This is a genomic window from Chryseobacterium gleum, from assembly GCF_900636535.1.
Lineage (GTDB): Bacteria > Bacteroidota > Bacteroidia > Flavobacteriales > Weeksellaceae > Chryseobacterium > Chryseobacterium gleum.
In genome coordinates this window covers 2,249,186-2,306,856 of sequence record NZ_LR134289.1, presented here as the reverse complement: position 1 = coordinate 2,306,856, position 57,671 = coordinate 2,249,186, and the positions used below count along the sequence as shown (strand labels likewise).

Sequence of the window (57,671 nt, the reverse complement as noted above, 5' to 3'; positions counted from 1 at the left end):
AGATGAGCTGAATAGCTTTATGCAGTATTTCCAAATTATGATTCGTGATCTAGTTATCTGCACTTCAAATATTGACGAGATTATTGAGCAAAATAATGAAAGCAGAGAAAAAATTGCTCCTTTTAGTTATTTTTTAGGGCATTATGTAGCACTAGCTTATTCCTTTGCAACACTAACATTGTCTAAACTGTTTGTTCAGGATGAAAAACGCAGCCTGAAAAAATTGATGAATAAGTTAGAAAACAGCGATTTTGACGAAGAACTCAAAGAGATGCTGACTAAAAATCGTAAGCTTTCTGAAAATGGTAGTGAAGGTGAATATGACTATCTGTTTAAACATAAAGCAGATATTAAAAATGCTATTGCTATTTCCAGAGAAGAGATTAATCAGGCGGAGTTTTTGGTTGAGAAAATTAAAGCAAGACGAGACTCTTATTATGCTCACTTCGATCCTGATAAACTTGGTGAGATAGAAGTTGAAAGCCTCGCTGAAATAAAGCAACTTTCTGATATTGCGGAGGGAATCTATAACCGCTTTAATTCTGGATTTAATAATTCCACTTTTATGTTTACAAACCTTTGGAATATGAAAGATTTATTTGCCATAATTAATGACCATCATGACGAACAGGTTAAAAAAAGAAATGACTTAGATAAAGAATAACCAAATTATTGTAAAAACTAAAAACTAAAAACTAATTACTATGAGTGATATTTTATATTACCCTTATATCAATGTACCGGATAATGACTGGACTATAAGAACTCTTCTTTATTACAAGGATATTGCTGCGATTGTACCTCAGGAATATCTTTGGCAACCAGAACGGAATTATGACCCGTTTATGATGGAGCTTGTTAGAATGTCTCTGATAGTTCCTATAAATCCTATTGAGATATTTGATGAACCTTGGGAAGTAACAAAACCTTTCGTTACCGAGATTGAGAAGAATAAAAATTCACTTGAAAAAGCACAAAATCGATTCTATAATAGTCAAAGGAATTTAGTGCATTCTCAGAAGTTTTCTTCTGCCAGAATACACGCTGATAAGTTTGATGATAATGTCTTCTATAGTCTTGAAAATTTAGGGCTTGCCAGTAGAGCAGAGGGAAATTGGTATGCAGTGGAAACAAAAACGGCAGATCAATTAATGAAGTTCGTAGCTACCATAATTGGAGCTAAGACGAACAGAATTCCTATGACTGATAATTTAAGGTCAAGGTTTTACAGTATTAAAAATCTAAAAAACCAAAAAAAAAGGCAGACGATTTTAGAAAGTTTGATCCCATTTCCACAAAATATAAAGTTAGATAAAATGTTGCGCTTCAAGGAGAAGCATGGTGATCTGTTAGATGCTTTTACAAGCAGAGTTGAATTACTTGTGCTTGATCCCACAGTAATAGAGGGGACAGATTTATTTAACGAAAAGATCAGAGAATTGGTGATTAGAAAAGGTGAGCTAACCGCAAAAATGGGAGAGAGTCAAATAGGAAATATTATTTTCGGATCAGTATGTGGGATTATTGGTGCCACGCAAGGAATTGTAGCCACCGGAGATTTAAAATCTATGCTTTGGGGATTACCAGGATTTGCAAATGCTGTATATTCCGCGATGAAAATTGAAAAAACGGAAAATGTCTTTGACCAATCAGGAATGAAATATCTTGCTTTAGTAGACAAAAAACTCAGATAACTTTCGTATTTGAAGTAAAGCGGATTGAAATAAATAAAATATAAAAATTAAAAAACTATCTATGGAATTTGACGAAAAGATTGAACTAGTATCGAAATTACTAAATTTTGCATCTTCTAATAATAATCACGGTGATCTGGAAGATGTTAGAAACATAACAATGGATGCTATTGCATCAAGCATTCAAAATTACCTGATTGCTCTTAAATTATCGACACACTTAAGTGATATTAAATATCTTCAAGAAAATATTTGGGAAGGATTTGTAGAAAATGATCTGGTTGATCTAGATCATAATTTTAATGGATTCATTAAAGATGCCTTTTATAATGCTCTGTTTATTTCCATTGAAACCAACTTTAGAGCTATAGCAAAGCACTTTGAGGCAAGGGCTAATACAATTAATAAAACTTCTATAAAGGAGACTTTTGAAAAGTTATTAAGTATGATTTCCTTTTTTGCAGGTATTACAGCTTATGAAAGAGATGTGATTATCTATTTTTTCTATTTGCGAAATACAATGCACAATTTTGGAATTCACACTAAGCCGAATCATAGTTTAGAAATTGAAGATAACACTTCCGTAATAAATAAGTCAAAAGTTAAATTAGAATTGATTCAAAACCAACCTAATAATATTACTGGTAAAGAACAACTTCTTCTAATTGAGCAGGTAATTAAAGTTATAATAAGATTCAATTCTCTAATTCCGACCGCTGAAAGAGTAAAACATCCATTGGCTGATTTTGATTATAATGGATAGCTCCTAAAATAATTTCTTATTTTAACTTTTTTTAACATTTGGCACGTATTTCGATTACATGATCATGTCAAAACTAGCCCAACATCGACGTTAAAAGTAGTAGGCACTAAAACAAATTAAAATAATGAGTAATTCAAACAAAAACTGGCCAAGTAAAACAGGAAATCCTTCTGGAGGAAATAGGGGAAACAATCCTGCTAAAACTTCAAGTGGAGGAAGTAGTAAGCCTTCTACACCTAAAAAATAACTCTGTTTAAAACATTCTAAAGTCTGAATATCTATTCAGGCTTTTTTTGTAAATTTATAAAAAACTAATAATTTACGTTATGCAACATTCCATTATTGAATTCTTGAGAAGAAATAATTTAAAAATTGATCAGGATTTCAATTGTTTTTGCTCAGTTATCAAGAAACATGATTCTATAAAGCAAGTAGAGAAAAGCCCATTCAGAATCATTTTCCAAGAAAAGTCAGTCGTTCTTTTAAGGATTAATGCTCCAAAGCCAAAAGAATATCGTTTTGGGTACGAACATATTATAGATCATTCTTTGCATGGTAATAAACTTAGACTCTCAGTAAAAGATTGGTTCTACGATAATATGTACTTTGAATTTGACTTTCTATTTATTTTTAATAAATATATTCTTGATCCCTTTAGTGTAAAAAAAGCTGATTTTGAAACTGTTGTTGGTAAAGAATTATATGTAGTTTATTCAACTTCTTGGTATGACGATAAGAAAGAAATGGAAGGTGTTTTAACAAGAGTTGGTGATTTGAGAATATATATTGATGATATTAATAATCAAAAACAAGAAATTGAAATCTTTGATCTTGCATATTTCTTTGCGAGACTTTAGCAAACTAAGTCATTCACTCTAAATCTAAGAGTCACTTTCCCAGTGATTCTAAAAGTTATTTTCTTAAAATCCAAAACTAATTGCCACTTCATGAGAGAAGAATTTAATGAATTAAATGTACCGGATGGTCATTACCTTAAAATTGCAAAAAATTCCGGAAATATTTATTTTGATGAATTTATTGAATCTGTTTCAAAAATTAAACAGTTTATATCCAATAGAGATTTCAAGGATCTCTGGGGAAATAAGTTACAGCTAAAAAAAGCAAAATTTGACGAAAAAGCTTATATTCAAAGTGCCTGTGAGCTGGCAGTTGCAAATTATTTTTGTGAGAAAAATGGTTTCAGGGTCGAAGCTAAAGTAAACCCTAAAAATCAAAAAGATGTAGACGTTAAATTTCAGTCTAACAATTTCACATACAATATTGAAGTAAAATGTGCGGCTTTTACTAATAGAGAGAAGGTACAAAATACAGAATCTTTCAAATATCAAACTTATGGTCGACTTGACAATAGGCTAGACATAATGTCAATACTTTCCAATGCGATAGATGAAGGTTTAATAAAGCAAGGTAAATCTCTGAAAGAACATTCTGAGTTAAAAAGTATGGATAATAATCTTAAAGATTTTCTGATTAACGCGCACGAAAAATTTAATGATTTATCAAAAGAAAATGAGATCAATATTTTATTAATATGCTGTGGTGATAGAGAGGATATGCAGAGCTGGGTAGGTTATCTTAACGGCCCCGAAGGTCTGTTTACTAATGGTTCTTTTTGCGACCCTGCTGATTACAATAATGTAGACTTAGTGATTTTAACTAACTTATATTACAAGCACAAAGATTTCTATAATAAAAATATTGAGAATTCCTGGAACTTGAATGAAACCTTAAATCTAAGTATTATAAATCCTTACTGTAGATTACGTAAACCAAAAGGGATTGAAAATTTTGATAGTGAAATGATTAATTATAATTCAGAGATTAATCAATTTAAAGTGCCTGGACTAGCACCAGAAGTCCTGAAGGATGCCAGAAAAGTTGTGCATTTTGTAATCGACTATCTCGAAATACAAGAAGGCAAATATTTGTTTGATAAAAAGAGTAGTAATTGATATTCTCTTTGTTATCTCGACCTTTATAAGTGATCAACATAAAGTTCTTAAAGCTAAAAACATTAAAATTAAAAAATAAATTATGTCATTTTTTCCTCCGCTTTCAATTGCAGATGCAATCGATAAAATAGATTACAATCAATATTTACTTCCTGCAATTCAACGAGATTTTGTTTGGTCATCTGGAAAAATAGAGATGTTATTTGACTCACTTATGCAACAATATCCAATTGGTTCAATGTTGCTTTGGAGAGTTGAAGGTAATAACACACAAAACCAACGATTTTATGGGATCTTAAAAAAATATAGAGAAAGATTCCTCAATAGATCAGAAGAAGTTGATACAAAAAAACTTCCTAGCTTCGAAGTCGTTTTAGACGGGCAGCAGCGCCTTACTGCACTTTATCTGGGGTTGAAAGGTTCTTATGCTTATCACGAATATAATCTGGCTTGGAAAGATAATGAACACTCTATTCCTACAAGATATCTTTATTTAAATCTTAAATATAAAAAGGATTCTAGCAAGGACTTAAACGATAGTGACGATGATAGAAAATATGAATTCTTGTTTTTAAAACCTTCAGAAGCAAAAAATGAAGATGGAAATAAATGGTTCAAAGTCGGAGATATTTTGGGTATTCGCGGAATGGCACAGCTGAATTCTTATTGTAAGAAACACGAAATAGAAGATCAGGATGCTCAGGAGATATTGAGTCGGCTTCACGATATTGTTCATCTTGAGAAACTTATTCACTACTATCTTGAAAAAGGTTCTGATTTTACCAGAGCATTAGATATTTTTATACGAATAAATTCAGGCGGTATTAACTTAAGTTATTCGGATTTAGTAATGTCAACAACTATTTCAGGTTGGATGATTCTAGATGCCCGCAAAGAAATTAATGGATTAGTTGATGAAATTGTAAAGGAATACGGCTTTGCCGTAAACAAAGATTTGATTTTGCGTACCTATCTGATTTTGTACAACGATGATATTAAATTTAGAGTAACCAATTTCAGTATTAAGAATGCTAAAGATTTTGAAAGTAAATGGGAAAATATTAGGAAAGCAATTAAAGAAGTCTTTCAACTTATTGTAGACTTTGGATATGCTCCAAAAACACTGACATCATTAAATGCTGTTCTTCCGATTATATATTATTTATACAAAACTGATAAAGTAAAAGATTTTCATAAGAAAGTTGCATATAAAGATGATAGAGCAATTATTAAAAAATGGCTTCATGTTGTTTTGCTACATCAAATATTTGGCGGGCAAGCTGAAGGTGTATTAAAAGCTATCAGAGATACTTTGAAAAAAGAAATTGCTAAGTCTCCGGCAGTTTTCCCTGCTGCCGCTATTGCAAAGAGGCTTTCTAAAACCAATAAAAGTATAAACGTCGATAAAGAGTTTGTAGAAAATCTTTTATATACTCAGAAAGAAAATAGATACGCTTTTCCCATACTCGCATTACTTTATCCTAACTTAAAATATAAGGATGGAGATTTTAATCTTGATCATTGTCATCCGATATCAAATTTCAATGAAAAAAAGCTAAAATTAAATAATATCCAATTGACTGATTCTAATAGAGAATACTTTACAGATCCGGAGTATTTTAATTCCATTATTAATCTCCAAATGTTAGATGGTAATGAAAACAAGTCAAAAGGTGCAAAGCAACTTGCAGATTGGGTTTCTACAAATAAAATTAATAAGAAAAAGTACTATTTTCCCAATGATTTAAATTTTTCATCATTTGATAAATTTGCAAAACAGCGTCAAGTTATTTTGACAGTAAAACTAATGGAGGAACTTAAATTCTAATTTTTTTTGTTTAGTTAACAGTTTGATAATCTTATTTTTTAATAAAATGTACACTATGATATTAGAGATTAATGAATCCAGAAAGTTTATTTTTATAAGTACTAAAAATAATGTGACTTATCAATTTACTTCTAGATGTACTTATATGTTTAATGAGACATATAACGGTTTTACTTATGTATTTGAAGTGTATGAAGAGTCAAAGGAAAGTGATGATTCTTTTAGTCTCATTTTATTAGAGATGGAAAATGAAACTGATTTAAAAGTAGTTGACTTATATCCTGACAGTAGTAAGTACTATTTGGGGAAAGGAATTTCGATCAGCCTTCTTCTAAAGTGTAGAGAAATTTTTGGAAAGAGGATAATTTCCAGTAGTAATTTGAAAAAATCTGATAATTATTGTGAGTGGAATACGCCAGAAGCAATTGATAAAGTTTGGAATCCTTTGGTAAAATCAGGGAAGGCTATATATGATCAAGATGAAGACCTATATGTTGTAATTTGATGTGAAATACGATGGATGAATTAAACAGTCTTGATTGGAAGATTTATGAATCTCTGACAAAATATATTTATGATACTTTAAAAAAAGAATATCATATTCCAGTGGAGGGTTATGGGCAGAATTGTAAAATAAAAGGTAATTCAGGGGTTATGCATCAAATTGATGTGCTGACCGCTGAGTTTGATGGTTGCCAAACTTACAAAACGGCTATCGAATGTAAATACTGGAAAAAAAAAGTAACTAAAGATACAGTTATGAAGCTTCTTTCTATCATCAATGATACCGATATACAAAGAGGAATTATTGTGTCAAGGAATGGATTTACTCGGGATGCACAAATGTTTGCAGAACATCATAATATAAAGATAGTGCAGCTGAGAGAATCTGAAAATAATGATAATGAACAGAAGGAAGTTGAATTTGGAATTTTAGATTTATTTTTCAAGATCAATGTGAGCAGACCAGAGGTCACAAGAATAGTTGTTAAAACAAATGACGATAATGAAATTATACTTCCTGAAACACAGCAATATTTGGTTTATATTGAAAATAAAGATGGCACAAAAATAAGATTGTATGATTCTGTAATGGTTTTTAAAAAAAATCTACACACTCAAAAACCTTTTGAAATGGTTTTGAAATCTTACGATTTTACAGATCATAGACTGTTTTTTAATGGAAATTATCAAAAGATAAAAAGCATTACCTACACAGGTTTACTAACTATTATTAATAAGGACCATCAAAAAACATTTTCTCTAGTGGATAAAGTATGGATGATTATGAACCAAATCTTTGAACAAAAGACATTTCTTATAACCCAGCTTGGTATTGTTGTGAATAAAGAAGATTTGTCATAAATACTATTTATGTTCTTAGTAATACGGTTTCCCGTAATGTCAATTTAGTTTTCAAATCTATCTTTGACAAAATTAAAAAATGAAAGCTATTTACAGTTTATTACTTTTAGTATTAATATTATCGTGTTCTAACCCAGTCCAGCGAAATACAATAAAATTTTCAAAGCTGGAGTATGGAGAAAAATGGCCATTTTCAGTTGATGAAGTTGAAGTTTATTGTTCTGGATATAAAGAAATTTACTGCAAGGCCAGCAATGGAAAGACATATGCTTTAAATGGAACTGCTAAAGGTGTTTCACATAATAATGCTGCTATCAGTAAAGTTGATGAAATATGGTTGGATGATCCCAAATGGGCTGGATTAAAAATTTCATACGGAGATTTTATCACTAAAGGTCTGGAACTTTGTGAAAATAAATAACAAGAATACTAAAGAATCAGTTTATCTTTTTTCTTGGTAATCCAATTTCATGTTCCTGTGGATAGGGATTTCGGTGAGTCATACTAACGTCTTCCCGTAGACTTCTTTCCATTTCTTTAGATTTTTCATCATCCATCGAATATCGCGGATCGGCAATCAAAGGCATTTTTGCCATTTTAGTAATGGTAATAGTAGGAAAATGATAATCTACTTCAACAGTTCCTAATAAAAGGTAGACTCCTCCTTCCTTAAAGGGAAATTGTTTTAAACTGTCGGGAAAATGTGCCGTGTCAAAATACTCACCTTCAGCATCGATCCATGTTCCGAAATACATATCGTCTTTCTTTCCAGGATGATTTCTCATCTTGATAGGAACGTGTTTCCTGGAAATTAAATATGCCAGCATTTTAACCTGTTTTTTATGATACTTCAAGAGATCTTTAACCAAAACGTGACCTCTGTATTTAGTCTTGAGTAAATCAAAGATCGAATAGGAAACTGGAAATCCTAAAATTTCAATTTCATCAAAAGCGTCTTCAAAAGGGTTTCTATCTATTGTCGGTAGCTTATAATCTTTTTGAGGTTCCTCAAATAATGATATGATCTTGCTTTTATATTGATTCTTTGAAAGTAGGAATCTTGCTTCAATTAAAAGTTCGTGTTTCTGCTTTCCGGTAAATCTGAAAGCCCCGACAAAAATTAATATCTGTAAAGTTTCAATACCAATGTTGACTCTTTTTATAAAATCTTCTAATGATCCGTAATCGCCGTTTTCTTTCCTTTCTTCCGGGATATTTACTTTGATAGAAGCTTCAAGTTTTTCAATATGCATTAGACCTAAGTACACATCTGTTCCATATAATGTTGTATGAAATTCGCTTAGGTTAATGCAGGGGTTATGAATTTTAGCACCTGACATCTTCGCCTCGTGTACATAAACTTCTGTTCGGTAAAAACCACCGCCATTATTAATAGCAGATACCATAAATTCGATAGGGTAATAGGCTTTCAGAAACAGACTCTGATAGCTCTCCACGGCATAAGAAGCAGAGTGTGCTTTACAAAAGGAGTAGCCGGCAAAAGATTCAATCTGTCGATATACTTCCTGAGAAAGCTGCTCAGGATGTCCTTTCCTTTTGCAGGATTCAAAGAAATCATCTTTTAATTTTTGTAAAGCTGAAAGTGATCGTCCTTTACCACTCATAGCTCTTCGAAGAACATCTCCATTAGCTGCAGAAACTCCACCAAAGTGCATCGCAATTTTAATGACATCTTCTTGATAAACCATAATGCCATAGGTTTCGCCTAATTCTTTTTCAAATACATCGTGGAAGTATTCAAATTGACCGGGATGATTGTGTCGGAAAATGTACTCCCGCATCATTCCACTCTGTGCAACTCCTGGACGAATAATTGATGATGCAGCAACCAATACTTTGTAATTATCACATTTTAATCTTCTCAAAAGTCCACGCATAGCTGGAGATTCAATGTAGAAACAACCAATGGTCTTTCCAATGCTCAAAAATTCATTGCACTTGACTTCATCCTTAGAGATTCTGGTATCTTCAATATCTACATTGATTCCCTTTTTTTCTTTAATTAGATTAACGGTATCTTTAATCGTTCCCAATCCTCTTTGTGAAAGAATGTCAAACTTTTCCAGACCAATATCCTCAGCTGTATGCATATCAAACTGAACAATTGGAAATTCTTTTGGAGGAAATTCTAAAACTGAATAATTTGTAATAGGTTCTTCGGAAATAAGAATCCCACAAGAATGCATACTTCTTTGATTGGGAAATCCAACTAACAACTGTTCATACTTATAAATCTCTTGAACAATTGAATTTTGATCGTGTAGTTCTCTCGGTTTTTTTGAAAGCTGATCTAGTTCATCTTTCGGCAGTCCAAAGACTTTTCCCAGTTCTCTGAATCTCGATTTTCTCTTGAACTCCACATTAGTTCCACAAAAAGCAACGTGATTTTTTCCATATTTATCAAAAATGTATTCCAAAATAGTGTCACGATTCTTCCAACTCCAATCGATGTCGAAGTCGGGAGGACTTTTACGGTTTAAGTTTAGAAAACGCTCAAAGTACAAATCTAGCTCTAGAGGACATATGTCGGAAATGCCTAAACAATAAGCTATAATACTGTTAGCGCCACTTCCTCTTCCGACGTGCATAAAACCCATACGCTTACTGTATTGAATAATATCCCAAGTAATCAAGAAGTAGCCGCAAAAATTAAGTTGATGAATAACTGTTAATTCTTTTTCAGCTCTCTCAATAGCCTGTCTGTTATTATCAGGATATCTATGAGATAAACCTTCATAAGCAAGCTGGGATAACAATTTAAAGTCATTTTCCTTGCTGTCAGTATAATATTTTTTATTCTTCGGGGTTTTAAATTCAAAATCAAAACTGCATTGACTGACGATAAATTTCGTGTTTTCAACGATTTCTGGGTAATGCTTAAACTGATCGAGAAGAGTTTTCTTACTCATAAACAACTCATCTTTTCTACAATAATCTTTTTCAGCCAGTTTTGTAAAAAGAATATTACCATCTATGGCTCGTAATATTTTATGAAGTTCGTATTCGTCATCAGTCTTAAACGTTACCGGATGAAGGATAACCATTTTATGAGTGAGGGATTTGAATTCAGAATTGATTAAAAGGTTTAACTCATCTTGTCTGATTCCGATAAACTCGTGTTCCAATAATATATCAGGTTTATTTTGTAAAGTATAAATCACAAAGCAGTTTTCTAATTGAGGATTAGATTTTGGAATTTCAATATTTTCACAATTATAATCGGTCAAAAGCCTGTTGACTTCAGCTATTCCTTTCGGGTTCTTCGCTAAGCATATATAATACTGCTCATTTTCAACTCTGACATCAACGCCTACAATAGGTTTAATGCCTTTATCTTCACACAGTTTATAAAACTGATAGATTCCCGTTACGGTATTGATATCAGTTAGCGCAAGAACTTTCAGCTTATAATCCATAGCCAGATCAACTAATTCTTCAACAGAAATAGTCCCATAACGAAGGCTATGATAGGTATGACAATTGAGGAACATAATTTTATTTATTGAGTCAAAAAACCGGAAGCCCTTCCAAGGCTTTTAGCACCAAAACGGTCTTTCATTTTATCCATGGTCTGATATAATGAGATCAGCTCTTCGGTATCTTCAAAAAGATTCATCTGATGGCTTCCGTGAACCAGTCCTGTAAACTTGACACCTACAAGACGAATTCTCATTCTTCGGGTATAAACTTTCTTGAAGAGTTCCAGAATATATTTCAGCAATGTGTGGTCTGCTGAGGTATAAGCCACCTTACATTGTTTAGTCTCTGTATCAAAGTTGGCATATCTTATTCTTACTGATACCGTTGAGGTCAGCCATTTTTCCTGTCTTAACTGGTAGCATAACTGTTCAACCATTCCGGAAAGAATACTTCTGATATTCGGAATATCGATGGTGTCTTCGGAAAAAGTTGTTTCAGTTGATATGGATTTACGCTCTGAATATTGAATCACAGGATTTAAATCAATGCCATTGGCTTTTTTCCATAACTCAGTTCCATTTTTTCCAATTACTTCCTGAAGCACATCCACTGGCATTTTAGCAAGTGTTTCAATCTTTCTTACACCTAATCTTGAAAGGAGTTCAAAGGTCACATCACCAACCATAGGAATCTTTCTGACGGATAAAGGATTTAAAAAAGGCTGTATTGCGAGCGGTTTTAATTCTAATTTACCGGCTGGCTTTGCTTCACCTGTTCCAATCTTTGAAACTGTTTTATTGGTAGACAATGCAAAACTAATAGGTAGACCTGTATTTTTCTTTACCGCTTCCGCAATTTCGGTTGTCCATTGATAGCAGCCGAAGAACTTATCCATGCCCGACAGATCAAGATAGAACTCGTCTACACTTGCTTTTTCCATAACAGGAACTTTTTCCTGAATGATTTCAGTCACCAAATGTGACATTTTGGAATAATACTCCATATCACCTTTGATAACCTGCGCTTCGGGACATAAGCGTAAAGCCATTCGCAAAGGCATCGCAGAACGAACCCCAAATTTCCTGGCTTCATAGGAACAAGATGCTACTACACCACGATCTCCGCCACCTATGATCACGGGCTGATTCTCCAATACAGAGTCTCTCAGCCGTTCACAGGAAACAAAGAATGTATCCAGATCCATATGTGCAATCGCTCGTTCCATTTGACAAAATTATCACGATTTGTAGCAAAAAATTGTATATTTGTTGCTATAATTTATAGCAATGTCAATTTTATCAGAAAACATGCGGTATTTAAGAGGTAAGCTCAATCTGTCTCAACAAAAGGTTGCCGATGATCTTTTAATTACCCGAGGCCGATATAGTAAGTATGAAGATGATGCCGCAGCGCCACCCCTTGATATTTTAGTGAAAATTTCAAGATATTATAATATCAGCATCGATTTACTTTTGACCATCAACGTCAGCAAATATTCGATTGATGAGATTATGGAGCTCCCTGACAATAGGATTGTTCTGCCTATCAGGGTTGATCAGGATGGAAACGATCAGATTGAGATTATTCCACAAAAAGCCTCTATGGGTTATCTGAACGGTTATGGAGATCCGGAATACATAGAAAGTTTGGAAACGATATCCTTACCTTTTTTAAAAGGTGGGAAGTTTAGAGCGTTTCCAGCGGACGGAGATTCTATGCCGCCTTATAAGAACGGAACTTATATTGTTGGAAAATATGTAGAAAATCTTTCTGATCTGAAAACGGACCGGACTTATATTTTCATCACCACTAATGATGGAATCAGTTACAAAAGATTCCAGTTTCATGAAGCAGACAGTATATGGGTAAAAGCTGACAATCAATTTTATGAGCCATATAAAATTCCATTATCTGAAATTAAAGAGATCTGGGAATTTGCCTGTAGTATCAATACGATAGAATATGGAGCTGATGAATTTGCAGAACGTAATATTCAAAACTTTATGACAGAGATCAAGACCGATATCAAACAGATTAAAGAAAAAATAGGAGATAAGAATTGAATTCATTTGAATAAAGCTCAAAAATAAGTTTCCTAACATTACTTCATAAAAAAAAATCTCCTAAGGGAAGCAAAAACACAAATGATGAAAAAAATCCCGTATAAACGGGCCAGATCAAATATAAATATTTTAATAGAAAATTGCAATGAGTCAGCTGAGTTTATTTGATACGGAAGAGTTTTATAAATTTCCAAAAGACCTTTTGGAATACAAGGAACATTTCCTGAGCAGCAAAGAAGCCGATGAATTGAAAGATATACTGCTGAAAACGACACCTTGGGAACAGCGAACTCAGAAGATGTATGATAAAACAGTTGTAACACCCCGCCTTACTGCTTGGTATGGAGGAAATGATAGCTCTTACGATTCAGACGGAAATGTTTCAGGAACTAATCCTTGGACTCCCGAGCTTTATACTTTAAAAGAAAGGATAGAAAAAGAATTTGGGTATCAGTTCAATGGTGTTTTATTAAACCTGTATCGTGATAATAATGATTCCGTGGCATGGCACAGAGATAAAGAAAGCCGCTATGGAAAACGACCTGTGATTGCATCAATCAGTTTAGGTCAAACCAGAAACTTTGATTTCAGAAAAAAAGACCATCATCAGAGCAAATACAGTTTGCCATTGCCTCACGGTTCGTTACTCATTATGAAAGGGGATTTACAGGAAAACTGGGAACATCGAATTGCTAAATCAACAGTAAAAATGAAAGAAAGGATTAATTTGACCTTTCGTTTAATTATTTAAATAAACTCTTACTTATCCAATTAACTTTTCCTATTTTAGAAAAAATAAGAAAGTATTAATAACCATTATTTTATGACTCAAAAAACACATCGGATTAGTTTTCATTTTTTCGATATCGGCGGCGGTGATGCTATTTTTATCAGATTTTTAGGAACAGATTCCCAATGGCATAATATACTTATTGATGGAGGATATGGTAAAGAGTACAAAAATTCTTTTGCCCCATTAATAAAAGAAATTTTGTCTTCTGGCGAACAAATTGAAAATTGGATTATCAGCCATATAGATCGCGACCATATCGGTGCCGTAAAAGGTTTTGTCGTGGACAAAAAAATTGAAAATAAACAAGACGCTGTAAAGAATTTTTTATTTAATCATTCTCCTGAGATGATAAAGGAATCTAATGGGAAAATCTCAGTCGGTGACGGGATTTTACTTAGGGATTTTTTAACTGCAAATAATCTTCTTACCACAGTGCCAATAAATACTGAAACATTACCAATTGAATGTTTTGGTTTTAAAATGACCATTCTTTCACCTACACCTGAAAAGGAAGCTGCTGCAACAGAATTGTGGAAAGAAGAAGAAAGTAATGGTAAAATTGGTAGAAAAGAAAATCAATCCGACCATAAAAAAATAATTGAAGAACTTACAGGGAATGAATTTAAACCGGATACAGATCCTGTTAATGGAAGCTCTATTGCTGTTCTTGCCGAGTTTGATAAGGTAAAAGTACTCTTATTAGCCGACAGTCATCCCTCTGATATAATTGACAGTTTAGATGCATTGGGGTATAATAAAGATCGGCCACTGCCCGTGAAGTTTATGCAATTATCACATCATGGCAGTAAAGCCAATACCTGCCCTAAATTGCTGGAAATAGTTCAGACCAATTGTTATGTGATAACTGGAAACGGTATCCATAACAGACATCCGGATAAAGAGACTATAGTTAGAATCATTACGAACGAGAGAAGAAATTCTGAAATTATCAAAATTCATTTTGCTTGTGATACTCAAGAATTGAGAAATATCTTTGAGGTCGATGACGACGCTTTTGAAAGATATACATTTGAATGTGATTATTCACAAATAGGACCTGACAGCTTAGAACTTTCGTACCTGCCCTTAACTCATAAAATATGAATGAAAATATACCACAGCTTTCTACAATCAAAATCAGATGTAACCACGAAATTGCTACAGCAGTAATTTTCTACCCGAGTCCTGATGTTGATGACGTGTATGTCTTGACTGCAAAACATTGTTTAGAAGGTAAAAAGTTCGATAAAGAATATGTAAATACGGATATTAAACTTGAAGAGATTTTTAATCAGGAAACATCAGAATTTCATTCATACAATTTGACCGAAACAGATATTGTTATTGTGTCAGATGATGATGAGGATATGGCATTGTTGATTCTTTCTAAAAAGAATATTCTTCCACTTACAGGTAAACAATTTTTTTGTCAGGTAATTGATACTGATGAAATGGTGGAAGATTATCAAATTAGAGGGTATGCTAATTTTAATGATCAAGAGGCAGATCGATCTTTTCCTATGAAATTTATCGAAGATATCAAGAGCAATCGATATAAATTTACACTAAAGTCTGAAAATTCTCTCGATACATATTATCAACAGGCCTTGGAAAATGTTGAAGGATTGTCTGGAAGTGGCGCTTATTCTATCTTGTATGGAAAAACTTATTTTACAGGTATTATTCATACATACGAGGACGGTGGATTTTTTTTGGCGACCAAAGTTTTAGCATACAATAAGCTGATTCCATATCCTAAGTTCAGTCTGATCAATTCTATCAAACCGGAGACAGATAAAGATGTTCTCTTAAGTTATGAAGAAATGGAAAAAAATGAACAAACCACTAATTCTAGAACTAGAGAAAAAATCGGAGATTTTAATGTTCCTCGTGATAATATAGACCTCCTGCAATTGCTTAAAGAAAAGAATCTTGTAGTGGTTCATGGAAACCCGGGAGTTGGAAAATCGGCTTTGACAAAATCAGCTGTAAGTGATTTGAAAATGTCTGGAGATCGTAGTGTTTTAACTTTTACCGCTGAAAACCTGTATTGTGAAACAATTAGTGAAGCTTTGATAAAAGCCGGATGTAAAGTTAGTATCGAACAAATATTGGCAAGTCCTTTATCAAATAAGTATTTTTTAATTTGGATAGAAAGCTTTGAAAAACTAATAGAGTCAGGTAGCTCGGGAGCATTTAATGAACTACTTCAGATACTGGAAAAAAATAAAAATATAACTATAGTTTTAACAATAAGAGACTACTTATTACAGAAGTTTAAAATCGATTACTATTATGAGCTGCCAGAAAATATTGCTTATTTTCAAGTAGGTGAATTTAATGATGCTGAGGTTGAATTAATCGTTGAAAAAATTCCTGACTTACTGCCATTGATGGAAAATTCTAAGATTAAGCATCTTTTGAGAACTCCTTATTATCTTGATAAAGCTGTACGAATTATACCAGAACTATTAAGTGAGGAACACTTGGACGAGTTACAATTTAAAAGGTTAATGTGGAAATATATTGTTGAAGACAATCAATCACGACGAGGAACTGTTTTCTATGAGATTTGTCTTAAAAGATCTAGAGAAATGTCTCTTTTTACAACATATGAGAGCGATAACAGTGTGACTGCTGATCTTGTTAAAGATAATATTCTACAGTTGGATGATATGTCCGATACCAGTGCTTACAGTCCTTCTCACGACATATTGGAAGATTGGGCATTGATCAGATTTATAAGAAATCAAAAATCGGAGATTGCAAACTCAAAAGATTTTTTACTTTCGATAGAAAATACTCCCGCCATGAGAAGGGCATTCAGATTATGGATGGAAGAGTTTTATGAATATGAACCGGAAGCTTCCGTATATTTTATGCACGAGCTCTTAAGTGATGATACTTTGTCCCCTTCATGGAAAGATGAGCTACTGATTGTTTCACTTAGATCAAATCATTCCAAAGTACTACTGGATAGTTTAAAAGTACAGCTTCTTGAAGATGAAGCGAAATTGTTGGATCGCATAATCTATTTACTACAAACGAGTTGTAAAAAAATAGATCCTCAAAAAAGAAATTTTAATGATCTTCTGCCTATTGGCTCCGGATGGGATTATATAATTGATTTTATCAAAGCTAATATTAATGAAATTAAGCTGCAAAATTTTGAATTAAAACATTTGACTCTTATTGAATCATGGTCAAAACAGCTCCCTGAATTTAACCAAGGCATACTTCCATCTGGTGCAAAAAGCGCTGCTTTTCTGTTGGAAGATTTTATTTTTAGGTTGCAGGGTCGTTCAATTCAGAGGAGATTAGGCAGGAGATCTTCTGAATATTTAAAAAAATATATTAAAATTCTTTTTAAATTGACGGCAGCCGATCAGGAACTTATTGCTTCGATTATTCAAGCTTGCTTGATTCCTGAAACAGGTAATGAAAGATGGACTGATCCTGCTTTTCTACGAGAAATAAGAGCTTATATTACCGGAGGTGTTATTTCAGATCAAATTTGTCGCTTTTTCCCTGAAGAAGTTATTCAAATGGCTACTGAAGACTGGGCTCAAAAGGAAGAGAAATATGCACCGGGGAGTATTAATAGTATGCTTATTCGAGAGCCTAAAGTAAATGATTTTGGTTTAAATAAAGATTTAGAATATGATTATGGATTACCATCAGGTTATCAGACTTTTTTTTATTGGATGTTTTTGTATCACGGTGAAAAAGCTCTTGATTTCCTTATTCCATTTTTAAATGATGCTTTTGAAAAAAATTATGAAATTCTTCTGTCTTTAAAAAAGAGAGGGGTGGAAAGGATTGAGGTTGTTTTTGAAGATGGATCGTGTGGTGTATACTATGGGAATCCTGAGTACTGGTCTATGTACCGAGGATTTTCAATTTATGATAAGGTCTTAATATCAGTGCTGATGGCTTTGGAAAAGACTTTGTTAGAAATTGGGGATAAAAAAGATTTTTCAACAGCACGCATATTTTTAGACAGGTTGATAAGAGAGTCTAACAATATTGCCATTTTAGGAGTGGTCTGCAGCATTTTACAAGCATTTCCTAATTTAGTTGATGAAACTTCTGTCTCCTTATTAGGTGTCCCACTGTTTTTTAAGTGGGATTCTACAAGGTCTACTTCGGATATGATGAGAAGCAATGTCTATAATGACGAAGAATTCGAAAGAAAAGAACGAATTGCCGCAAATCAAAGAATTCATCGCAATAAGTATTATGTAGGTTTAGTTGGATTTGTGGCTGACTATATGTTTTATCAACGAGAGTATAATGAACTTTTATTCAAACAGGTCGACAGAATGTGGGAGAATGTCAAGGAAGATGATTGGCTTTTTAAAAAGTTTTTGTTTGATATGGATGCTAGAAAGTATGAATTTAAACATTTTAATCAAAAGGGATATGAAAATTATGTTCAGGTAGTTCCCGGATATGATGATACAATTAGAAATGTTGTAGAAAGTGGGAATGATTATACAGTTCCGACAGCTAATACGACTTGGGCAAGAAAAGTTTTCGAATACGAAGAAGTTGATGATCATAACTATGAAACTTGGAAAATAGGATATGAATTTATTTTGCAACTAGATGGTAGACGAGAAATTATGGTTTCTCCAGGTACTATGGCGTCTATTGCTCTTCGTGACTTTTCAAATCAACTTCAACCTGATGAAATTGCATGGTGTTGTGAAACTATTATCAATTTAGAAGCAAAAAAATTAGCGAAAACAGATCCATACGCTATTAATTTTGATTTATTGGATAATATACCTTCTCTTAAAGGATTATGCTATATTTTTAAAGTTGATATTGAGCAAGATTTAAAATTGAAGGTTAAAGAATTAATTTTCCGTTTACTTTTAAAGGGTCTTGACGCTAGGGAACGAATCGCTTTGCAGCACGCTATTTTACAGGAATTAGTATTATTTGAACCTGATTTTGTTTTAAACTGTTGGTATGGATTAGCAGAAGCCATCGTAATTCTAAAGGCACAAAATAAAGAAAGCGAGAGAAAGCGAATGTTATATCATCAAGGGAAATTAAGTGCTCGTGATTTTAATAAGTCGGAAGAAGACAATTGGTCGGAAGTACTAATTAATTCTGTTATCAAAGGAAGTATAAACATACCTGATGAAATTATCGTTTCATTAGACTTACATACTCAGTGGTACTTGGATGACATGCTTCGTATCATCCCATGGAATACGGCTCTTCCTGCTCACCACAAATTTATTCAGGATGTTCTGACACTACACACTGTTTTTTTAAATGATCCCAAATCAAGCATGCTGGATTTTTATGAAAGTAGACATGCATTTACTTTTTATTATCCACGATATCTGCTGAATCAGCCTACAGAATTATCATTACCTCTCTTAAAAAAAATACTTGATTCAAGTATAGAAACACCTGAAAAAAGTATCCCTGATGATTATTTAAAATTTATATATAAGTTAGTTGAAGAGTTTATTAGAGCAGCGATAGGTAGAATTCAACTCGAAAATTTCTGGATATTTTGGGAATTTTTGAAAGATTGGATGATCAATAACAGCAATGCGAGATTTCTACCAATTTTTCTTTTTGACATTGACTGGGTGGAGAGCTCTGAAAAATGGTCAGTATTGGATGGTAAAAGCTTATATTTCAAAGATTTTATAATTACTTTAGGATTTAACAGAATTAATTCATCGATAAAATTTTTAAGTGGCATTGCATTTTATAATTTTATGCCTAACTCAATATCATGGATTGTTCCCATGCTCCAAAGCCAAAATGCTGAACTGGTCGAGAACGATATTTTAGAAAAATTCGTTGAAAAAGCTTTTTATAAATATGGTGGTAAAATAAAAAGAGATAAAAATACTTTAGCTGACTTTCTATTTATTTTAGATTTTCTAGTCAAAAGAAGTTCTCCTAAAGCCTATATGTTACGAGAAGAATTACTTCAATTTAAATAATTAACATTTTGTCGTGAGATATTTTTGGGAAATATATTAATAAAATTGGAAAATAAATGAATACAGAAGATTTTATAAGATTGATTGAGGGTCAAACGGAAAGCCCTTCACTAGATTTTAAAGCAAACAGTCCTTGGGATTATAAGAAGCTAACAAAAGATATCTTGGCAATGTCAAATCTACCAGATGGAGGTCACATTGTAATTGGAATTGAGGAAAAGGATAATGAATTTATTAATGTAGGAGTTGACCAGAAAAATATTATCACTTACAAATATGATGAAATGCGAGATCAGGTTTCAAAATATGCAGAACCAATGGTAGATTTCAATGTCTATTTTCCGGAAGATAGAAACGAATTAAAATATGTGGTAATCAAGATCTTCTCTTTCAAAGAAATTCCAACTCTTTGTAAAAAAACTCTGGACGGAGAAATGAGAGCAAGTACTTTGTATTATAGAAATACAAATAAGAGACCTGAAAGCGCAGCCATATCAAATGTCAGCGATTTGCGAGATCTCATTGAGTTGGCAGCCGTTAGATTAATGCAACGCAGAAAAAGTTTTGGCTATACCATTCCCAATATTGACGCAGAAATATTTGACGCAGAAATAAAAGCTTTTCAGCAGACATCATCATATGAATTAATAAAATCGAAAGGCAATTGCGAAGTTTATATAACTCCTCTTCAAAAAGGTAATTTACATAGTCTTAAAAGATGTCTTGAAGTTGTCGAAAAAGCACAGGTAAAGGCGTCATGGTCATTGCCATTTATACCAAGAACGTTACACGAGGGTAGTTTAGTTACTGCTGAAAATTCTTACGAGGCTTTTTCCGATTTAGGAGCTCGAAAAGAACTGTGGAGAATGTATTTGTCAGAGAGTTTTTGCATGATTAACAGCTTTGTAGAAGACTGGCTAGAAGGTGATCATTTGAGAGGGGCTTGGGCATCAAAATTTCCTTCTGGTCAATACTTGTTTTATTATACAAGTATTATACATTATCTTACTCAACTATATGTTTTTATTGAACACTTAACAATAGAAGGATTATATAAAGAAGGTTTGAGTATTTCTATTATATTTAATGAGTTAAAAGATAGAAGATTACATTTGGACAGCGAGAATCACATGCCGCTTATGAAGATAAGAACGACAAAAACAGATAAAATCACTATTAATGAGGAATATTCACGATTAGAAATTCTGGAGGGAGGTATAAATATTTCAAGTTCTATAATTTTAAAAGTTTTAGATTACTTTAGTTTTTACCCTTCAAAAGAGTCAGTTTTACAGATTCAGAAACAGTTCTTAGAAAAAGGTTACTAAAGAAAATTACGTAAATTCAGTTCAATTTTAGAACCTATTTTAAGATGATTTTTTGAATATTTAATATGTACATCTATATTAAAGAAGTATTATAATTTGGAAAGACCAATATTGATATAAGAATTTAATATATTATTCATCTAAAAATCAAGTGTAAATTAATATATAATTTTGTTTTGAAAAAAATGAAAATTAGTTTACTGAAAAATTGAGTTAAAATTAAATTATGGTGGCAATATTATTTAAATGTACATATCTAATTTTATCTAAAAGCATCAGTTTTTTTCTATAATTATAAATGACTTAGATGTATTGTAGGTATTTTATTTTTTTGATTCGGCATAATCAAATGTATAATTTCCTTAAAATTTTAGGATAAAATATTTTTTTGGTAATTATATTTTATACATTTGCATTATGAAATTTGTAAGACTACTTTTCATCATCTATTTTGTGGCGTTATCCATAATGCCATGTCTAGATAGTGCAAATGCTCAGTCTTTTAAGCAAGATTTCAATTATTCTTTAAGTTCAAAGACACAAGAAGATTCACATTCGAAGGCAGATTCTTGTTCTCCATTTTGTTCTTGCAACTGTTGCAGAACCACGGTGGCATCTTATAAAATCGAACCAATTCTAGTTTTTTCAAGAATCGCTACTGCGTTTTTTTCTAAGAAAATCCATTTTCAGAAAAACGACTTCGCTTATTTGGTGTACGACCAAATCTGGCAACCGCCTAAAATATAATTTTTATTGATATGATGGAAGGATTCCCTTTCATCTAAATTGTCTTGGAAACTTTGCAATATCATTGCACTGTAATCCTATTCATCTTTGCATCATCTTTTAAATTCAGTTTTATACTGATTTTAACTTTGGGCAATCCAATAAAAATTAAATTCAATGTTAGATAAAATCATAAGATTTAGTATCAAGAACAAGATTGTCATTGGTATCATGACCTTGTTATTGATTATTTGGGGAGTTTGGAGCGCAACCAAACTGCCAATTGATGCTACACCGGATATTACCAATAATCAGGTGCAGATCATCACAGTATGTCCCACACTTGCTGGACAGGAAGTAGAACAACTTGTTACCTTCCCAATTGAACAAAGTATCGCAAATGTACCAGATATTGAGGAAACTAGGAGTATTTCTAGATTCGGTCTATCAGTGATTACAGTTGTTTTTAAAGAAGAGGTAGATATTTATTTTGCTCGCCAACTGGTTACTGAAAAATTAAAACAAGCAGAAGAAGAAATTCCCCAAGGTGTTGGAACTCCTGAACTTGCCCCTGTTAGTACTGGACTTGGAGAAGTTTATCAATATATCCTGCATCCCAAAAAAGGCAGTGAGAAAAAGTATGATGCTAAAGAACTGCGAACAATGCAGGACTGGATTGTGCGAAGACAGCTTAATGGAACACCTGGAGTTGCAGAGATCAACAGTTTTGGCGGTCAGTTAAAACAATACGAGGTCGCTGTAAATCCAGACAGATTAAGAGCGATGGGCGTAAGTATATCTGATATTTTTACCGCTCTCGAAAAAAATAATCAGAATACAGGAGGTGCTTATATTGATAAAAAGCCAAATGCATATTTTATCCGTGGAATCGGTTTGGTAACATCTTTAGAAGACGCAGGGAACATTGTAGTTAAAAATAATACGGGCAGTGTTCCAATCTTCATAAAAGATGTTGCTGAAGTGCGTCTGGGAAGTGCTGTGAGATATGGTGCAATGACTTTTAATGGTCAGGTCGATGCTGTGGGAGGTGTTGTTATGATGCTAAAGGGAGCCAACAGTAATGAAGTGGTGAACAGAATTAAAGAAAAGATACCAGTTATACAAAAATCTCTTCCTGCAGACGTTGTAATTGAACCTTATTTAGATAGAACCGACCTGGTTGGAAGAGCAATCGACACAGTAGAAAAAAACCTAATTGAAGGTGCACTCATTGTCATCTTCGTACTTGTTATCTTCTTGGGTAATTTAAGAGCAGGTTTAATTGTAGCATCAGCTATTCCATTATCATTACTGTTTGCATTAGGAATGATGAATGTGTTTGGTGTGAGTGCTAACCTGATGAGTTTAGGAGCGATTGATTTCGGGCTTATTGTTGATGGGGCAGTTATTATTGTGGAAGCTACCTTACATCATTTAGGCTTGAATAAATCAAAAAAAATGCTTACCCAAGCAGAAATGGATGAAGAAGTTTTTCTTTCTGCATCCAAAATCAGAAGTAGTGCAGCATTTGGAGAAATCATTATTCTAATTGTATACATTCCGATTTTAACATTGGTGGGAGTAGAAGGTAAAATGTTTACGCCTATGGCTAAAACTGTGGGATTTGCTATTTTGGGCGCTCTGATTTTATCATTGACTTATATTCCGATGATGAGTGCTTTATTCTTATCAAAAAAGATGAGCCACAAAGAAAATTTCTCTGATAAAATGATGAACAGAATTCAGAAAGTTTATCAGCCTTTATTGGAAAAAGCATTAAAAATAAAATATTGGCTGGTTGGAGGAACCGTAGCTCTCTTTGCTGTAGCAATATTTGTTTTTGGGAGAATGGGTGGTGAATTTATACCTCAGTTGCAGGAAGGCGATTTTGCATTCCACTGTATCCTTCCACAAGGAAGTTCCTTAAATCAAAGTATTGAAACTTCAATGCAGGCTTCAAGAATTATAAAACAGTTTGATGAGGTAAAAATGGTTGTTGGTAAAACTGGCGCTGCTGAAGTACCTACCGACCCAATGCCACCGGAAGCTACTGATATGATGGTTATCTTGAAACCTCAGAAAGAATGGAAAACAAAGAAAACGTATGACGAACTCGCTGATGAAATCTCAGAGAAATTAGAAGTGATTCCTGGAGTTTTCTTTGAAAAGAACCAACCTATCCAAATGCGTTTCAATGAGTTAATGACAGGTATTAGACAAGATGTTGCAGTTAAAATTTTTGGTGAAAACTTAGATTCTCTGGCAATTTATGCTGATAAGACTGCTAAGGTAATACAGTCTGTTAAAGGTTCTACATCTCCCCAAATTGAGCGTGTAAGCGGACTCCCTCAGATTAACGTAGAGTATGACAGAACCAGAATGGCCAATTACGGATTAAACATTGAAGACGTTAATAATGCAGTAAGTACAGCTTTTGCAGGTAAATCAGCAGGTCAGGTTTTTGAAAATGAAAGGAGGTTCGATCTGGTTGTAAGATTAGACAGTTTACACAGAACAAATATTGACGATGTTAGTAATCTAATGATTTCTACTGCCTCTGGAACGCAAATTCCACTCGCCCAGGTTGCTAATATTAGTTACAAATTAGGGCCTGCCCAAATCAGCCGCGAAGCGGGAAAAAGAAGGATTGTAATAGGTTTCAATGTGAAAGACCGTGATGTTGAAAGTGTAGTTAAGGACATACAATCAAAGCTCGATAAAGAAGTAAAACTTCCTGCAGGATATTATTTTACCTATGGAGGTCAATTTGAGAATCTTCAGGCAGCAAGTAAGAGATTAATGATTGCAGTTCCAGTATCGCTATTCTTAATCTTTATGCTGCTTTATTTTACATTTAATTCATTTAAGCAAGCCACTTTAATTTTTACGGCTATTCCTATGAGTGCGATTGGTGGTGTATTCGCATTATTATTGAGAGATATGCCATTCAGTATCAGTGCCGGAATTGGCTTTATTGCTTTATTTGGTGTTGCCGTTTTGAATGGAATTGTATTGATTGGAACATTTAATCAATTGGAAAAGGAAGGCGAGACCAATATTCTGAAAAGAGTAATGGAAGGTACAAAAACAAGATTAAGACCTGTTTTAATGACTGCAACAGTAGCTTCATTAGGATTTTTACCGATGGCTATTTCTACAGGTGCAGGAGCTGAAGTGCAAAAACCTTTGGCGACAGTTGTTATCGGAGGTTTGGTTACGGCGACTTTCTTAACATTATTTGTCTTACCAATGTTGTATATTATTTTTAATACCAAGATTAATTTAAAAAAGATCAATAACAAATCGGTAACCGCCATTGTGGTTTTAGGATTTTTATTTTTAGGACAGACTTTTAGTGCACAACAGGGAAGAACCATAACAGTCGAAGAAGCTACACGTACTGCTATTGAGAATAATCAATCAATCCGATCGAGAGATCTGGATATTAAAGCTACACAGGCATTGATTCCAACGTCCAAAGAGCTCCCGAAAATGAATGTGGATGCTCAATTGGGGCAGTATAACTCTAAGAAATTTGACCAATCATTTTCGATCTCCCAAACGATTCCATTTCCAACTTTGTTCAAAGCAAGAAAAGAGTTGATTGCGGAACAGATTAAAGGAAAGCAAATCAACAGGGAAGTTTCTATGAATGAATTAGCGAAACAGGTTCGAACGTATTATTATCAAATTGAGTATTTACAATTTAATAAATCCAAGCTTAGCAATCTGGATAGTTTATACAATGACTTTATCAGAGTTGCAACGGTTAGGTTTAAAGCCGGAGATATTAAAAAAATTGAAATCAATACAGCTGAAACACAGAGAGGGGAAATCAACTTATTGCTTAAACAGAATGAGGTTTATCTTACCAATGCCTATAAAAATTTAAAAACATTGCTAAATATTGAAGAGGATATTTCAGTTCCATTTGATCAGAACTATCATCCGCTACAAGCACAATATGTTTTAGACAGCAGTGCCATTGCACAGCATCCTACCGTAAAAGCTTTTTATCAGGAAATGCAGATTGCGGAAAAAAATAAGAAAGTTGAAAAATCTTTGGGACTTCCTGACTTTACCATCGGATATACTAATCAGTCATTGATAGGATTTCAAACCATCAACGGGATGGATCAGTATTTCAATGGAGGAAACAGGTTTCATTCGGCAACAATTGGTGTTTCTATTCCTTTGACATTTGGAGCTACGAAAGCAAGAATCCAGTCTTATGAATATCAGAGACAAATGGCAGAATCAAATGCAAAATTCCAGCAAAAGCAGCTTGAAGCGCAATTGCAAAATGCATTTAATCAATATCAGCAAAATGTTAATCAGTATGACTACTACGTTAATCAAGCGATTCCAAATGCTGAGAAAATTGCCAAAGCAGGACAATTAGGTTATAAAACAGGAGAAATTTCTTATGTAGAATATCTTTTTGCACTGCAGACTTCCACCAATATTCAGCTTAAATACCTGGAATCTATTCAACAGGTCAACGAATCTGTAGTTATCATTAATTCAATCATCAATAAATAGACAAATGAAAATCAAATATAGCATTGTATCTCTAGCCTTAATTTCTATTCTAGCGGTCAGCTGTGGAAAAAAAGATGCTCCGGCAGAAGGAGAAGAGAAACCAAAAACAGAACAGGCAGAAGAAAGTCACGAAGAAGCTCCGCAAACTATTGCGGAACTGACTGAAGAACAGATGAAATCTGTAGGAATCAGTCTTGGAACTTTAGAAATGAAAGATTTAGCCTCAACTATTAAGGCAAATGGTGTTCTTCGTGTACCCAATAACAGAAAGGCAACGGTCACTTCACTGTATGGAGGTGTCATTAAGACATTAACCGTTCAGATAGGAGATTATGTAAGACAGGGACAGGTTATTGCTACAATCAGTAACCCTGAATACATTCAGTTACAGGAACAATATCTGACTATTAACAGCAGAATAACTTATGCAGAGCAGGAATTCAGAAGGCAAAAGGAGCTTTTTGACAATGATGCCGGAGCAAAAAAGAATCTGCAAAGTTCTGATGCGGAGCTAAAAAGTTTAAGAACCCAGAGATCATCGTTACAAAGACAATTACAGCTAATGGGAATCAGTCCTGGGAAAGTAAGCAATGGAAACCTAAGATCAGGCTTGGTCATTACATCGCCAATCAGCGGAACAGTTAGTACGATTAATGCACAGATAGGAAGTTATGTTGATGTATCGTCACCGGTTTTGGAGATCATCGATAACAGCTCAATTCATTTGGATTTACAAGTCTTTGAAAGAGATCTTCCCAAAATGAAAGTTGGTCAGATTGTGCAGTTTAAGCTCACCAACAATCCGGAAGAAACCTTTAATGCAAAAGTGTACAGCATCGGATCATCTTTTGAAAATGAAAGTAAAACGATTTCAGTTCATGCAATGGTTACCGGGAACAAAGCTGGCTTGATTGACGGAATGAATATTACAGGAAATGTAAGCCTTGGAAATTCACAAACTCCCGCCGTTCCAAATGAAGCTATTGTAGAAGCCGATGGTAAATTCTATGTATTTGTACAAACTTCTAAAAAAGTGGAAGAGCACGCTGAAGAAAAAGGAGATGACGATCATGGTCACGGGCATGATGAAGGAGAGGCGGAACACGGTCACAAAAATGAAACCGAAGCAGGAAACCATGCAAAGGAGCAGGCTAAGAAAATGAATTTTGAAAAAATTGAAGTGGTAAAAGGGACTTCAGATATGGGTTACACAGCGATTACGCCTGTGAGTGCAATTGCACCTGATGCAAAAATTGTGGTAAAAGGCGCATTCTTCGTGAATGCTAAGCTTTCTAATGCAGGAGACCACGGACATTAATTAATCAATAATCAAGTGAAATCCTATCTTGATTTCACTTGATTTTAAAAATATTAGTTATGCCTTTAAAACAAGAATTAGAAACCCAGGGAAATTGGCTGTTCAGATACAGAAGTTTTTTGCCGATTATCGTTCTGGCGCTTGGCTTAGGAGTTTTTATCCAAAATGTTTTGCTGAAAAACGATAATGATTGTTCACTTTTCTTTGAGATGCTTTGTTTAGCTGTAAGCATTTTAGGTTTGATTATAAGAGTGTATACTGTTGGTTTTACTCCGCATAATACTTCAGGAAGAAATACAAAAGCAGGGCAGGTTGCAGATGAATTAAACACTACAGGTATTTACAGTACAACCAGAAATCCATTGTACTTAGGTAATTTTTTTATGTGGCTTGGGCTTGCGATGTTTACTGAAAATCTGTGGTTTGTAATTTCATTTGTGTTTTTTTATTGGGTCTATTATGAAAGGATTGTTTTTGCTGAAGAGCAATTTTTAGAAAGAAAATTTGGAGAGCAATATACTAAGTGGGCTGATAAAGTACCGGTTTTTATACCGAATTTATACCTTTTCAGAAATACTCATCTTAGCTTCAGTTTAAAAAAAGTTCTATTAAAAGAAAAAAACGGACTTTTTGCCATGTTTCTGATTTTTACTGTTTTTGAAATTACCGGAGAAATTATCCTAAGACATACGCATTATAATATGATTTTTATTGTAGGCTGTATTCTTACTATGATTCTATACATTATTTTAAAAGTAATAAAAAAACGTAAAACAATGTTGCAAAATAAATTTAGTCAATAATTAAAAAATCCTCAATTATGCTTTTAAACAAAAGAATTTCGGTTTGGTATTTTGTTAAACAGATTAAATTTCAGATCGTTTTGATTGTCAGCTTTGCTTTTCTAATAGGCTTTTTAGACGACATTGATTTTTTGAAAAAAATTACCATACCATTGAGTATTCCTGCACTTTTAGGAACTGCTGTCTCTTTACTTTTAGCATTCAGGACTGCACAATCTTATGAAAGATGGTGGGAAGCAAGAACCGTTTGGGGCGCTATTGTGAATGATTCAAGATCATTTATGAGATTAATAAAACAATTTTTCCCTAACTCAGAAAACGATACATCTGAGTTTGCAGAACGACATATCATCTGGCTGAATGCTTTAGGAGAAAGTTTAAGAAAAGTACCTTTTTCAATAAGAGTAAGAGAATACTTAGAATCGCAAAACATCAATGCTTTAAATATTCCCAATGCCCTTTTAGATAAACATTCTGATCACCTTAGGAAATTGGCAGAACAGGAGAATTTATCTGAATACAAATTGGTACAGATGAACGATATGGTCATCAGGTTTTGTGACAGTATGGGAAAATGTGAGCGTTTAAAAAATACTGTTTTCCCTCGTGCCTACAGCATTTTGCTGCATACATTGATTTACGTTTTTGCATTTCTTCTGCCATTTGGACTGGAAGACTCACAACTTGGTGTTGAGATTGCCACGACAATTATTGTACCTGTGATTTTTATAGCTATTGAGAAAACAGCAATCATAATGCAGGACCCCTTTGAAAATACACCGGTAGATACTCCAATGACATCATTAGCAAAAACAATTGAAATCAATCTTTTGCAAATGATCGGAGAGAAGAATGTACCAGTTAAAGAAGTGAGTACAAGCTATTATGAAATGTAGGCTTAATCTAATACAAATCTTAGTGTTATGAACGATCAGAATAAAAATATTTCGGCTTCTGCAAAACATAAAAGAAATCTTTTAATTGTCTTATGTTTAAGTGGCACTTATATGATTGCCGAAGTTATTGGCGGTTTAGCTACTAAAAGTCTTGCGCTACTTGCCGATGCAGCTCATATGCTTACTGATGTGGTCGGATTATTCCTTGCTTTTATAGCAATCAAAATTGGTGAAAGAAAAGCCGATGCACAGAAAACATTCGGCTATTACCGAACAGAAATTCTGGCGGCAGTAATCAATGCGGTAGTTCTGTTGGGAATTTCTGTATATGTATTGTTTGAAGCATGGCAAAGGTTCAAAAATCCCCCTGAAGTACAGAGCACAGCTATGATGATCGTTGCCGGAATAGGCTTGCTGGTGAATATTATCGGAATCATGATTATTAGAAAAGATTCAGGTGAAAGCCTAAATATGAAGGGTGCCTACTTTGAGGTTCTTTCTGACGCGCTTACCTCAGTAGGAGTAATGATTGCCGGAGTTATTATGTTGACGACAGGATGGTATTATGCTGATCCCCTTATTTCCGCTGTGATAGGGTTATTAATATTTCCGAGAACCTGGAAGCTCTTGAAAGAAGCTGTGAATGTTTTATTAGAAGGAACTCCAAAAGATGTCAATATAGAAGAGCTTAGAAATTCTTTGGAATCTGTAAAAGGAGTTATTAAACTTCATGATCTCCACGTTTGGTCATTGACTTCCGGCGTTAATGCGATGAGTTCCCACGTAGTAGCCGACCATCAGGAAGATCTCAATAAACTTTTGAAAAATTTGTCAGATAAAGCCACCTCTGAATTTAAAATTAGCCATACTACATTCCAAATTGAAACTGAAGGGCACCAAGAGGGGGAGGTTCATCTATAATAGCAGTTGTGCCATCTTGCATTAATAGATGAAATAAGTAAATGGGAAAATTTCTAAAACATCAAATAGACTATGAATTATAAAAATCTGGGTCTATTCAAGATGAATTACATACTTACGTATTTTTTTACGCAATTAATCATTTCAAATATTTAGATATATGAAATTAAAACAAAACTATTGGGGCAATTACACATTACTGGTTTATTCTTTTTTATTTTATCTGGTATCGTCTTTACTTCTCCGATTTGGATTTTTAGCAGTCAGTTTTCAAAAGGCTGATTTATCTCTGTTACCTATAATGAAAATTTTTCTTCTGGGATTTTTGTTTGACTTTGGAGTTGGATTATTCTTTCTGCTACCATACAGTTTTTATCTATTGATTTTTCCTCAGAAATACATAAGGTCTTTATTCAATAAAATTATTACCTACAGCACTTTTATTATTTTTCTTCTTATACATTTATTTTCATTTTTTGCCGAGGTTACATTTTGGCAGGAGTTTGAGAGCCGATTTAATTTTATTGCTGTAGATTATTTGGTATATACTTACGAAGTTATTAATAACATAAATGAGTCTTACCCTTTACCCGTTTTGATATCATCGATACTTCTGCTTATGACCTTAATATTTATTTTGTTTTACAAAAGCAAAATATTCTTTTTTTCATTTAACGGACAACATAAATTTTCGGTTAGACTAATTGTTTTTTTAGGATTTTTCTGCCTTACCATAATATACTCTTTGTTTATCAGTAATAGTTTAGCAGATAAAAGTGTCAATCGTTATCAAAATGAAATTTCTAAGGCAGGAATTTATTCGTTTTTCTCCGCCTATAAAAACAATGAAATCAATTACGATCATTTTTACAAACTAATTGATAACGAAAGCGCTTTTAAAATAGTTAGAACTGATTTGAACGATAATCAAAGATTTTTCTCAAATAACCTTTCTATAGAACGAAAAATATCCAGCAAACAAAATCTTATAAAGCCAAATGTTATAATGATAACAATGGAAAGTTTCAGCGCGGACTTTATGGGTACTTTCGGGAATAAACAAGGGCTTACTCCAAATTTAGATTCTTTAGCCGGCGGTGGCATTTTATTCTCACAAATGTATGCTACAGGAACCAGAACAGTGCGTGGAATGGAGGCTTTGTCGTTAGCTGTCCCACCAACGCCAGGCAACAGTATTGTCAGAAGAGAAGATAATGATCATCTTACAACTATAGGCTCAATTTTTAGTGCACAAGGTTACGATAACACATTTATTTATGGAGGAGATGGATATTTTGATAATATGAATAAATATTTTGGAAATAACGGATATGATATTATAGATAAGAAGAGAAATCCTTTGGCAAAAGAAAACTATCAGGCATTGAGGACGCCGATCAACCAGAAAGAAATTACGTTTGAAAATGCATGGGGGATTTGTGACGAAGATTTATACAATCAAGTGATTAAACAGGCAGACCAGAAATATAAACAAGGAAAATCTTTTTATGATTTTGTGATGACCACTTCCAATCACCGTCCGTTTACATATCCTGATGGCAAAATTGATATACCATCCGGTTCGGGTAGGGAAGGTGCAATAAAATATACAGATTATGCTATCGGACAATTCTTTAAAAAAGCTAGAAGTAAGCCGTGGTTTAAAAATACAGTATTTGTGATTGTAGCTGATCACTGCGCAAGTAGCGCAGGTAAAAATGAAATTGATATTTCCAAATATCATATCCCAGCAATGATTATAAATCTTCCGAACCAAAACTCTTTAAAAATTGAAAAAATGTGTTCACAAATTGATCTTTATCCAACTTTATTTGATTTAATGGGATGGAACTACAGAAGTAACCTTTATGGTAAGAATGTTTTGAGCGACAATTATATTCCTAGAATTTTTGTAAGTACCTATCAAAAGTTGGGATATATGGAAAACGATAAACTTGTGATATTGAGCCCTCAGCAGAAAGTGGAAGCTTATTTATATAATAAAACGCAAAATCAACAGATACCAAAGATTTTTTCTGATCAGTATATTAACAAGGCTGTCGCAAATTATCAAACTGCATATTATCTCTATAAAAATCAAGGTTTGAAACAAAAATAATCAAGTAATGTTAGATACAACATGGATATAAAATTTGAACTTATTCTTTCAGGCAAATTGCTGCTATCTATATTATTCGGCAGCATTATAGGTTATGAAAGAGAAGCAGCTCATAAAGATGCCGGTATACGAACGTTTGCTATTCTTTGCTTGGCATCTTGTCTTTTTGTTGCGGTTGCCTCTCATCTTACAGATGATAAATCAGCGATAGCCAGAATGCTTGCAGCAATTCCGGCAGGACTTGGATTTATAAGTGCTGGATTAGCATTAAAAGATAAATCAAGCAATATGCAGGGATTAACAACATCTACAGCACTATGGGCAGCGTCAGCTATTGGAGCGGCTCTTGCCTTAAATATGTTTTTATTGTCATTTTTAGCAACTGTTCTCACCCTTTTTGTATTAAGCCTGAATAAATTCAAATGGTATAAAAACTGGATTGCAAAGAAGGAGCAAAGTAAAAATTTAAAATAAAAAATTAAAAATCACTTAAAATATACTTCTATGAAACATCAACACACTTACGATGAGCAAGGTAACCAGCTTTGCTGTACGCCTCAGGAAGGCAAGATTTATAAGGATGCAGGAGCCAAAAAACTCATTGTTGAGGATAATGGCTGTTGTTCAACAAATGTAAAGAAAGAAGTACAGCATCATTCCGATGACGATGGACATAACCACGATCATGACAATAGTGATAAGAGTACTTTTCAGATGTTCCTTCCCGCAATAGTTTCATTGTTATTGCTTCTGTTGGGAATTGCGTTAGATAATTATTTTAAACCAGACTGGTTTAAAGATTGGATTCGTATTGTTTGGTATGCAGCAGCTTATGCCCCTGTCGGGCTTCCTGTTTTAAAAGAAGCTTTTGAAAGCATTAAGGATGGTGATGTTTTCTCTGAATTCTTTTTGATGAGTATCGCAACTATAGGAGCTTTTATAATTGGTGAATATCCTGAAGGTGTAGCTGTTATGTTATTTTATGCTGTAGGGGAAGTTTTTCAAACACTAGCAGTAACAAGAGCAAAAAGTAATATTAAAGCTCTTCTTGATCAAAGACCGGATGAGGTGACAATTATTGAAAATAACGAAACAAAAACTATTAAAGCTTCCAATGCAGAGATAGGGCAAACCATACAGTTAAAACCTGGAGAAAAACTTGCTTTGGATGGAGAGCTTATTTCAGATTCAGCATCTTTTAATACGGCAGCACTAACCGGCGAAAGTAAACCTGATACAAAAAATAAAGGAGAGACTGTTCTTGCAGGGATGATTAATATGAATAGTGTTGCTTTGGTAAAAATCAATACAGCTTATGAGGACAGTAAACTCAGTAAGATTTTAGAATTGGTTCAAAATGCGACTGCGCAGAAGGCACCTACGGAGCTGTTTATAAGAAGATTTGCAAGAGTTTATACTCCGATTGTTGTTGTGTTAGCAGTACTGATATGTCTTATTCCATATTTTTTTGTCGATAATTATATTTTTAGAGATTGGTTATACAGAGCTTTGATCTTTCTGGTAATTTCTTGTCCTTGTGCTTTAGTCATTTCAATTCCTTTAGGGTATTTTGGAGGTATTGGTGCAGCAAGTCGAAACGGAATTTTATTTAAAGGCAGTAATTTTCTAGATAAGATTGCCGAAATAAAAAATGTTGTGATGGATAAAACCGGTACTATGACGGAAGGAGTATTTAAAGTTCAGGAAGTCGATATTAAATCAGAATTTGATAAAAATGAAATCCTTAAGATGGTTAATGTTGTAGAGAGCAAGAGTACCCATCCTGTGGCAACTGCTATCCACGAATATGTTGGCGATTTGGATACATCAATTAATGTTGAGAATTCTGAGGAAATTGCAGGTCATGGTCTTAAAGCTGTAATCAACGGTAAGGATATACTCGTAGGGAATTTCAAGCTTATGGATAAGTTCAATATTCAATATGATGTTGATCCTTCAAAAATTGTTTACACCGTTATTGCAATTGCTTATGATAAAAAATTTGCAGGCTACATAACTATCGCTGATAGTATTAAAGACGATGCTAAAAAAACTTTAGAACTGTTACATAATTTAAATGTAAAGGCAACAATGCTTAGTGGTGACAAAACAAGCGTTGTAAAATATGTCGCAGAACAAATAGGAATTGACAACGCTTTCGGTGACCTTCTTCCTGAGGATAAAGTGAACAAGGTGAAAGAAATAAAATCCAAAAATGAGAGCGTTGCATTTGTTGGTGACGGTGTTAATGATGCCCCAGTGGTTGCTTTAAGTGATGTCGGTATTGCCATGGGCGGCTTAGGGAGTGATGCGACCATTGAGACTGCTGATGTCGTGATTCAAGATGATAAACCTTCAAAAATACCAATGGCTATTAACATTGGCAAAAAAACTAAAAGAATTGTCTGGCAGAACATCATTTTAGCATTTGTGGTCAAAGCAATTGTTTTAATTCTTGGAGCCGGAGGATTGGCAACAATGTGGGAAGCTGTTTTTGCAGATGTAGGTGTTGCATTGATTGCAATTCTAAATGCTGTACGCATCCAACGAATGAATTTCAAATAAAAATAACATAGCATTCTAATTTCACTAATCACTTAAGAAAAGTTCCAACAAATATCAATTAAAATAAAGTTCTCAAACCGAGAACAGGTTGTTTATTGAAAATATTCAACAAAACTATTTACTCTAATTTTTCAATTAATGCAATGATAATCAATATTATAAATAAGATTCCAGTTCTTTTTTTTATGCTAGTATGCAATTTGGCTTTAGCACAGGATAGCTTAACAGTAAGTGAAAAAATTGGGGATACGATTGCTGTCCAAAAACCTGAAAATAATTTTAGTTATAAGAGACTTATAGCCCCTACAAGTTTAATATCCATAGGAGCGATGAGTTTCGCTATTCCTAAAATGAAAGAATTTGATGCAGGAGTACGAAAAGAAGTAAAAGACCATAATCTTCATAATTCTACATTGGATAATTATACCCAATTCATACCTGCCGTGATGGTTTATGGATTTAATATTTCAGGTTTGAAAGGCAAGCATAATTTAAGAGAAAGAACAATTATTCTTGCAACATCGCAGCTAATATCGACAGCAATCGTAATACCTTCAAAATATTTAATTGGAGAAGAACGCCCAGATAAATCCAACAATATGTCTTTTCCGTCTGGGCATGCAGCAATTGCTTTTTCAACAGCGCAGTTTATGTATAGAGAATATAGAGACAGTAATTATTGGCTCAGTTTATCAGGATATCCATTTGCAATATTCACAAGTGTTTACAGAGTTATTAATAACAAACACTGGGTAACAGATGTAGTAGCGGGCGCTGGGGTAGGAATACTTTCAACCGAATTAGCTTATTGGCTATTTCCGAAAATCAATATGTTTTTATCAGCTAATAAAAACAAAAAATCTGTCTCTATGCTTGCCCCTCTTTATCAAAAGAATGGTCATAGCAATACTTTTGGGATTAATTATCAGATAACCTTCTAATTTAGAACATGGGATTTAAACGACGTTTTAGAAGAAAAATTATTCGAAGAGGTAAGCACAGGCTTACTTCTCAAGATCTTTTTTTTATTGTTGGCTGGCTTCTTTTTATGCTCCTTTTGGTAATTCATCAGGTATACAATTTTAATATCAAATATGTTAAGATTCATTCGCATCCTTCGGAAAAAACACACACTCATAATGACGGAAAATGACAAATTATCAACAAATTTTTTAAACCATAATATTAACCCTTTATTTAAATCAAAATGAAAAAACTTGTACTAACTCTTTTGGTAAGCCTTGTATTAAATTCTGTTTATGGACAGGCTCCGTCAAACTATTATGATGGCACTGCGGGATTATCAGGAGCTTCTTTAAAGTCAAAGTTGAAAACTATCATTACCAACGGCCACCAAGATAATGGCTATGGCAATTTGCTGACAGCTTTTCAAAGCACAGATAGGGATTATTTCTACGAAAATGATGGAACTGTAATGGATATGTATTCTGAAAATCCGACAGGAACAGATCCATATATTTATAATCATGGAGTCAAACAATGTGGAAATTATAGTGTTGAAGGAGACTGTTACAACCGAGAACATGTCGTACCGCAAAGTTTATTTAATCAGAATTTACCGATGAGATCTGATGTCCATTTTGTTACACCTACTGACGGAAAAGTCAACGGAATGCGATCAAATTATCCTTTTGGAAAAGTAGGATCAACCTCATTTACATCACTAAACGGTTCTAAACTGGGAAGTTCAGTATCTGCAGGTTATGCGGGGACTGTTTTTGAACCAATTGATGAGTTTAAAGGTGATATTGCCAGAATGATATTATATTTTGTAACCAGATACGAGACGCAGCTATCAGGTTTCAGCAGCGGAAACATATTAGGTAGTACAGCCTACCCTGGCTTACAGACATGGGAATTAAAACAATTACTCGAGTGGAATAATTTAGATCCTGTTTCTCCTTTTGAGATAGCAAGAAATAATGCGGCATTCACTTACCAAGGTAATAGAAATCCATACATCGATCGTCCTGAGTTCGTCGCTTTAATTTGGGGTGCTTATATGGGAGTTGCAGATGTAGATTTGTCAAAAAGTCTTGTGATCGTTCCTAATCCCGTAAAAGATAATAAGATTTATGTGTTAGGCGGAAAAAATCTAGGACAATATAAAATTGCTTTGATTTATAATATGACTGGTCAATTAGTACAGACAATTGAAAATCCATTTCAAAAAGATAATACAATTATTCTTACAGATCTTCCTAAGGGTATTTATATTTTGAAAACTGGCGATCTGAATACAAAGTTTATTATAAAATAAATCAATAAAAAAGATTATTTATAAAATACTGTTCTAAGTCAAAAAAATTATAATATTGGTTAGATTGTAAATTATAATATCTCCCATTAGTTGAGAAGGTTTTTATGTGTAAATATTTAATACATAAATAAAGAATAACTTTTTTGTACCATATTTGTACCATAAAAATATAACTATTTGATTTATAGTAGTTATTATATTAGAAGAAGTAAAATAATGATTGTTTAAATAACAATTAATAATAAATAAATCGCTGTAAATGTAATGTTTACAGCGATTTTTATTTTTGGACTTTTTTATTTATACATAGAACCTATGTTATCATAAAATTTCCTTTAAAACCTTTCCGAAAGCGATTATATTAAATGGTCAGACGGCAGAACTGAAGTTTTTTGAAAGAAAATAATAAACCAGATCAAACTAAAAATAATATTTCAATCCTCCTGTAATATAACCATGCAAAGCCATTACTGAGGTCTCGTCGGTTCCTAAAAGAGAAACAGAGCTATTGATATAATTGAATGAATTGAGATTTAATATATTATTCATTGTGATATTATATTCCAGTGCCGAATTTTCTTTTCTGTATGAAATCTGTCCTCCTAAAAGACAATTTTTTACTATATTCTGTGGTGTTTTCTGGATGAGATATTCCCCAAGAAAACTTCCAATCCATTCTTTTTTAATATTTGTTCTAAGTCCTAAAGATAATTTTACATTCTGCTGACTTGAAGATGTATTAAAAAGACTTTGCTTAAATACTGTTTGAGTAAATGTATATCCCAAGTCAAATTGTACAGGGATCTCCTTAAAATTTGTTACCAGTTTTTGTCCTAATTGAAAATTTTTCAAATGGGTTTGATTGGGAATATGATTAACAAAATTATTGATACGGCTATATGATCCTGTAAATTTAGATTTTAAAAAGAGAAAACTTCCGATTCTCCTGTCATCAGATGCAATGAAAAACCAACGATCATTCAGATTGCCAGGAATATTGAGGGTTTCCGATATCATACCAAAATTAGATACATCAGATGAAAAATTAGAATTTGCTTTTTCATACATCAGCATTGAGAAAAAATAATTCCCTCTGGACAAATTGAAACGAATGAAATTGAATTTAAAAGTATTTGTATTGGCCAGATCTTCAGGGCGTAATGAACCATTTCGCATGTATGATAAATTCCGATTGTAATTTTCATCATATAATAGTTGAGTAAATTCCGGAGATTTATATTGATTTAAATATTCTAAACTGAAAACCATACTTGCTTTTAAACGTAGTTTGTATTGTACCTTCAGGTTCTTTTCAAAATAATGCTTTTCCACCTGATTAAAATTGATAAAATGGGAGCTCAGTGTTCCTGATAAGTCAAAACTCCCAATGCTTTTCTGAGTGAAAATTTCATTAAAATAATGGTGGGTTTTTAAATTTTTTGCTTCGGATTTGTTACTAAAAGCTTCTGATAATATAGCATTTTCATCTTTGACAGAAAACCCTGACCGAAAGTTGGCGGTAACAAACTTGAAGCTGTTTTGAAGAGAAAAAGTCAAAGTGTATTTTTTAGAATCAGTAGCTAAACTTTGCGATAAACTATTAAGGGAATTTTGAAAAATATTCTCAGTAGAATTTACATGTAACAACGACCTGTAATTATTTTGCTGTTGAGAAAAAGCAAAGATCATTTTGGAACGGTTAAAACTTTTATTCCAGGAAAGAAAATTCCCAAACGTTGTATTTTTAACAGTATTTTCAATATCAAAAATACTGTTTTTAAGAAAGGTATTTCTGTTTATGCTTTGATTAAAATTGTCTTCTGAGGGATTGTATCCAAAACTATAATATAAAAAACTGTCATCCGGAAACGTTTTTTTTACTTTAACGTGAGTGGTTCCAAAATATCCTTTGTTTTTTTCTGAACGGTTTTCGAAAAAATTATAGGTTGAAGGTTGTTCTGGGAATGCTATCCTGTTAAGAGTTGAAAGTTTCTCTAATCTTGAAGCGTCAAAAACAGAAAATGCAGTTACGGACAAATTTTTTCCCAATTTTGAATACTGCAGCGCCCCGAATAGATTATCTTTTGATTTTACTTTTCCATCGTTGTTTAAAAAAGTGGGAATATCTACATCTGGAGCATCGTTTGTATTACTTGCTTCTTCCTGCCTGTTCATTTCATAGAAATCCGTCATACTTACAGGATCTTTAGCAATAGAATTGGCATCTGTAATGAATGCTAAATTACCGGATTTACTGAATTTAAATACATTAGAGTGTAGCAGGTAGCTGTTTTTATTTCCATAACTGGCTTCGGCATTTCCTGTAATCCTTCCTTTATACTCGTTTTTAATCTTTAGATTAATTGCAGTAGATTGATTTCCGTTAATTGTTGTATAATTCTTCCAAAAATCAATCCCTTCAATCATATCCGCAGAAATATTCTGAGTAGACATTTTATGATTCTTTCCGAATAATTCATTACCATCAACCAAAACCTGCCCTATCACATTTCCATTATTGGTAACTTTACCATTCTCATTGATGTCCAGTCCGGGTAATTTTTTGATCAGATCTTCTACAGTTCTTTCTGTTCCGTCTTTTATGGCTTTTATGTTGTAAGAAATGGTATCTCCTTTTGCAAACGAAATTTTTGGACGTGCTTTTATTTTAACGTCTTGTATTTCGGTGATCTGTTGTTCTAAAGTGATCTGAAAAGTAGTTTTTTGTGATGTATTAATCTCTACCAGTTTTGTTTTGTACAGCAAAGAGGTAAACTTTAATGTATAAACAGCTTTTTCCGGAATAACAAAACTACAAACACCATTTTCGTTTGTAGTTTTAAAATTTATTGTTTTATTGTTTCTTAAAAGTTGTACGTTGATATGATCAAGATTTTCTTTTTCTTTATTTACAGTGTTTATTAAAATTTCCTGAGCGAAAGAAACTAAACTGAAAAAAAGAAAAAAAACCGTAAATAGATACTTCATTTTTAATTGCAGGCAAAAACAAAATCAATCATCTTGTTATTTATTTTGTATAGTTTTCATCAATTCTTCAGCCTTCTTCTGACTACTGCCTATCATTTTCTCTCTGCCTTCAGCAATTTTTCGTTTTAATTCATCACCTTCATATACTTTTAAAGCCGAATCCATCATTTTTACCTCTTTTTTATCCACTTTTTTTGAAATGTTTACCGCATAACATAAGATATTGGGAGACTCTACTTTAAGAATCAAACCGGGTACATTATAATAATCGTAAGGTCCTGCAGAAACAGGAATGTCTTCGGTGTACCAAACTTTGCTTACGATATCTCCATTTTTGTAGAGTGCTGCTTTGCAGTTATAATTTTCAATGGTCTGCTTTTCATCAGTATATTCAATGCTTACATCATCCACAGGATAATAGCCATAAAACTCTTCTACAATATAATCACGTAAACGATAATAACCTTTTTTATTGCTTAAGCGGAAAAATTCTGTTTTTTGTTCTCTTGGAGATAATTTTTCATTCGGATCTCTTTCAAAGAAGCTGTTGCCATCATCATAATACAATACATATTTTTCAGGCTTTTTGGCGTTCTGCAAAACCTGTCTTTCAATTTCTTCTTTTTGATTTTGTGAAAGGGTAAAACCATTATAATTGATTTTAGGCTTATTAATGGTTTCGTAAGTAACTTGTATGGATTGTTGGCCGTAGATGAATGAGGACAAGATCAGTACGAAAATTATAAAATGTTTTTTCATGAAATTATTTTTAATAGACAAGAGACTATAAGCCTCTTGTCTATTTATAGATGAGTGTAATTACACGTTAACTACATAAACATTTGTTCCTCCACTTTCACAAGGATAAGTAGTTTCACACGTTGAAATGATTACTGTTTCTCCATCTACTTTTGTAGTAGCAATCGTAACATCTTTACATTCTGCGACAAAACTTTGTGGTTTTTCATTGGAATCAAGTTGAGGTGATGTTGAATTCTGCTCAACTTTTGTTGTAGTAGTTTTTACTTCATGTTTTTGTACATCGTCTTTAGCGAAAACTAAAGTGGTTCCGGCAACAAATAGTGCCGCAATTAAAATTTTTTTCATGGATTATTAATTTTATTATTACATAACAAATATAGAATTATTTTTCAATTAACTCTAATGGATAATGAATGATTTTATTATGTTAAATCTAATATTCAGGTAGATAATATGATAACTTTTTTGGAATTTGATGGAATTTTATTAATCCTGCTTTGAGTAGGGCTACAGTTTATATATCTTTTTTATCTTCCAGAATCATTTTACCCCAATCATTGATATGATTTAATAATGGAATAAATGAAAGACCCAAATCTGAAAGACTATATACAACTTTTACCGGAGGCTTTGTTCCAAATACCGTTCGTGTTATCAGCTGATCTCTTTCCAATTGCCTCAACTGAATACTTAAAGTTGTTTCTGTAATAAAAGAAAGCTCTTTTTTGAGCTCACCAAACCTTTTATCTCCATTTTTTAAGTGGCAGAGAATAACTCCTTTCCATCTTCCCCCAATAAGATCCATCACAAAACTTACAGCACATGGATAAGATTTTTCATCAACATTGATATAAGACGTCTCACATTCTTTTTTCATTTTTTTAATAGTATCTATATGGATAGTTATTTCATGCTAATCGTGCAAAATTTATTTTTACACAATATTAATCAGAATAATAAAAATAGAAAAATGTACAAGTTAGCACAAATTAATGTTGCCAGAATGATCGGAGCCAACATTGAAGATCCCATAATGGAAGAGTTTGTAAACCATCTTGATTCGGTAAACCAGTTAGCAGAGGAAAGTGATGGATTTATATGGAGACTAAAAGATGAAGAAAACAATGCTACAAGCTTTAATCCATTAAACGATGAGCAGGTTATCATCAATTTATCCGTATGGAGAAATATAGAATCGCTTGAACATTTTACTTATAAAACATTTCACGTTGAGTTTCTGAGAAGAAGAAAAGAATGGTTTCAAAAATATGGAAAAGCTTACTATGCACTGTGGTGGATTAAAAATGATGAATATCCGGATATAGAAGAAGCATTGAAGCGCTTAGAATATTTACAGCAGCATGGTCCCACTTCCTATGCATTTAACTTTCAGAATGTTTTTCAGACATTATAGCTGTAATGTAAGACCTTTTATCTGATATTTTTACAGGGTAGTGGTGAAAACTTTTGCAATCAGCATGTTAATAAAGCTATCTTTGTACAGTTCAGTATTTTATTGAAATAAATGAAAGAAAGATATATTGCTTTTCTGGCACTTGCCGGAATCATATGCTTACTAAGTTATACTTCTAATGACCCTACAGGATATACTGTGGAAGAGCTTCGTACATTGTACAGCAGCGGAGATCAGAGTAAGTGGCCGGTTCCTCATTTATTTGATGAAGCTAAAGAAGGTTTTCAGGATATCGGGCCTTTGCCTGAGATGAGTTTTCCTGAAGATAATCCCTATTCTGAAGATAAAATGGAACTGGGAAAAATGTTATTTTTTGATCCGAGATTGTCAGGAAGCGGACAAATTTCCTGTGCAAGCTGCCATAATCCGGAAACAGGATGGTCAGACGGAAGCAGGGTTTCTATTGGGCACAATAAGCAGGCCGGGACCAGAAATGCACCTTCTTTGATCAACATAGGATATGCCAAATCATTCTTTTGGGATGGCCGTGCCGCAACTCTGGAAGAGCAGGTGAAAGCACCTATTGAAAACCCGGTAGAGATGAATCTTCATATGTCGATGGCAGCAAAAAACATCAGTAAGATTGATGAATATAAACCTTATTTTGTGAAAGCTTTTGGAAATGGCGAAGTGACAGAGGAGAAAATTACAAAGGCTATTGCTACATTCGAACGTTCTCTGGTAAGTCCGCCTTCAAAATTTGATCAATTTGTTACAGGGAAGAAAGATGCTTTAACAGATTCTGAAATCAACGGTCTTCATTTATTTCGGACCAAAGCAAATTGTATCAATTGTCACAATACACCGTACTTCTCTGATCAAAAATTTCACAATCTTGGGTTAACTTATTATGGAATGCAATATGAAGATCTTGGAAGATATTTAGTGACTAAAAAAAATGAAGATATAGGAAAATTCAAAACACCTGCGTTGAGAGAAGTTTCTCATAACAAACCTTACATGCATAACGGACTTTTCCCTGAACTGGCGAACGTTGTTATGACGTACAATGCGGGAATGATAAAAGAAATTCCAAAAGAAAGCCAGCTTAATGATTCTAAATTTCCCCACAAGTCAGGAATGATACAAAAGCTGAATCTGACAGATGACGAAGTTTTTGATATCGTAGCATTTTTGAAAACTCTGAACAGTTACAAATACAAAATGCACCCTCCGGTGCTGCCTAAGTCATAAAAACTCTTCCGACTGGAAGAGTTTTTTATTAAAATCATTATCTGAATTATTTCTGTATTGGCTCTATAGTAACAAAAGCACGCAAACGGATATCATCTTCTACGTCAATGGGTCGGAATAAATCATACCAGCCTGTACGGAAACCTCCCGCACCGTAATTAATGTGTACATAAAAGATATTATTTTTTTCCAGAAATCCGTCTATGACTGTCGAATGTCCATAGGTAGTAAAGTTCCCCATGTGAAAATAAACAGGTCTTTTCTGACCGATCTCTTTTTTAATCAATACAATGATGCTGTCTCTATCAATTAAATGTTTGATATCCTCTTTTTCAGCAATGTGCATCATATGCTCCTGTGAAAAAGGAACTTCACCGGTAAAACTTCCATAAAAAATAGCTTTACATGCAAAATGTTTTTCGACTTGAGGAGCAGGATTGATCATTTCCAGGTATTTAGAAGTTCCGAAATCCTTTCGGACAGCTATAGCGGTAAGATAAGAATAATAGGATACGGCGTCTATAGTTTCAGGCTTGCTTTTATCACCGATATCCGCTGCAAAATTCTTCCATTCCGGGGAATAATCCGATAAATCCTCTTTAATGACATATCCTTTGGAACAGCTGTAGGAAACTGTACCATATGGTTTTAAGTGATGATAATAAAGGATTTGTGCCAATGCAGTACTCCAGCATCCCAATACTTGTTTTTCAGGGGCGTATTTTGCATATATTCCCCATTGATCCCAGTTGGTTTCCAATAGGAAAGGAGCTTCAATTGCAAGAGGTCTTTGTGCAGGGACCTGATTCTCGCTAATCTGAGAATAGCTACTATTCCCAGCCAGTAAAAAGATAACGGATAGTAAGTTGATAAGCTTCATAAGTAAAATTTTATGCAACAAATAAACACTATCTGGAAACCCTAGCCCACTCAAAACAGGTTTTGAGAGTAATTAAAATACTGTCATTTTACAGATTGCAGATATGTTTTGGGAGAAAGTCCGGTATGTTTCCTGAAAATTCTATAGAAACTGGCTTCAGAGTTAAAGCCGCATTCAAAAGCAATACCTGTAAGGCTGAGATGTCTGTATTCCGGATTGTTCAGTCTTTTCTTTACCTCTTCCACCCGATAGCTGTTTACCCAGCTTCTGAAATTCATATTAAATTGAGCATTAATGGCAGCAGAAACCTGGCCTTCAGGAAATCCAATCCTTTTTGCTATATCCTTCAGGTTTAATTCTGGTTCCATAAAAGCAAGCTCTTTTTCCATAAGTTCCGATAATGCTGATTGAATAGCAGAAACATTTTCTTTGTTAACAGGAATTTTTATGTTGGTATCTGTAACCTTAGGCTGTTCAGTTTGGACCTGATGAATTTTATCGTCTGGAATCCGGATGATTTGTACTTCAGCGGTCAGCATATTGCGGTATCCCTGAAAAGATAGAAAATAAATCAGCAGGGTAAGGTATCCATAAAATATTTTCAGATAGAGAAATGAATTGTCAAGCTGTAAAATATTTGAGGATACAGAAGATAAAAGCAGCACAAGGACGAGTATTCCGGTTCCGATAAGAAGATTCCGAAGCCATGTAAGCTCCTGGTACTGAGTTGCAGATTGGCTGGTAAAAAGCCATTGCCTGTATTTTTGTATCTTCTGAAAACTTAAGTACCAGTAAATGACAGCAGAGCAAAGGGCAAAAACGTCTTCCATCCACTTTAAAGCATTATAAAACAGGTACTTTTCAGCGATAAAATCCATTGCTTGTACATAAGGCTGCATAAGACTGATAATATATACAATTACCGCATGAAACTGAAATACCAAAGCAGGAGCAAAATGCAGCCATTGTCTGCGTTTCAATGAAAAGTTTTTTTCTGTGAGGGAGCAGGTATACAAATAAAATAAAGGTTGGATAAGGGTATCGATTGCCAGAGGAAAATAATGAAGACCGGCGTATTGCCACAATCCCAATGTATGCAATAATATTTTAATATTCAGAAAAGCAAGGATAATCAATATAGCGGATAATATTTTTTACCCGGTGTATGAGATGAATAAAGCCCGGTAGCTATTGCCGCAGCTATTCCCTGTATGACACCCATGATAACAACTGTATCAAAAATAGTAAAGGTTCCAGTCATCTATAGAAGACTATAAATAATATCCTGCTAATATACAGACTTCGATGATTACATAGTAATGAAAATTGTATACACATATTTTATTTAAAATTATAAAAAACCACAGTAAAAGTTACTGTGGTTTTGTTATTGTCTTAAAGAATTTCCACTTCTTCCGGGACCACAAAAAGAATGGTACAGCCTTGTTCGGATTTCACAGAATGTTTAAAATTAGGCGGAGTATACAGGTAATCTCCTTTTTCAAGCCGGGCGCCTGCAATATCGGCATTGCCTTCCATGATAAAAAGTTCTTCTCCGGCAGGGTGATTGTGATAAGGATAGCTGGCTCCAGGTTCAAATTTTAAAAGAATGCTGGTGGAGCGGTTTTTTTCAGGATCAAATTTTAAAGATTTTACAAAAATACCTTCATAATGAATTCCTTTTTCAATTAGAGGCTGCCATTCTTTCTGCTCTGTTTTTACGATGTAATCGTGGATGTTGGTGTTCATGATTTATAAATTTTAATTGTTATTGATGTTAAACTGATCTAAGCTCCATACGTATCTGGAAAAAGTACTCAATAGAAATGCTCCGGCACTGAATGCAAAAACCGAATAATCCAGAGGTTCTTTAATGCCATAAGAAATACTCATAGCAACAGCGAATAATAAAGTAAGAATAGAAGCGCACAAAGCTGTTTTTTTCACCTGATATCCCAGAAGGAGAAGAATTCCTATTGAAAGTTCAGCTGTAGTAGACAATACGGCAATAGCAGGTGCCCAGGATTGAGGTAAAAACGAATTCGTTTCAGCAGTATACTCTACAAATTTTTTCCAGCCGGAAGACTTGGCTCCCCAAAGATTAAGTCTGCTTGCCACTGCAGATAAAAATCCAAAAGCTAAAGCTATTCTTAATAGAAAAACGGCCATATCCTGTTGCGTTTTCATACGTATAATTTTTTGGTTTTAATTACAGTACAAAGTTCAGCAAAAGCCGTTGCCGAAAGAATAGACAATTCCGGGAAAAGCATGTAATATTTGAGAAGGAAGTTGGAAGTTATTGTAAAGCTGTTAATTTTTTATAAGGGATAAAAACCTCCATGGTAGCTTTAAATTTCCTTTACTGTTTTCTGATAGTCTTTGGGAGAGCGTGAAGTATGTTTTTTAAAGAAATTCGAAAAATAAAAAGGATCATTAAAGCCAAGTTGGTAGGCAATTTCTTTTACGGTCAGTTTTTCATACATCAAAAGTCTTTTGGCTTCAGAAATGGTAAGGCTGTAGATCACATTCTGTGCGGTTTTATTGGTGTGAAGCTTTGAAACCTCATTTAGCTTGGCTTCAGTTGTTCCTAAAAGATCAGCAAAATCAGAGACCTGATAATTGTTTTTAAAATGATCCCTTACGCTTTCAAGGAATTTTAAGAATAAAGCATCCGGTTTCCAGATTTCATCACCATTGGCAATTTTACTGCGGTTGATTTCTACCAGAAGCAATTCAACCAATGAGTGGGTTGAGATCAGATATTGGTAAGGCTGTTCCTGAATCTCTTTTTCAATAGTATTCAGGGTTTCAGTAAAAAATGAAGGATGTCGTACAGTGATCATTTCATTCATTCCGAAATGACAGAAGAGTCCGTTGTGGAAAATAAGCTCAATATCACTGTCACTTTTACAGAAAAAATCCAGGGTAAATTCCAAAGCTGTAAGTTCTCCTTCAACGGATTTTAGCTGATGAAACTGTCCTGATGTAATGGTTACAGTCTGACCGGTCTTCAGGGTGAAAGTATTTTCGTCAATCAGGATTTCAGCACTTCCCTGACTGCACCAGAATAAGGTATATCTGATGACCCGTCGCGGTTCAGGATATCCTGGCTGGTTGGAGTATTTTCTTATTTCAATCATTGTTTGATCTGTTAAAAGTTGAATATAACTTGAACGGATAAATTTTATTTTGATTTTTCGTTATCAATTTTTTCTAACTGCTTTTTTATTGAATTTACATTTTCTTCCGTAAGTTTGCCATAGCCATGATCCTTGATTTGGCTTAATTGTAATTTTGATATTTCATCTTGCTTATCTTTATTTTTTAATAACTGATCCCGCAATGAAATATAATCCTGAGCTGAATATACTTCATCTTTCAAAAACTCTGAAATATTTTTATTTTCTCCGACGCACCCTAGAGTGTACTTCATGATTAAAGGATTGTCAGAATAGAATGAATAAACCTCTATGAATCTTTTATCATTTCTTTTAAATAATTCCTGACCAGCATAAACCCTTAAAGCATTGCTGCCACTCATCGCATAATAGTAGAGCTCATCATTACTTGCTATCTTAGCAACTTTTTTAAATTGATTATAAATCTTGCTTGCTTCACCTCCAGCTCCAATATTAGGTGACTCTGCATATGAGATATTGTCTAAAGGCTGTGCCAGTTTTTTTACCTTATCAGAAATCTGGGCATTACACCCTATGCAACTGAAGGTGATTAAAAATCCATAAAAATATTTATTCCTCATTATTTATAAACTATTTAAAGTTAAATAAAATAATTGAACGATTAAATACCTAAATTCGTGTAGACTTAAACAAATTCAGAATGAAATATTCAAAAATTATTATCGTTGTAACCCTGTTGTTATTTCAGTGGGGTACAGCTCAGGAAAAAGCAGATGTTGTGGTAAATAAAGCTATTACGGAAGCTAAGGCTGGTAAGAAAAATGTTTTACTGATATTCCATGCTTCATGGTGCAAATGGTGCAAGATGATGGAAAAGAATATGGATCTTCCTGAAACCAAACCTATTTTTGACAAAAGGTTTGTTACAGCATATATAGATGTGCAGGAAAGAGGAGATAAAAAAAGCCTTGAAAATCCGGGCGGACAAGAGCTGATGAATAAATATAATGGCGAAAATGCAGGACTTCCTTTCTGGCTGATTCTCAATCCGAAGGGTGAAGTTCTGGCGGATTCTTTTGATGCCAAAGGAGAGAATCTGGGCTCACCGGCAACACCGGAAGAAGTAGCCACTTTCATTTCCAAAATTGAAAAATCTTCAAAATTGAATAAAGAAGAAGCTCAGACAATAGAGAAAGTATTTGTGAAGAAATAAAGAATATAAGTCTTTAAAGAAATTAATTTCCAGAAGATATCATTTTCTTGTGATACTCAATTTATATAAAAGGACGAAAACAATATTGTTTTCGTCCTTTTTGTTTTTTAATTATTTCCCAAAATACATCTGATCCTGCTTCTGCTGTTCATTATAAATGATCTGGAAACTTACAGGCATATATTGATAAAGAAGTTTCCAGTGCTGGATCTTTGCGTGTTTTTTGAAACTTTCAAAAGATCTTACAAACAGATTTTCAATCATGGTTCTTACATAGGAATTCCCGTTTCTGTAAAGCCAGTCCATCAGCTTGATATGATGGGCAATGATATTGATCTTCGATTCCTGCAGCAGGTTTTTCAGATAATTCACGGTAGCCTGCATGATTCCGGCGAAATTGTCCTGTACAGACAACTGTGTGATTTCATTGCGAAGTGGCGGATAGAAAAATTTTAAGTATTCAACAGCTATTTTTTGATTAATAGTTTGCATTTGTACTTTCATCATAATTAAGAATTTTTCAAACACTTTGTATGGCAGCGAAATGTATACCAAAATTTAAAGGCAGGCTGCAAAAATAAATACTCCTACAATTACAGCGATGTGGGTGAGTAATATCTCTGCATTGTGTCTGTTAGTCGTGGCTTCCCAGGTTTTCCAGTCTGAAATTCTTCTGATTTTATTTTTCATAATCTATTGATTGTGAGTTATTTTTATTTTTGTTTAATTTAAACACTTTGTAATGAAACGGATAAAAAATGTAACAAAACCTTTATATGCCGTGACTGTAAATTTGTCTTGAATATACTTTCTGAAGGTTGGCAGAAATGTGACTAAAAATCACTTTTCTGTATTCCTCACTGCAGAACGCAGTACAATTGTCCAGAGAATAGATAAAAGTGGTCTCAATAGCATTCTTTAATACCGTATCTCCGTCAATGTAAATTTTGTCCATTTTCTGTAAACTTCTGAACAGTAGATTTCTGTCATTCTGGCGGATCATATTTTTAATGAGTTCCGTGAAGGTGCGGATAATGCTGTATGAGTTTTGAATTTTAATTTCTTTTACTTCTTTTTCAAAATCGGGAACCACATCAGTGATTTCCTTTACGGCCTGTAAATAGTTCATAATATGATATTTTAATTTGGATTGTGTTCAAGCATTTTGATGATGGCACCAAAGATGAAAACGGTTAAAAAAGCAAAAAAGAGCAGATGATAAGGTTTCAGCCATTTGGGAGTTTCCGGGCCTTTGCTTTTTAATCTTCTGAGCTTGTCGAGTCTGTTTAAAGTCTTTAAGTCCATTTTTCTATGTTTTAAAATCATGATGCCAATGGTATTCCGTTGAAAATAAAATGTAATAAACTTGTTGATAGTTAGTGTTTTGTGGTTTTATTGTCAGATTCTTTAAACAAAAAAGCGTGTCAAAATGATAAGGTTTTTATCAATTTGGAAAAGTGCAAGGCAAAAGACTATGTTACCTGCCATAACAAATGACCTACTGATCATTCCTCTCCCTTGGAGGGGTGGCTGAAATTCAAAGAATTTTTGACGGGGTGGTCAAAAGAGAGTACTACAAAATGACATTTTTTAAGTTTCGCAGAAAGGATAAGAATGAATATCTTTGCAGTCCAAATATTCAGAAAAATGTTTTCAAAAATAATAGTACACAGAGTCGGAAATAAGATTAACGGAGATTCCCTGACACTTTCCCAGGAAGAATTGAAACTGGAAGAAGGAATGGCAGAGTTGCTTGAAGATTACTTTTTAGGATCCTTCAAATCGGAAGAAACTTTTCATTTTTACAGTGACACCTATCTGGTGAATAATCCGGTTTACAGTGCTGTTTCCGAAATTTTTGATGATAAATCCAAATTTATCTGGGAATCTGAGAACATTGCCAAACATCTTTTTGAAGCTGCAGAAAACCCAAGGGTTCAGAGTGGTGAGCTTTTCATCGTACTTTTTGAAGATGAAAGTGATCGTCCTGACAAAGTGGATAAAATCGGGATCTTTAAAACAGAGAAGAGAGAATCTTTCCTGAAAATAAATCCTGCAGAAGAAACATTTGATATTGAAAAAGATCAGGGTATCGGTTTATCCAAAATTGATAAAGCGGCTTTGATCTACAACAATAATAAAGAAACCGGATATGTACTTTCTGTGGTTGACAACAACAAAAACGGGGATATGTATTACTGGTTCGAAGATTTCCTGAAAGTAAAACAGCGTGATGATGAATATTTCCACACGCAGGAAGCTTTGATGGTGTATAAAGATTATATCACCAAACAACTTCCTCAGGAATTTGAAGTTTCCAAAGCAGACCAGGCAGATTTCCTGAATAAATCCATCAATTTCTTTAAGGAAAAAGAAGAATTTAAGCTGGACGAGTTTGCTAATGAAGTACTGGGTGATGAGCATGTAATTGAAAGTTTTGTGAACTTTAAAACAGATTACGAACAGGATATGCAGGTGAATATTGCCGAGGAATTCCCAATCAGTGAAGCTGCGGTGAAAAAGACACAGAGACACTTTAAAAGTATTATCAAATTAGATAAAAACTTCCATATCTACATCCACGGAGACCGGCAGAAAATCGAAATGGGTGAGGATGATAAAGGAAAATATTACAGACTTTATTTCGAAAAAGAAGTATAAAAAAGAAGTCTCCGGTTCCATAATAATATCATAACTTTATTGCTGATTACAAAATAACAGCTATGAAATTTCTGATTATTTTCTGGGGAATCTTTCTCTTTTTTTTCTGCGCTCCTTTTCCTATTTTATTGTATATGTTGAATGAGGAGCTGGCAACAGAACCGAGAAATTCATTAGCGGTAAGCTATGGGTATCTCGGTTTTTCTTTGTTAATATGGGGATATGTGATCATTTTCTTTATCAATAAGCTTTTCATTACAACTTTTAAAGAGAAAAATACGATAAAGTCTATTCTTCGGAACGGAATTCCAAGAGAAGCCAAAATCATTGATTACAAACTCCTCAAATACATTGCTAAGAAAAACATGAACCTCATTCAGGTTACGCTTTCATTTCCCAATCTCAGCAATACGGTGATAGAACATAAAACGATGTTTCATGATTCTAAACCATACGAAAAAAGATTTGATGCAGGAAACAAAGTAAAAGTACTGCTGAATCCTCAGGCATCAAAGGAACCTTACTTTATTTTAAGCGATCAGAAAGTGGGATTCAACACATCCGGAATGATGTTAAGAATCGTATTTCTTGTATTACTAATTTCTTATGTCATTGGCTTATACTCTTATTTCTATTGGAGAGAGTCCTTTGATTTTGGCTGGAGGTTTCTGACATTCATGCACCCGATTCTTTTCAGCGGGGTGATGACCATTATATATGTCTTGGTTTATCAGTTGATTTTTGGCAGGCTTTTAAAAAATACAAAAGAAGAACGCATTCTTTTTTCAGGAAGAAATGCTGAAGCCAATATCATCAGTGTAAGTGAGACAGGTCTTCTTGTTAATAATCAGCCACAAATCATGTTTCAGGTAAGTTTTAAAGATTTCAGAGGAACTGAACATATTGCGGTATATAAGAAAATTGTCAGCTTTCTAAAGCTCTCTTCCATTCCTAAACAGGGAACTATTGAGATTATGTATGATGAGAATGATCCGAAGAAGATTATGATTCCCAGAGGGGTTTAGGAAATAAAAAAGGCGAAATAGCATAAAGGCAAAACCTCTAAATATGATAATAAGACATCAGAACAATTAAATACTTTTAGATGTAAAACTCTGTTTTGTAACTGACTATTTAACATATAAAAAAAATACCTGAATTCATTTTTTTAATAAATTCATTTTTGTTTAAATAATAAGGTAAAATCAACTCAGTTTATACGGGAAATTTTTAAATAAAAAATATGTTTTCTTCAGATAAACAGCTACTTAACATAATAAAAAATAACCAATAGATAGGAGTTAGTTGTATACATTTGAGACTTATTAAAAAAACATATTTATGAAAAAATTAAAAAAAATGACTCGTGAACATCTTAAAACTGTAAAAGGTGGAGAAAAACAAGTTTGGATTGCAGAATTTTGTGGTCAAACTGCTACTACAACTCAAGATTGGACGGCAGAACAAGCAAATCAATGGCTTGCTAATCTTGAAGCAAATTACTGTAATTAATATTTGTTTCCTATTAATTATTGCACTTATGGCCTTATAATGTTATAAGTGCATTTTTTTTGCAATCAAAAATAATTCTATGTATTACTATAAAAAATTATTTCAATTATTAACTTTATTTTTTAGTGTCTTATTTTTTTCTCAATTACATAAAAAAGATAGTCTGCGTGGTGAATTTACCTATTTATTAAAAGCTAAATTGAATACATCAACTCCTGATTATAGACACGAAGAATTTTTTTCATTACAGATAGGTAATGAACGTGCTTTTTTTGCGAGTATTCAGTCACTGAAAAGAGATTCAGTATTCCAAGCACTTCCAATAAAAACTTTAGAAAATGGAGCAAAACTGTTAAGTTCGAAGGGAGTATCTATCCCAAAAACAAAATTTTCCTTTACTATAATACAATCAAATGAAAATATACAGTATTTTAACTTAGTTGGAATGTCAATACTCACCTATAAAGAACCGATCATTAAAAATTGGAAATTGAGTAATGATACAAAAATAATAAACACCATTAATTGTAAAAAAGCGGAAGTTACCTTTAAGGGGAGAAATTGGATCGCTTGGTACTCTCCCGAAATTCCATTACCCTATGGGCCATATAAATTTAGCGGATTGCCTGGATTGATTGTTAAAATAACAGATGATAAAGGAGAATATGATTTTGAGCTTGTAAAATCTACACCTGCATTTAAATTAAAAGGTAAATTAATAAAGATAAACGAAAATAGATATAATGGAGCTTTTGAAACGACTCGACCGAAATTTGAGAAAGCGTTAAAAGATGCTAATGCAAATTTAATTGGTGTACTTCAAAGCTCTGAAACCACTATTATACAAGGACAAGAAATAATAAGGCAAAGACAAAAAGAAAGGGAAGAAAACAAAAAATACGAAAACCCATTAGAATTAGAAAAAGATTAGTAATAGCTAATCTTTTTTATTTTTTAACATCTTTACCGGAATTAGATTAGAAAACCTGAACTTTTAAGGATGCAAATTAGCTGTTTTTACCTTTTTGCCCTTTTCTCATTTCCCTTATTCGCTATCTTTGTGTTCTTAGCTAAATCATATGAAAACAAAAATTGTCGATCTGACAAAACCTATCCAATACAATGCAGGAGATCCCTGGTTCATGAGGGTGAAAATTAAACATAAAGCTCACCGAAAATCACATTGGCTGATTCGTCTGGCATTGAGACTTCCATCAAGACTTTTTCCTAAGAACTGGACAGGATGGGCAGATGATACCATCAAAAATATGGGACTTCATGCTACTACTCACATTGATGCTCCGTGGCATTACGGTCCAGTTGTAGAGGGAAAACCTGCCAAAACCATAGACCAGATTCCGCTGGAATGGTGTTATGGAGACGGTATTGTGATCGATTGTACCCATAAAGAAGATTTTGTAGCCATCACGGTAGATGATTTGAAAAAAGATCTTGATAAAAACGGAATTACCATCCGGGAAGGAAATATTGTTCTGATCAGAACCGATCGTGACAAAATGATGGGAACTCCTGATTTTGTGGAAAAAGGGACAGGAATGAGTAAAGAAGCTACAGAATGGCTGATTGATCAAGGTGTAAAAGTCATGGGAATCGACCAATGGGGTTGGGATCTTCCTCTGAAATATATGGCTCAGAAAGCCAAAGAAATGAACGACCCCGAATTCTTCTGGGAAGGTCATCGCGTAGGAATTGAAAAAGAATATTTACACATAGAACAACTTACCAATCTGGGTGCATTGCCTCCATGCGGATTTAAAATCTGTGTATTTCCGCTTAAAATCGTTGGTGGCTCTGCAGCTCCGGCAAGGGTAGTGGCCATAATGAATGAATAGAACATAAATAAAAAAAGAAAGAGCAAACCTGCATTGCAGATTTACCCTTTCAAACATTATCATTTTTAGCTTTATTCTTTATTGAGCTAAGCTTTTTTCCTGAAAAATAAAGCCCTGTTATATTCAAAATTCATTCTGGCAATATTCAGTACAGAAATTCCCTGAGGACATTCCACTTCGCAGGCTTCTGTATTGGAGCAGTGCCCGAATAATTCCGTATCCATTTGGGTTACCATATCCAGTACTCTTTTGTTTCGCTCTTCTTTTCCCTGAGGAAGGAGTGCCATATGGGTGATTTTTGCAGAGGTAAACAGAGCTGCACTTCCGTTTTTACAGGTGGCAACACACGCTCCACATCCTATACAGGCTGCAGAATCAAAAGCTTCTTCAGCTGTCTGATGGGTAACCGGAATAGCAGTCGCATCAGGAGCCTGGCCCGTATTCACCGATACAAAACCTCCCGAAGATATAATTCTGTCAAAAGCAGAACGGTCTACTTTTAAATCTTTCTTCACCGGGAATGCTTCCGCTCGGAAAGGCTCTATCAAAATGGTTTCCCCATCTTTAAATGATCGTAAATGGAGCTGGCAGGTCGTTGTATTTTTTAAAGGACCATGGGCAATACCATTAATCATCATTCCACATTGTCCGCAGATTCCTTCACGGCAGTCGTGATCAAACTCAACGGGTTCATCTCCTGCAATAATCAGTTTTTCATTTAAAGTGTCCAGCATTTCTAAGAAAGACATGTGAGGATTCAATCCTTTCAGGTCGTAAGGAACCAGTTTTCCTTCACTTTTTCTGTCTTTCTGTCTCCATATCTTAAGATGTAAATCCATAATTTTCTGTTTTTATTTGTAACTTCTTACCGTTGGCTGAATTTCTTCAAAGATTAAAGGTTCCTTAATCAGTTCAGGTTCTCCATTTTCACCTTTCCAGGCCCAGGCAGAAATAAATTGATATTCCGCATCATTTCTCATCGCTTCACCATCCGGAGTCTGGAATTCTTCTCTGAAATGAGCTCCGCACGATTCGTTACGGGTTAATGCATCGTAGCACATTAGTTCTCCTATTTCGAAATAATCGGCTACACGGCCGGCTTTTTCCAGTTCTGTATTCATTTTATCTCCCTGTCCGGAAACTCTTACATCTTTATAGAATTCCTGTTTCAGTTTTCTGATTTCCTGAATGGCATACTTCAGACCTTCTTCATTTCTGGCCAGTCCGCAATAATCATAGAGGAGCTTTCCTAAAGTTTTGTGGAAATAATCAACGGTTTTGCTTCCTTTTATATTGATGAAATCGTTGATCTGATCTTTAACTGCTTTTTCAGCCTGCTCAAATTCCGGAGTATCCGGTGAAATTTTTCCGGTATGTATTTCATCCGCCAGATAATTGGCAATGGTGTAAGGCGCAATGAAATATCCGTCAACTGAGGCCTGCAGAAGTGAGTTGGCTCCCAATCTGTTCGCCCCATGATCGGCAAAATTAGCCTCGCCTAAAGCAAACAGTCCCGGAACGGTTGTCATCAGTTCATAATCTACCCAAAGGCCACCCATTGAGAAATGAGCAGAAGGGGAGATCATCATGGGTTCTTTATAGGCATCATATCCTGTTATTTTCAGATACATGTCAAATAAATTTCCATATTTTTCCTTGATCTTCTCTTTTCCCTGTTCCTGTATTGCTTTCGAAAAATCAAGATAAACAGCATTTTTCAAAGGCCCGATTCCGAAGCCTGCATCAATTCTTTCTTTCGCAGCACGGGAGGAAATATCTCTCGGCGCAAGGTTTCCAAATGCCGGATATCTTCTTTCAAGATAATAATCCCTTTCATTTTCAGGAATATCGTTTGGTGCTCTGGTTTCACCTTCTTTTAATGGTACCCAGATTCGGCCGTCATTACGTAATGATTCAGACATTAAAGTTAGTTTAGACTGATAATCTCCGGATTGCGGAAGCGAAGTAGGATGCACCTGAATCCAGCTTGGGGAAGCCATTAAAGCTCCCTTTTTATGGGCTCTCCAGATAGCAGAACCATTACAGCCCATCGCAAGAGTAGACAGATAATAAATTTTTCCGTAACCTCCCGTTGCTAATACTACAGCATGGGCTGCATGTCTTTCAATATCTCCGGTATCTAAATTCCTTACAATAATTCCTCTGGCTTTACCATCAACAGTAACCAGATCAAGCATTTCATGTCTTGAAAATAATTGTACAGAGCCTTTTCCGACCTGTCGCATTAATGCCTGATAAGCACCCAGAAGCAGCTGCTGTCCCGTTTGTCCTCTCGCATAGAAAGTACGGCTTACCTGAACCCCTCCGAATGAACGGTTGTTCAGATATCCTCCATATTCACGACCGAAAGGTACGCCTTGGGCTACAGCCTGATCGATGAGGTTCAGAGAACATTCTGCCATTCTGTAGACATTGGCTTCACGGGCTCTGAAATCTCCTCCTTTTAAAGTGTCTACAAACATTCTGTACACACTGTCACCATCGTTTTTATAGTTTTTGGCGGCATTCACACCTCCCTGTGCTGCCACAGAATGCGCTCTTCTCGGGCTGTCCTGGAAACAGAATGACTTCACATT

General features: G+C 33.9%; 52 protein-coding genes (2 of these 52 running past the window's edge). 34 read left to right on the top strand and 18 right to left on the bottom strand.

Features of this window, described 5'->3' with window-relative positions:
- The 10 genes from EL165_RS10505 to EL165_RS10465 all read left to right on the top strand — a co-directional run.
- Positions 1–664, top strand: the 3' portion of a protein-coding gene (locus EL165_RS10505; protein ID WP_002977348.1) for an AbiU2 domain-containing protein. The gene continues 20 nt to the left of window position 1, outside the view; the window shows 664 of its 684 coding nt (coding positions 21–684); its start codon lies beyond the left edge, outside the window; it ends in the stop codon at positions 662–664.
- A gap of 40 nt (positions 665–704) precedes the next feature.
- On the top strand, positions 705–1,694 hold the full coding sequence (locus tag EL165_RS10500) for a hypothetical protein (RefSeq protein ID WP_002977349.1): 990 nt from the start codon (positions 705–707) through the stop codon (positions 1,692–1,694).
- Positions 1,695–1,755: 61 nt separating this feature from the next.
- Complete coding sequence (locus EL165_RS10495; protein WP_002977350.1) at positions 1,756–2,457, top strand: hypothetical protein; 702 nt, start codon at positions 1,756–1,758, stop codon at positions 2,455–2,457.
- A gap of 124 nt (positions 2,458–2,581) precedes the next feature.
- Positions 2,582–2,704: a hypothetical protein gene (locus tag EL165_RS26485; protein WP_002977351.1), complete on the top strand. Its 123-nt coding sequence runs from the start codon at positions 2,582–2,584 to the stop codon at positions 2,702–2,704.
- 79 nt (positions 2,705–2,783) lie between these two features.
- Complete coding sequence (locus EL165_RS10490) at positions 2,784–3,314, top strand: hypothetical protein (RefSeq protein ID WP_002977352.1); 531 nt, start codon at positions 2,784–2,786, stop codon at positions 3,312–3,314.
- A gap of 90 nt (positions 3,315–3,404) precedes the next feature.
- Positions 3,405–4,430: a hypothetical protein gene (locus EL165_RS10485; protein WP_002977353.1), complete on the top strand. Its 1,026-nt coding sequence runs from the start codon at positions 3,405–3,407 to the stop codon at positions 4,428–4,430.
- 82 nt (positions 4,431–4,512) lie between these two features.
- Positions 4,513–6,258, top strand: a complete 1,746-nt coding sequence (locus tag EL165_RS10480; protein ID WP_002977354.1) for a DUF262 domain-containing protein — start codon at positions 4,513–4,515, stop codon at positions 6,256–6,258.
- A gap of 55 nt (positions 6,259–6,313) precedes the next feature.
- On the top strand, positions 6,314–6,763 hold the full coding sequence (locus EL165_RS10475; RefSeq protein WP_002977355.1) for a hypothetical protein: 450 nt from the start codon (positions 6,314–6,316) through the stop codon (positions 6,761–6,763).
- An 11-nt stretch (positions 6,764–6,774) separates the two neighbouring features.
- A complete protein-coding gene (locus tag EL165_RS10470; RefSeq protein ID WP_002977356.1) occupies positions 6,775–7,623 on the top strand; it encodes a restriction endonuclease in 849 nt (282 codons plus the stop codon).
- Between the two features lie 79 nt (positions 7,624–7,702).
- On the top strand, positions 7,703–8,044 hold the full coding sequence (locus EL165_RS10465) for a DUF2511 domain-containing protein (RefSeq protein ID WP_002977357.1): 342 nt from the start codon (positions 7,703–7,705) through the stop codon (positions 8,042–8,044).
- A 16-nt stretch (positions 8,045–8,060) separates the two neighbouring features.
- Here the strand turns inward: EL165_RS10465 and EL165_RS10460 are convergent, their stop codons facing one another.
- Together EL165_RS10460 and dinB are read right to left on the bottom strand one after the other, a co-directional pair.
- Complete coding sequence (locus EL165_RS10460) at positions 8,061–11,135, bottom strand: DNA polymerase III subunit alpha (RefSeq protein WP_002977358.1); 3,075 nt, start codon at positions 11,133–11,135, stop codon at positions 8,061–8,063.
- Positions 11,136–11,143: 8 nt separating this feature from the next.
- On the bottom strand, positions 11,144–12,289 hold the full coding sequence (gene dinB / locus EL165_RS10455; protein ID WP_002977359.1) for a DNA polymerase IV: 1,146 nt from the start codon (positions 12,287–12,289) through the stop codon (positions 11,144–11,146).
- A gap of 61 nt (positions 12,290–12,350) precedes the next feature.
- On the opposite strand from dinB, the gene EL165_RS10450 reads away from it, so the two are divergent.
- The 16 genes from EL165_RS10450 to EL165_RS10375 all read left to right on the top strand — a co-directional run bounded on the left by EL165_RS10450 (position 12,351) and on the right by EL165_RS10375 (position 37,397).
- Positions 12,351–13,127: an XRE family transcriptional regulator gene (locus EL165_RS10450; RefSeq protein WP_027383734.1), complete on the top strand. Its 777-nt coding sequence runs from the start codon at positions 12,351–12,353 to the stop codon at positions 13,125–13,127.
- 145 nt (positions 13,128–13,272) lie between these two features.
- Entirely contained in the window at positions 13,273–13,878 is a 606-nt protein-coding gene (locus EL165_RS10445) for an alpha-ketoglutarate-dependent dioxygenase AlkB family protein (RefSeq protein WP_002977361.1), read from the top strand.
- Between the two features lie 72 nt (positions 13,879–13,950).
- The gene (locus tag EL165_RS10440) at positions 13,951–15,024 is read left to right on the top strand and encodes a ComEC/Rec2 family competence protein (RefSeq protein WP_002977362.1); all 1,074 of its coding nucleotides are present in this window, start codon (positions 13,951–13,953) and stop codon (positions 15,022–15,024) included.
- Positions 15,021–19,898 (top strand): NACHT domain-containing protein, encoded by a 4,878-nt coding sequence (locus EL165_RS10435; protein ID WP_002977363.1) that lies wholly within the window; start codon positions 15,021–15,023, stop codon positions 19,896–19,898. The genes EL165_RS10440 and EL165_RS10435 overlap by 4 nt, the downstream gene beginning before the upstream one ends.
- 56 nt (positions 19,899–19,954) lie before the next feature.
- A complete protein-coding gene (locus EL165_RS10430; RefSeq protein ID WP_002977365.1) occupies positions 19,955–21,226 on the top strand; it encodes an ATP-binding protein in 1,272 nt (423 codons plus the stop codon).
- A gap of 417 nt (positions 21,227–21,643) precedes the next feature.
- Positions 21,644–21,973 (top strand): DUF6660 family protein, encoded by a 330-nt coding sequence (locus tag EL165_RS26640; protein WP_050791101.1) that lies wholly within the window; start codon positions 21,644–21,646, stop codon positions 21,971–21,973.
- A gap of 156 nt (positions 21,974–22,129) precedes the next feature.
- Positions 22,130–26,494 (top strand): CusA/CzcA family heavy metal efflux RND transporter, encoded by a 4,365-nt coding sequence (locus EL165_RS10420; RefSeq protein WP_002977367.1) that lies wholly within the window; start codon positions 22,130–22,132, stop codon positions 26,492–26,494.
- A gap of 4 nt (positions 26,495–26,498) precedes the next feature.
- The gene (locus tag EL165_RS10415; protein WP_002977368.1) at positions 26,499–27,812 is read left to right on the top strand and encodes an efflux RND transporter periplasmic adaptor subunit; all 1,314 of its coding nucleotides are present in this window, start codon (positions 26,499–26,501) and stop codon (positions 27,810–27,812) included.
- Between the two features lie 38 nt (positions 27,813–27,850).
- Positions 27,851–28,615, top strand: coding sequence for a methyltransferase family protein (locus EL165_RS10410; protein WP_228370503.1), 765 nt, complete (start codon positions 27,851–27,853; stop codon positions 28,613–28,615).
- Between the two features lie 17 nt (positions 28,616–28,632).
- Positions 28,633–29,511, top strand: coding sequence for a bestrophin family protein (locus EL165_RS10405; protein ID WP_002977372.1), 879 nt, complete (start codon positions 28,633–28,635; stop codon positions 29,509–29,511).
- A gap of 27 nt (positions 29,512–29,538) precedes the next feature.
- Positions 29,539–30,432, top strand: a complete 894-nt coding sequence (locus EL165_RS10400) for a cation diffusion facilitator family transporter (RefSeq protein ID WP_002977374.1) — start codon at positions 29,539–29,541, stop codon at positions 30,430–30,432.
- A 160-nt stretch (positions 30,433–30,592) separates the two neighbouring features.
- Positions 30,593–32,551, top strand: coding sequence for an LTA synthase family protein (locus EL165_RS10395; protein ID WP_002977376.1), 1,959 nt, complete (start codon positions 30,593–30,595; stop codon positions 32,549–32,551).
- A 21-nt stretch (positions 32,552–32,572) separates the two neighbouring features.
- The gene (locus EL165_RS10390) at positions 32,573–33,025 is read left to right on the top strand and encodes an MgtC/SapB family protein (RefSeq protein ID WP_002977378.1); all 453 of its coding nucleotides are present in this window, start codon (positions 32,573–32,575) and stop codon (positions 33,023–33,025) included.
- A 30-nt stretch (positions 33,026–33,055) separates the two neighbouring features.
- Positions 33,056–35,116, top strand: a complete 2,061-nt coding sequence (locus EL165_RS10385) for a heavy metal translocating P-type ATPase (RefSeq protein WP_002977380.1) — start codon at positions 33,056–33,058, stop codon at positions 35,114–35,116.
- A 143-nt stretch (positions 35,117–35,259) separates the two neighbouring features.
- The gene (locus EL165_RS10380) at positions 35,260–36,057 is read left to right on the top strand and encodes a phosphatase PAP2 family protein (RefSeq protein WP_002977383.1); all 798 of its coding nucleotides are present in this window, start codon (positions 35,260–35,262) and stop codon (positions 36,055–36,057) included.
- A 266-nt stretch (positions 36,058–36,323) separates the two neighbouring features.
- Complete coding sequence (locus EL165_RS10375) at positions 36,324–37,397, top strand: endonuclease (RefSeq protein ID WP_002977387.1); 1,074 nt, start codon at positions 36,324–36,326, stop codon at positions 37,395–37,397.
- Positions 37,398–37,817: 420 nt separating this feature from the next.
- Here EL165_RS10375 and EL165_RS10370 read toward each other — a convergent pair whose 3' ends face one another.
- The 4 genes from EL165_RS10370 to EL165_RS10355 all read right to left on the bottom strand — a co-directional run bounded on the left by EL165_RS10370 (position 37,818) and on the right by EL165_RS10355 (position 42,024).
- Positions 37,818–40,385 carry a TonB-dependent receptor gene (locus tag EL165_RS10370; protein WP_002977390.1) on the bottom strand — a complete coding sequence of 856 codons (2,568 nt, stop codon included), beginning with the start codon at positions 40,383–40,385 and terminating at the stop codon, positions 37,818–37,820.
- 36 nt (positions 40,386–40,421) lie between these two features.
- Complete coding sequence (locus EL165_RS10365; protein WP_002977391.1) at positions 40,422–41,144, bottom strand: GLPGLI family protein; 723 nt, start codon at positions 41,142–41,144, stop codon at positions 40,422–40,424.
- 60 nt (positions 41,145–41,204) lie between these two features.
- Entirely contained in the window at positions 41,205–41,492 is a 288-nt protein-coding gene (locus EL165_RS10360; RefSeq protein WP_002977392.1) for a hypothetical protein, read from the bottom strand.
- 169 nt (positions 41,493–41,661) lie between these two features.
- A complete protein-coding gene (locus tag EL165_RS10355) occupies positions 41,662–42,024 on the bottom strand; it encodes a winged helix-turn-helix transcriptional regulator (RefSeq protein ID WP_002977393.1) in 363 nt (120 codons plus the stop codon).
- Positions 42,025–42,117: 93 nt separating this feature from the next.
- Between EL165_RS10355 and EL165_RS10350 the strand changes: the two genes are divergently transcribed.
- Together EL165_RS10350 and EL165_RS10345 are read left to right on the top strand one after the other, a co-directional pair.
- Positions 42,118–42,561, top strand: a complete 444-nt coding sequence (locus tag EL165_RS10350) for a DUF3291 domain-containing protein (protein WP_041461632.1) — start codon at positions 42,118–42,120, stop codon at positions 42,559–42,561.
- 111 nt (positions 42,562–42,672) lie between these two features.
- Complete coding sequence (locus EL165_RS10345) at positions 42,673–43,815, top strand: cytochrome-c peroxidase (RefSeq protein ID WP_002977395.1); 1,143 nt, start codon at positions 42,673–42,675, stop codon at positions 43,813–43,815.
- Between the two features lie 46 nt (positions 43,816–43,861).
- Here the strand turns inward: EL165_RS10345 and EL165_RS10340 are convergent, their stop codons facing one another.
- The 6 genes from EL165_RS10340 to EL165_RS10315 all read right to left on the bottom strand — a co-directional run bounded on the left by EL165_RS10340 (position 43,862) and on the right by EL165_RS10315 (position 48,455).
- On the bottom strand, positions 43,862–44,695 hold the full coding sequence (locus tag EL165_RS10340) for a C10 family peptidase (RefSeq protein WP_002977396.1): 834 nt from the start codon (positions 44,693–44,695) through the stop codon (positions 43,862–43,864).
- 83 nt (positions 44,696–44,778) lie between these two features.
- Positions 44,779–45,675, bottom strand: a complete 897-nt coding sequence (locus EL165_RS10335; RefSeq protein ID WP_232529181.1) for a helix-turn-helix domain-containing protein — start codon at positions 45,673–45,675, stop codon at positions 44,779–44,781.
- A gap of 415 nt (positions 45,676–46,090) precedes the next feature.
- A complete protein-coding gene (locus EL165_RS10330; protein ID WP_002977398.1) occupies positions 46,091–46,444 on the bottom strand; it encodes a cupin domain-containing protein in 354 nt (117 codons plus the stop codon).
- Positions 46,445–46,456: 12 nt separating this feature from the next.
- Positions 46,457–46,882 (bottom strand): DoxX family membrane protein, encoded by a 426-nt coding sequence (locus EL165_RS10325; RefSeq protein ID WP_002977399.1) that lies wholly within the window; start codon positions 46,880–46,882, stop codon positions 46,457–46,459.
- Between the two features lie 161 nt (positions 46,883–47,043).
- Entirely contained in the window at positions 47,044–47,835 is a 792-nt protein-coding gene (locus tag EL165_RS10320; RefSeq protein WP_002977400.1) for an AraC family transcriptional regulator, read from the bottom strand.
- Positions 47,836–47,879: 44 nt separating this feature from the next.
- Complete coding sequence (locus EL165_RS10315; RefSeq protein ID WP_002977401.1) at positions 47,880–48,455, bottom strand: hypothetical protein; 576 nt, start codon at positions 48,453–48,455, stop codon at positions 47,880–47,882.
- A gap of 80 nt (positions 48,456–48,535) precedes the next feature.
- On the opposite strand from EL165_RS10315, the gene EL165_RS10310 reads away from it, so the two are divergent.
- Positions 48,536–49,048, top strand: a complete 513-nt coding sequence (locus tag EL165_RS10310) for a thioredoxin family protein (RefSeq protein WP_002977402.1) — start codon at positions 48,536–48,538, stop codon at positions 49,046–49,048.
- Between the two features lie 111 nt (positions 49,049–49,159).
- Here the strand turns inward: EL165_RS10310 and EL165_RS10305 are convergent, their stop codons facing one another.
- The 4 genes from EL165_RS10305 to EL165_RS10295 all read right to left on the bottom strand — a co-directional run bounded on the left by EL165_RS10305 (position 49,160) and on the right by EL165_RS10295 (position 50,353).
- Positions 49,160–49,555: a DUF7674 family protein gene (locus tag EL165_RS10305; RefSeq protein ID WP_002977403.1), complete on the bottom strand. Its 396-nt coding sequence runs from the start codon at positions 49,553–49,555 to the stop codon at positions 49,160–49,162.
- A gap of 51 nt (positions 49,556–49,606) precedes the next feature.
- Positions 49,607–49,738: a hypothetical protein gene (locus EL165_RS26480; RefSeq protein ID WP_002977404.1), complete on the bottom strand. Its 132-nt coding sequence runs from the start codon at positions 49,736–49,738 to the stop codon at positions 49,607–49,609.
- Positions 49,739–49,820: 82 nt separating this feature from the next.
- The gene (locus tag EL165_RS10300; protein WP_002977405.1) at positions 49,821–50,177 is read right to left on the bottom strand and encodes a DUF7674 family protein; all 357 of its coding nucleotides are present in this window, start codon (positions 50,175–50,177) and stop codon (positions 49,821–49,823) included.
- 11 nt (positions 50,178–50,188) lie between these two features.
- Positions 50,189–50,353, bottom strand: coding sequence for a hypothetical protein (locus tag EL165_RS10295; RefSeq protein ID WP_228370504.1), 165 nt, complete (start codon positions 50,351–50,353; stop codon positions 50,189–50,191).
- Between the two features lie 342 nt (positions 50,354–50,695).
- Here EL165_RS10295 and EL165_RS10290 point away from each other — a divergent pair, with 342 nt between their 5' ends.
- The 5 genes from EL165_RS10290 to EL165_RS10275 all read left to right on the top strand — a co-directional run bounded on the left by EL165_RS10290 (position 50,696) and on the right by EL165_RS10275 (position 55,074).
- The gene (locus EL165_RS10290) at positions 50,696–51,709 is read left to right on the top strand and encodes a nucleoid-associated protein (RefSeq protein ID WP_041461633.1); all 1,014 of its coding nucleotides are present in this window, start codon (positions 50,696–50,698) and stop codon (positions 51,707–51,709) included.
- A 62-nt stretch (positions 51,710–51,771) separates the two neighbouring features.
- Positions 51,772–52,734: a hypothetical protein gene (locus tag EL165_RS10285; protein WP_002977408.1), complete on the top strand. Its 963-nt coding sequence runs from the start codon at positions 51,772–51,774 to the stop codon at positions 52,732–52,734.
- 316 nt (positions 52,735–53,050) lie between these two features.
- On the top strand, positions 53,051–53,221 hold the full coding sequence (locus tag EL165_RS25815) for a bacteriocin-like protein (RefSeq protein ID WP_002977409.1): 171 nt from the start codon (positions 53,051–53,053) through the stop codon (positions 53,219–53,221).
- A gap of 79 nt (positions 53,222–53,300) precedes the next feature.
- A complete protein-coding gene (locus EL165_RS10280; RefSeq protein ID WP_002977410.1) occupies positions 53,301–54,152 on the top strand; it encodes a GLPGLI family protein in 852 nt (283 codons plus the stop codon).
- A gap of 148 nt (positions 54,153–54,300) precedes the next feature.
- Positions 54,301–55,074 carry a cyclase family protein gene (locus tag EL165_RS10275; protein WP_002977411.1) on the top strand — a complete coding sequence of 258 codons (774 nt, stop codon included), beginning with the start codon at positions 54,301–54,303 and terminating at the stop codon, positions 55,072–55,074.
- 86 nt (positions 55,075–55,160) lie between these two features.
- Here EL165_RS10275 and EL165_RS10270 read toward each other — a convergent pair whose 3' ends face one another.
- Entirely contained in the window at positions 55,161–55,913 is a 753-nt protein-coding gene (locus tag EL165_RS10270; RefSeq protein ID WP_002977412.1) for a succinate dehydrogenase/fumarate reductase iron-sulfur subunit, read from the bottom strand.
- A gap of 12 nt (positions 55,914–55,925) precedes the next feature.
- Positions 55,926–57,671, bottom strand: partial view of a fumarate reductase/succinate dehydrogenase flavoprotein subunit gene (locus EL165_RS10265; protein WP_002977413.1) — the 3' portion only. Its footprint extends 171 nt past the window's final position; 1,746 of the gene's 1,917 nt are visible here — the last part of the coding sequence; its start codon lies beyond the right edge, outside the window; it ends in the stop codon at positions 55,926–55,928.

Bases quoted from the DNA above. Each gene is read 5' to 3' on its own strand.
- EL165_RS26640 (WP_050791101.1), top strand. From the start codon at position 21,644: ATGAAATTTGTAAGACTACTTTTCATCATCTATTTTGTGGCGTTATCC.
- EL165_RS10495 (WP_002977350.1), top strand. From the start codon at position 1,756: ATGGAATTTGACGAAAAGATTGAACTAGTATCGAAATTACTAAATTTT.
- EL165_RS10365 (WP_002977391.1), bottom strand. From the start codon at position 41,144: ATGAAAAAACATTTTATAATTTTCGTACTGATCTTGTCCTCATTCATC.
- EL165_RS10500 (WP_002977349.1), top strand. From the start codon at position 705: ATGAGTGATATTTTATATTACCCTTATATCAATGTACCGGATAATGAC.
- EL165_RS10470 (WP_002977356.1), top strand. From the start codon at position 6,775: ATGGATGAATTAAACAGTCTTGATTGGAAGATTTATGAATCTCTGACA.
- EL165_RS10375 (WP_002977387.1), top strand. From the start codon at position 36,324: ATGAAAAAACTTGTACTAACTCTTTTGGTAAGCCTTGTATTAAATTCT.
- EL165_RS10490 (WP_002977352.1), top strand. From the start codon at position 2,784: ATGCAACATTCCATTATTGAATTCTTGAGAAGAAATAATTTAAAAATT.
- EL165_RS10385 (WP_002977380.1), top strand. From the start codon at position 33,056: ATGAAACATCAACACACTTACGATGAGCAAGGTAACCAGCTTTGCTGT.
- EL165_RS10435 (WP_002977363.1), top strand. From the start codon at position 15,021: ATGAATGAAAATATACCACAGCTTTCTACAATCAAAATCAGATGTAAC.
- EL165_RS10310 (WP_002977402.1), top strand. From the start codon at position 48,536: ATGAAATATTCAAAAATTATTATCGTTGTAACCCTGTTGTTATTTCAG.
- EL165_RS10465 (WP_002977357.1), top strand. From the start codon at position 7,703: ATGAAAGCTATTTACAGTTTATTACTTTTAGTATTAATATTATCGTGT.
- EL165_RS10400 (WP_002977374.1), top strand. From the start codon at position 29,539: ATGAACGATCAGAATAAAAATATTTCGGCTTCTGCAAAACATAAAAGA.
- EL165_RS10405 (WP_002977372.1), top strand. From the start codon at position 28,633: ATGCTTTTAAACAAAAGAATTTCGGTTTGGTATTTTGTTAAACAGATT.
- EL165_RS10390 (WP_002977378.1), top strand. From the start codon at position 32,573: ATGGATATAAAATTTGAACTTATTCTTTCAGGCAAATTGCTGCTATCT.
- EL165_RS10340 (WP_002977396.1), bottom strand. From the start codon at position 44,695: ATGAAGCTTATCAACTTACTATCCGTTATCTTTTTACTGGCTGGGAAT.
- EL165_RS10350 (WP_041461632.1), top strand. From the start codon at position 42,118: ATGTACAAGTTAGCACAAATTAATGTTGCCAGAATGATCGGAGCCAAC.
- EL165_RS10380 (WP_002977383.1), top strand. From the start codon at position 35,260: ATGATAATCAATATTATAAATAAGATTCCAGTTCTTTTTTTTATGCTA.
- EL165_RS10370 (WP_002977390.1), bottom strand. From the start codon at position 40,385: ATGAAGTATCTATTTACGGTTTTTTTTCTTTTTTTCAGTTTAGTTTCT.
- EL165_RS26480 (WP_002977404.1), bottom strand. From the start codon at position 49,738: ATGAAAAATAAAATCAGAAGAATTTCAGACTGGAAAACCTGGGAAGCC.
- EL165_RS10290 (WP_041461633.1), top strand. From the start codon at position 50,696: ATGTTTTCAAAAATAATAGTACACAGAGTCGGAAATAAGATTAACGGA.
- EL165_RS10485 (WP_002977353.1), top strand. From the start codon at position 3,405: ATGAGAGAAGAATTTAATGAATTAAATGTACCGGATGGTCATTACCTT.
- EL165_RS10345 (WP_002977395.1), top strand. From the start codon at position 42,673: ATGAAAGAAAGATATATTGCTTTTCTGGCACTTGCCGGAATCATATGC.
- EL165_RS10475 (WP_002977355.1), top strand. From the start codon at position 6,314: ATGATATTAGAGATTAATGAATCCAGAAAGTTTATTTTTATAAGTACT.
- EL165_RS10445 (WP_002977361.1), top strand. From the start codon at position 13,273: ATGAGTCAGCTGAGTTTATTTGATACGGAAGAGTTTTATAAATTTCCA.
- EL165_RS10430 (WP_002977365.1), top strand. From the start codon at position 19,955: ATGAATACAGAAGATTTTATAAGATTGATTGAGGGTCAAACGGAAAGC.
- EL165_RS10285 (WP_002977408.1), top strand. From the start codon at position 51,772: ATGAAATTTCTGATTATTTTCTGGGGAATCTTTCTCTTTTTTTTCTGC.
- EL165_RS10480 (WP_002977354.1), top strand. From the start codon at position 4,513: ATGTCATTTTTTCCTCCGCTTTCAATTGCAGATGCAATCGATAAAATA.
- EL165_RS10415 (WP_002977368.1), top strand. From the start codon at position 26,499: ATGAAAATCAAATATAGCATTGTATCTCTAGCCTTAATTTCTATTCTA.
- EL165_RS10360 (WP_002977392.1), bottom strand. From the start codon at position 41,492: ATGAAAAAAATTTTAATTGCGGCACTATTTGTTGCCGGAACCACTTTA.
- EL165_RS25815 (WP_002977409.1), top strand. From the start codon at position 53,051: ATGAAAAAATTAAAAAAAATGACTCGTGAACATCTTAAAACTGTAAAA.
- EL165_RS10320 (WP_002977400.1), bottom strand. From the start codon at position 47,835: ATGATTGAAATAAGAAAATACTCCAACCAGCCAGGATATCCTGAACCG.
- EL165_RS10275 (WP_002977411.1), top strand. From the start codon at position 54,301: ATGAAAACAAAAATTGTCGATCTGACAAAACCTATCCAATACAATGCA.
- EL165_RS10295 (WP_228370504.1), bottom strand. From the start codon at position 50,353: ATGGACTTAAAGACTTTAAACAGACTCGACAAGCTCAGAAGATTAAAA.
- EL165_RS10300 (WP_002977405.1), bottom strand. From the start codon at position 50,177: ATGAACTATTTACAGGCCGTAAAGGAAATCACTGATGTGGTTCCCGAT.
- EL165_RS26485 (WP_002977351.1), top strand. From the start codon at position 2,582: ATGAGTAATTCAAACAAAAACTGGCCAAGTAAAACAGGAAATCCTTCT.
- EL165_RS10420 (WP_002977367.1), top strand. From the start codon at position 22,130: ATGTTAGATAAAATCATAAGATTTAGTATCAAGAACAAGATTGTCATT.
- EL165_RS10315 (WP_002977401.1), bottom strand. From the start codon at position 48,455: ATGAGGAATAAATATTTTTATGGATTTTTAATCACCTTCAGTTGCATA.
- EL165_RS10325 (WP_002977399.1), bottom strand. From the start codon at position 46,882: ATGAAAACGCAACAGGATATGGCCGTTTTTCTATTAAGAATAGCTTTA.
- EL165_RS10440 (WP_002977362.1), top strand. From the start codon at position 13,951: ATGACTCAAAAAACACATCGGATTAGTTTTCATTTTTTCGATATCGGC.
- EL165_RS10450 (WP_027383734.1), top strand. From the start codon at position 12,351: ATGTCAATTTTATCAGAAAACATGCGGTATTTAAGAGGTAAGCTCAAT.
- dinB (WP_002977359.1), bottom strand. From the start codon at position 12,289: ATGGAACGAGCGATTGCACATATGGATCTGGATACATTCTTTGTTTCC.
- EL165_RS10280 (WP_002977410.1), top strand. From the start codon at position 53,301: ATGTATTACTATAAAAAATTATTTCAATTATTAACTTTATTTTTTAGT.
- EL165_RS10355 (WP_002977393.1), bottom strand. From the start codon at position 42,024: ATGAAAAAAGAATGTGAGACGTCTTATATCAATGTTGATGAAAAATCT.
- EL165_RS10330 (WP_002977398.1), bottom strand. From the start codon at position 46,444: ATGAACACCAACATCCACGATTACATCGTAAAAACAGAGCAGAAAGAA.
- EL165_RS10305 (WP_002977403.1), bottom strand. From the start codon at position 49,555: ATGATGAAAGTACAAATGCAAACTATTAATCAAAAAATAGCTGTTGAA.
- EL165_RS10270 (WP_002977412.1), bottom strand. From the start codon at position 55,913: ATGGATTTACATCTTAAGATATGGAGACAGAAAGACAGAAAAAGTGAA.
- EL165_RS10395 (WP_002977376.1), top strand. From the start codon at position 30,593: ATGAAATTAAAACAAAACTATTGGGGCAATTACACATTACTGGTTTAT.
- EL165_RS10460 (WP_002977358.1), bottom strand. From the start codon at position 11,135: ATGTTCCTCAATTGTCATACCTATCATAGCCTTCGTTATGGGACTATT.